At 57.2% G+C, this 53,571-nt stretch carries 50 protein-coding genes, 2 tRNA genes and 1 other RNA gene; 36 read left to right on the top strand and 17 right to left on the bottom strand.

The annotated features are described in order from the left end of the window. Window positions 1-378: 378 nt before the first annotated feature. The gene (gene tsaA, locus HF854_RS05770; protein WP_168935439.1) at window positions 379-801 is read left to right on the top strand and encodes a tRNA (N6-threonylcarbamoyladenosine(37)-N6)-methyltransferase TrmO; all 423 of its coding nucleotides are present in this window, start codon (window positions 379-381) and stop codon (window positions 799-801) included. Window positions 802-1,239: 438 nt separating this feature from the next. Here the strand turns inward: tsaA and ftsZ are convergent, their stop codons facing one another. The 15 genes from ftsZ to HF854_RS05845 form a co-directional block, all read right to left on the bottom strand. After that, window positions 1,240-2,574, bottom strand: a complete 1,335-nt coding sequence (gene ftsZ / locus HF854_RS05775) for a cell division protein FtsZ (protein ID WP_168935440.1) — start codon at window positions 2,572-2,574, stop codon at window positions 1,240-1,242. 46 nt (window positions 2,575-2,620) lie between these two features. After that, entirely contained in the window at window positions 2,621-3,853 is a 1,233-nt protein-coding gene (gene ftsA / locus HF854_RS05780) for a cell division protein FtsA (RefSeq protein ID WP_168935441.1), read from the bottom strand. 19 nt (window positions 3,854-3,872) lie between these two features. Further along, window positions 3,873-4,613: a cell division protein FtsQ/DivIB gene (locus tag HF854_RS05785; RefSeq protein WP_168935442.1), complete on the bottom strand. Its 741-nt coding sequence runs from the start codon at window positions 4,611-4,613 to the stop codon at window positions 3,873-3,875. A gap of 164 nt (window positions 4,614-4,777) precedes the next feature. Continuing rightward, window positions 4,778-5,656, bottom strand: a complete 879-nt coding sequence (gene murB / locus HF854_RS05790) for a UDP-N-acetylmuramate dehydrogenase (protein WP_168935443.1) — start codon at window positions 5,654-5,656, stop codon at window positions 4,778-4,780. Beyond that, window positions 5,649-7,022, bottom strand: a complete 1,374-nt coding sequence (gene murC / locus HF854_RS05795) for a UDP-N-acetylmuramate--L-alanine ligase (RefSeq protein ID WP_168935444.1) — start codon at window positions 7,020-7,022, stop codon at window positions 5,649-5,651. Before murC ends, murB begins: the two co-directional genes overlap by 8 nt. A 38-nt stretch (window positions 7,023-7,060) precedes the next feature. Beyond that, window positions 7,061-8,131 (bottom strand): undecaprenyldiphospho-muramoylpentapeptide beta-N-acetylglucosaminyltransferase, encoded by a 1,071-nt coding sequence (gene murG / locus HF854_RS05800; RefSeq protein WP_168935445.1) that lies wholly within the window; start codon window positions 8,129-8,131, stop codon window positions 7,061-7,063. Further along, window positions 8,113-9,321, bottom strand: a complete 1,209-nt coding sequence (ftsW, locus tag HF854_RS05805; RefSeq protein ID WP_168935446.1) for a putative lipid II flippase FtsW — start codon at window positions 9,319-9,321, stop codon at window positions 8,113-8,115. Before ftsW ends, murG begins: the two co-directional genes overlap by 19 nt. After that, the gene (murD, locus tag HF854_RS05810; protein WP_168935447.1) at window positions 9,318-10,628 is read right to left on the bottom strand and encodes a UDP-N-acetylmuramoyl-L-alanine--D-glutamate ligase; all 1,311 of its coding nucleotides are present in this window, start codon (window positions 10,626-10,628) and stop codon (window positions 9,318-9,320) included. The genes ftsW and murD overlap by 4 nt, the downstream gene beginning before the upstream one ends. A 110-nt stretch (window positions 10,629-10,738) precedes the next feature. Continuing rightward, a complete protein-coding gene (mraY, locus tag HF854_RS05815) occupies window positions 10,739-11,815 on the bottom strand; it encodes a phospho-N-acetylmuramoyl-pentapeptide-transferase (protein WP_168935448.1) in 1,077 nt (358 codons plus the stop codon). Next, a complete protein-coding gene (locus HF854_RS05820) occupies window positions 11,816-13,237 on the bottom strand; it encodes a UDP-N-acetylmuramoyl-tripeptide--D-alanyl-D-alanine ligase (protein ID WP_168935449.1) in 1,422 nt (473 codons plus the stop codon). Then, window positions 13,228-14,682 (bottom strand): UDP-N-acetylmuramoyl-L-alanyl-D-glutamate--2,6-diaminopimelate ligase, encoded by a 1,455-nt coding sequence (locus HF854_RS05825; protein WP_168935450.1) that lies wholly within the window; start codon window positions 14,680-14,682, stop codon window positions 13,228-13,230. The genes HF854_RS05820 and HF854_RS05825 overlap by 10 nt, the downstream gene beginning before the upstream one ends. Window positions 14,683-14,684: 2 nt before the next feature. Further along, the gene (locus tag HF854_RS05830) at window positions 14,685-16,817 is read right to left on the bottom strand and encodes a penicillin-binding transpeptidase domain-containing protein (RefSeq protein WP_168935451.1); all 2,133 of its coding nucleotides are present in this window, start codon (window positions 16,815-16,817) and stop codon (window positions 14,685-14,687) included. A gap of 27 nt (window positions 16,818-16,844) precedes the next feature. After that, the gene (locus HF854_RS05835) at window positions 16,845-17,165 is read right to left on the bottom strand and encodes a hypothetical protein (RefSeq protein ID WP_168935452.1); all 321 of its coding nucleotides are present in this window, start codon (window positions 17,163-17,165) and stop codon (window positions 16,845-16,847) included. Further along, on the bottom strand, window positions 17,162-18,166 hold the full coding sequence (rsmH, locus tag HF854_RS05840; protein WP_168935453.1) for a 16S rRNA (cytosine(1402)-N(4))-methyltransferase RsmH: 1,005 nt from the start codon (window positions 18,164-18,166) through the stop codon (window positions 17,162-17,164). The genes HF854_RS05835 and rsmH overlap by 4 nt, the downstream gene beginning before the upstream one ends. Before the next feature lie 8 nt (window positions 18,167-18,174). Next, entirely contained in the window at window positions 18,175-18,621 is a 447-nt protein-coding gene (locus tag HF854_RS05845) for a division/cell wall cluster transcriptional repressor MraZ (protein ID WP_168935454.1), read from the bottom strand. Between the two features lie 280 nt (window positions 18,622-18,901). On the opposite strand from HF854_RS05845, the gene pyk reads away from it, so the two are divergent. The 24 genes from pyk (at window position 18,902) to trbJ (ending at window position 39,779) form a co-directional block, all read left to right on the top strand. Further along, entirely contained in the window at window positions 18,902-20,320 is a 1,419-nt protein-coding gene (pyk, locus tag HF854_RS05850; protein WP_168935455.1) for a pyruvate kinase, read from the top strand. 189 nt (window positions 20,321-20,509) lie between these two features. Beyond that, a tRNA-Gln gene (locus tag HF854_RS05855) sits at window positions 20,510-20,584 on the top strand. 17 nt (window positions 20,585-20,601) lie between these two features. After that, window positions 20,602-20,678: transfer RNA gene (locus tag HF854_RS05860), tRNA-Glu, on the top strand. 312 nt (window positions 20,679-20,990) lie between these two features. Further along, window positions 20,991-21,064: hammerhead ribozyme type II (locus HF854_RS05865), an RNA gene on the top strand. Between the two features lie 204 nt (window positions 21,065-21,268). After that, window positions 21,269-22,300 (top strand): helix-turn-helix domain-containing protein, encoded by a 1,032-nt coding sequence (locus HF854_RS05870; protein ID WP_168935456.1) that lies wholly within the window; start codon window positions 21,269-21,271, stop codon window positions 22,298-22,300. Window positions 22,301-22,308: 8 nt separating this feature from the next. Continuing rightward, window positions 22,309-22,716: a TraK family protein gene (locus tag HF854_RS05875; RefSeq protein WP_168935457.1), complete on the top strand. Its 408-nt coding sequence runs from the start codon at window positions 22,309-22,311 to the stop codon at window positions 22,714-22,716. Then, window positions 22,716-23,444, top strand: a complete 729-nt coding sequence (locus HF854_RS05880; RefSeq protein ID WP_168935458.1) for a nucleotide-binding protein — start codon at window positions 22,716-22,718, stop codon at window positions 23,442-23,444. Before HF854_RS05875 ends, HF854_RS05880 begins: the two co-directional genes overlap by 1 nt. Window positions 23,445-23,452: 8 nt before the next feature. Further along, complete coding sequence (locus HF854_RS05885) at window positions 23,453-23,716, top strand: hypothetical protein (RefSeq protein WP_168935459.1); 264 nt, start codon at window positions 23,453-23,455, stop codon at window positions 23,714-23,716. Continuing rightward, window positions 23,709-24,164 carry a hypothetical protein gene (locus HF854_RS05890; protein WP_168935460.1) on the top strand — a complete coding sequence of 152 codons (456 nt, stop codon included), beginning with the start codon at window positions 23,709-23,711 and terminating at the stop codon, window positions 24,162-24,164. Before HF854_RS05885 ends, HF854_RS05890 begins: the two co-directional genes overlap by 8 nt. After that, window positions 24,157-25,113, top strand: coding sequence for a P-type conjugative transfer ATPase TrbB (trbB, locus tag HF854_RS05895; RefSeq protein ID WP_168935461.1), 957 nt, complete (start codon window positions 24,157-24,159; stop codon window positions 25,111-25,113). The genes HF854_RS05890 and trbB overlap by 8 nt, the downstream gene beginning before the upstream one ends. A gap of 198 nt (window positions 25,114-25,311) precedes the next feature. Beyond that, window positions 25,312-25,632, top strand: coding sequence for a TrbC/VirB2 family type IV secretion system protein (locus HF854_RS05900; RefSeq protein WP_168935462.1), 321 nt, complete (start codon window positions 25,312-25,314; stop codon window positions 25,630-25,632). Continuing rightward, window positions 25,632-25,934: a conjugal transfer protein TrbD gene (trbD, locus tag HF854_RS05905; protein WP_168935463.1), complete on the top strand. Its 303-nt coding sequence runs from the start codon at window positions 25,632-25,634 to the stop codon at window positions 25,932-25,934. Before HF854_RS05900 ends, trbD begins: the two co-directional genes overlap by 1 nt. Window positions 25,935-25,939: 5 nt before the next feature. Beyond that, window positions 25,940-27,163 (top strand): TcpQ domain-containing protein, encoded by a 1,224-nt coding sequence (locus HF854_RS05910; RefSeq protein ID WP_168935464.1) that lies wholly within the window; start codon window positions 25,940-25,942, stop codon window positions 27,161-27,163. Between the two features lie 57 nt (window positions 27,164-27,220). Continuing rightward, the gene (locus tag HF854_RS05915; protein WP_168935465.1) at window positions 27,221-28,798 is read left to right on the top strand and encodes a pilus assembly protein; all 1,578 of its coding nucleotides are present in this window, start codon (window positions 27,221-27,223) and stop codon (window positions 28,796-28,798) included. A 3-nt stretch (window positions 28,799-28,801) separates the two neighbouring features. Further along, complete coding sequence (pilO2, locus tag HF854_RS05920) at window positions 28,802-30,109, top strand: type 4b pilus protein PilO2 (RefSeq protein ID WP_168935466.1); 1,308 nt, start codon at window positions 28,802-28,804, stop codon at window positions 30,107-30,109. Further along, window positions 30,096-30,716, top strand: coding sequence for a type IV pilus biogenesis protein PilP (gene pilP / locus HF854_RS05925; RefSeq protein ID WP_168935467.1), 621 nt, complete (start codon window positions 30,096-30,098; stop codon window positions 30,714-30,716). Before pilO2 ends, pilP begins: the two co-directional genes overlap by 14 nt. A 12-nt stretch (window positions 30,717-30,728) precedes the next feature. After that, window positions 30,729-32,327: an ATPase, T2SS/T4P/T4SS family gene (locus HF854_RS05930; RefSeq protein WP_168935468.1), complete on the top strand. Its 1,599-nt coding sequence runs from the start codon at window positions 30,729-30,731 to the stop codon at window positions 32,325-32,327. Next, window positions 32,320-33,369, top strand: a complete 1,050-nt coding sequence (locus HF854_RS05935; protein WP_168935469.1) for a type II secretion system F family protein — start codon at window positions 32,320-32,322, stop codon at window positions 33,367-33,369. The genes HF854_RS05930 and HF854_RS05935 overlap by 8 nt, the downstream gene beginning before the upstream one ends. Beyond that, complete coding sequence (locus tag HF854_RS05940) at window positions 33,369-33,836, top strand: type 4 pilus major pilin (protein ID WP_168935470.1); 468 nt, start codon at window positions 33,369-33,371, stop codon at window positions 33,834-33,836. Before HF854_RS05935 ends, HF854_RS05940 begins: the two co-directional genes overlap by 1 nt. An 8-nt stretch (window positions 33,837-33,844) precedes the next feature. Next, a complete protein-coding gene (pilM, locus tag HF854_RS05945) occupies window positions 33,845-34,276 on the top strand; it encodes a type IV pilus biogenesis protein PilM (protein WP_168935471.1) in 432 nt (143 codons plus the stop codon). After that, complete coding sequence (gene pilV, locus HF854_RS05950; RefSeq protein ID WP_168935472.1) at window positions 34,273-35,409, top strand: shufflon system plasmid conjugative transfer pilus tip adhesin PilV; 1,137 nt, start codon at window positions 34,273-34,275, stop codon at window positions 35,407-35,409. The genes pilM and pilV overlap by 4 nt, the downstream gene beginning before the upstream one ends. 570 nt (window positions 35,410-35,979) lie before the next feature. Then, entirely contained in the window at window positions 35,980-36,540 is a 561-nt protein-coding gene (locus HF854_RS05955) for a lytic transglycosylase domain-containing protein (protein WP_240937671.1), read from the top strand. Between the two features lies 1 nt (window position 36,541). Then, the gene (locus tag HF854_RS05960) at window positions 36,542-38,968 is read left to right on the top strand and encodes a VirB4 family type IV secretion/conjugal transfer ATPase (RefSeq protein ID WP_168935473.1); all 2,427 of its coding nucleotides are present in this window, start codon (window positions 36,542-36,544) and stop codon (window positions 38,966-38,968) included. A gap of 13 nt (window positions 38,969-38,981) precedes the next feature. Further along, complete coding sequence (gene trbJ, locus HF854_RS05965; protein WP_168935474.1) at window positions 38,982-39,779, top strand: P-type conjugative transfer protein TrbJ; 798 nt, start codon at window positions 38,982-38,984, stop codon at window positions 39,777-39,779. On the opposite strand, the gene HF854_RS05970 is transcribed toward trbJ, so the two are convergent. Continuing rightward, window positions 39,754-40,131 (bottom strand): hypothetical protein, encoded by a 378-nt coding sequence (locus tag HF854_RS05970; RefSeq protein ID WP_168935475.1) that lies wholly within the window; start codon window positions 40,129-40,131, stop codon window positions 39,754-39,756. The two genes, trbJ and HF854_RS05970, sit on opposite strands and share 26 nt — an antisense overlap. On the opposite strand from HF854_RS05970, the gene trbL reads away from it, so the two are divergent. From trbL to HF854_RS06025, 11 genes are read left to right on the top strand one after another with little or no spacing between them, the layout of a single operon-like run. After that, window positions 40,088-41,218, top strand: a complete 1,131-nt coding sequence (trbL, locus tag HF854_RS05975) for a P-type conjugative transfer protein TrbL (RefSeq protein ID WP_168935476.1) — start codon at window positions 40,088-40,090, stop codon at window positions 41,216-41,218. The genes HF854_RS05970 and trbL overlap by 44 nt on opposite strands. 14 nt (window positions 41,219-41,232) lie before the next feature. Then, a complete protein-coding gene (locus HF854_RS05980) occupies window positions 41,233-41,961 on the top strand; it encodes a VirB8 family type IV secretion system protein (protein ID WP_168935477.1) in 729 nt (242 codons plus the stop codon). A gap of 10 nt (window positions 41,962-41,971) precedes the next feature. Continuing rightward, window positions 41,972-42,847, top strand: coding sequence for a P-type conjugative transfer protein TrbG (trbG, locus tag HF854_RS05985; protein ID WP_168935478.1), 876 nt, complete (start codon window positions 41,972-41,974; stop codon window positions 42,845-42,847). Between the two features lies 1 nt (window position 42,848). Next, window positions 42,849-44,060, top strand: coding sequence for a TrbI/VirB10 family protein (locus HF854_RS05990; RefSeq protein WP_240937672.1), 1,212 nt, complete (start codon window positions 42,849-42,851; stop codon window positions 44,058-44,060). Window positions 44,061-44,070: 10 nt separating this feature from the next. After that, on the top strand, window positions 44,071-46,038 hold the full coding sequence (locus tag HF854_RS05995) for a type IV secretory system conjugative DNA transfer family protein (RefSeq protein ID WP_168935479.1): 1,968 nt from the start codon (window positions 44,071-44,073) through the stop codon (window positions 46,036-46,038). Beyond that, window positions 46,035-46,541, top strand: coding sequence for a conjugative transfer signal peptidase TraF (gene traF, locus HF854_RS06000; RefSeq protein WP_205906047.1), 507 nt, complete (start codon window positions 46,035-46,037; stop codon window positions 46,539-46,541). The genes HF854_RS05995 and traF overlap by 4 nt, the downstream gene beginning before the upstream one ends. A 3-nt stretch (window positions 46,542-46,544) precedes the next feature. After that, complete coding sequence (locus HF854_RS06005) at window positions 46,545-46,733, top strand: hypothetical protein (protein WP_168935438.1); 189 nt, start codon at window positions 46,545-46,547, stop codon at window positions 46,731-46,733. After that, complete coding sequence (locus HF854_RS06010; RefSeq protein WP_168935480.1) at window positions 46,717-49,005, top strand: zincin-like metallopeptidase domain-containing protein; 2,289 nt, start codon at window positions 46,717-46,719, stop codon at window positions 49,003-49,005. The genes HF854_RS06005 and HF854_RS06010 overlap by 17 nt, the downstream gene beginning before the upstream one ends. Next, window positions 49,002-50,987, top strand: a complete 1,986-nt coding sequence (gene topA / locus HF854_RS06015; protein WP_168935481.1) for a type I DNA topoisomerase — start codon at window positions 49,002-49,004, stop codon at window positions 50,985-50,987. The genes HF854_RS06010 and topA overlap by 4 nt, the downstream gene beginning before the upstream one ends. Window positions 50,988-50,996: 9 nt before the next feature. Then, complete coding sequence (gene rdgC / locus HF854_RS06020) at window positions 50,997-51,935, top strand: recombination-associated protein RdgC (RefSeq protein ID WP_168935482.1); 939 nt, start codon at window positions 50,997-50,999, stop codon at window positions 51,933-51,935. A gap of 43 nt (window positions 51,936-51,978) precedes the next feature. Then, complete coding sequence (locus tag HF854_RS06025; protein WP_168935483.1) at window positions 51,979-52,572, top strand: phage tail protein; 594 nt, start codon at window positions 51,979-51,981, stop codon at window positions 52,570-52,572. On the opposite strand, the gene HF854_RS06030 is transcribed toward HF854_RS06025, so the two are convergent. Next, window positions 52,569-52,946: a hypothetical protein gene (locus HF854_RS06030; protein WP_168935484.1), complete on the bottom strand. Its 378-nt coding sequence runs from the start codon at window positions 52,944-52,946 to the stop codon at window positions 52,569-52,571. The two genes, HF854_RS06025 and HF854_RS06030, sit on opposite strands and share 4 nt — an antisense overlap. Window positions 52,947-53,571: the final 625 nt, after the last annotated feature.

Below are 53,571 nucleotides of genomic sequence, written 5' to 3' on the forward strand. Positions count from 1 at the left end.
ACGAAAATCTGTTTGTTTCATGGGACGAGATTACCACACCTTTTAAAATCAAAAAACATGCCGGACATCCTCTAAGCATGTGCGCCATCGTGTACTGGAGACCAGCAAGCCCTGTGTCTGGCTGGCCATCCACGCGCCGCAGCTGCGCCCGCAGGAGGCAGACGACACGCCCGCATGGCCGAAGGGATAGCGTGGCTCCAGCCCCCTTTCCGCCAGCACGCGGCTAGCGCTAGTGGAAATACGGATTTGGGGGCGGTATCGCCCTGCCAGTTCGCATTCACAGGTTCCATGCAAAGGCATCCAGGACAGTACGACTGTCCATCGACCGCCAGCCGTGCCTTGTGACATTCCCCGGGAAAACGCTCACAGGAGGAGTCCATGTCGCTGCCCCTGTTCACCTGCCGCCCCATCGGCATCATCCACACCCCCCATACCGATCCGGCCCAAACGCCCCGTCAACCCATCCGCGCCGCAGACTACACCGGCCGGGTGGAGATCTTTCCCGAATTCATGGCCGGGCTTGAAGGCCTGGAGCGCTTTGCCCGCATCTGGCTGATCTTCGCCTTCCACAGGGCGGAGGCTCCGCGCCTGCAGGTCATCCCGCACGGGCAGACGCAGGAGCGCGGCGTCTTCACTACCCGTGCTCCCTGCCGTCCAAGCGGCATCGGCATGAGTCTGGTACCGCTGCTGCGCCGGGACGGGAACATCCTCCACGTCTCGCATGTGGATATGCTGGACGGCACGCCCCTGCTGGACATCAAGCCCAGCTCCCCCGATCTGGACAGCGGCTCGCTGCTGTGACCGATCTTTTTCAGCGATCACGGCCGAAACGACATGAGCCTTGCCATCATCCTCGCACTGCTGGCCATTTTTTTGGTGGTCGCGTCTATCTTGCGGGCTGGATTCGCTCACCGGGCAAGAATCTCCTGATCCTGTCCGCGACCCTGGCAGGCCTTGCCCTGTGGATGCTCTGGCGCTGGTGGCAATACCGCTGAGGCCGCACCGGCTTCGCCCTGCTCCGTCATTTTTGTCGATCATCTGCCTGGTATCGTGCCGCCGGTAATGCATAGACTGGCACGCAAAACGAAAAACGCCCGCAAGACGAACTTACGGGCGTTTTTGTGCACCGGAACGGTACAAAGGGGAGGCCCCCCATGGGCCTCCCGGCGGGCATTTCAGGGCCGAAGAGGTGAGCCCTGAAATCTCATGCGTTCATGCCTCAGCGGCCTGCCGCACGGCCTAGTCGGCCTGAGTGCGGATGAACGTAGGAATCTCGAAGTCTTCTTCACTGTAGGTGAAGTCCTCATGACCGGGGTTGTGCTGGCGCCGGGGCATGGGCTGCTGGCCCAGCGTGGCGCCGGTGCGCAGATAGGTCGGTTTCTCGAACTGGTCCTGGGCGGAATAGGGACCGTATCCCCCCTGCGGATAGGAGTTCTGGGGGATCCAGTCTCCACGCTGGCGCACGGGACGCGGACGGGGCTGCTCATAGGCAGGAGCCTGCGGCGCTTCCATGGGGCGGGCAGCCTGGGCAGCCTGCGAGCCGGGGAATTTAGTCACGCTGGAGCTTTTCACGGGCTCGGCCACGGGCTGCACCACCGTGGCGCTGGGATCGATACCCGTAGCGATGACGGTCAGGCGCAGTTCGTCGCCGATGTTCTCGTCATAGACCACACCAAAGATGATGTTGGTATCTTCGGGCGTGGCATCGGCGATGATGTCGCCGATCTCGGCGATCTCGTCGGTGGAGATGTCCATGGACGCCGTGATGTTGTACAGCACGGCCTTGGCGCTTTCCAGCGACACGTCTTCCAGCAGCGGGCTGTTGATGGCGCGCTGGGCGGCCTCGCGGGCGCGGTTCTCACCGGCGGCCACACCGGTGCCCATCAGGGCCATGCCGGATTCGGACATGGTGGTGCGCACGTCGGCGAAGTCGAGGTTGATCATACCATCGGCCAGGATGACGTCGGAAATACCCTTGACGGCATAGAAGAGCACGTCGTTGGCTTTCTGCAGCATGGCAGAGAAGGGAGTCTTCTTGGGAGCGAAGGCCAGCAGACGGTCGTTGGGGATGGTGATCAGGCAGTCCACATGCTGCTTGAACTCTTCCAGACCTTCTTCGGCAAAGCGACGGCGGCGGGCCCCTTCAAAAGAGAAAGGTTTGGTGACGACACCCACGGTCAGAGCGCCCATCTCCTTGGCGGTCTGGGCCACGACGGGCGCGGCCCCCGTCCCCGTACCACCGCCCATGCCAGCGGTCACGAAGACCATGTCGGCATCGCCGATGGCTTCCCGGATGGCATTGACGCTTTCCAGGGCGGCCTCACGGCCCACGGCGGGGTTGGCACCGGCCCCCAGGCCCTTGGTGAGCTTTTCGCCCAGCTGGATCTTGACCGGGGCGTTGTTGCGGCTCAGGGCCTGCATATCGGTATTGGCGCAGATGAACTGCACCCCCTGCAGACCGGAAGTGATCATGTTCTGCACGGCGTTGCCGCCGCCACCGCCTACACCGATGACCTTAAGCTTGGCATTATTGCCCAGCGTGATGTCGATATCATCAACAATGGATTGTGACATAGTTCCCTCTCCTCAAATACTCTAAAAGCTTGCCCGCTTTGTTTTTTTAGGAAATGTCGGAAAACCACTTCTTCATGCGCGCCAGCAGGCCTTCGAAAACGCCGCTGTCACTGTGCGTGGGAGTAAACTTTTTCTGGCCGGAAACTTCCTTTTCCGCACCGTAACGCAGCAGACCCACAGCCGTGGAGAACTTGGGGCTGTTCACCACGTCCTTGAGGCCGCCCACATTGCGGGGGTAGCCGATACGCGTGGGCAGGTTGAAGATCTGCGTGCCCAGCTCCTGACAGCCCTCGATAAGGGCCGTGCCGCCGGTCAGCACCACACCTGCGCCCAGGAAGTTCTTGTAACCGGAGTTTTCCAGCGTCCTGTTCACCAGACACAGGATCTCTTCCATGCGCGGCTCGCAGATCTCCGCCAGGATCTGGCGGGAGATGCGGCTGGGATCACGGCCGCCCACGGTGGGGACTTCGATGAATTCGTCATGCCGCACCATGTCGGTCAGGGCGCAGCCATACTTGAGTTTGATACGCTCGGCCGCCGCAATGGGGGTGCGCAGGCCAAAGGCGATATCGTTGGTCAGGTTCTGGCCGCCCAGCGCCAGCACATGGGTGTGCTTGATGGAATCGTTGGCGAAAATGGCGATGTCCGTGGTGCCGCCGCCGATGTCCACCAGCGCGACGCCCAGCTCGCGCTCTTCTTCCGTCAGCACGGCTTTGGCCGATGCCAGGGACTCCAGCGCGATGTCCGAGACTTCCAGTTCGCTGCGGTGGCAGGAGCGCACGATGTTCTGGGCCGAGGTCACGGCCCCGGTCACGATGTGCACCTTGACCTCCAGACGCACGCCCGCCATGCCCAGCGGATCGGCGATGCCGCGCTGGTTGTCCACGATATATTCCTGCGGCAGGATGTGGATGACTTCACGGTCCGCAGGGATGGCCACGGCACGGGCCGCATCGAGCGCGCGTTCCACATCGCGCTGGCCCACTTCGCCGCCCTTGACGGCGATGACGCCATGGCTGTTGATCCCGGCGATATGCCCGCCGGCGATCCCCACATAGACCGAATTGATCTCACAGCCGGCCATGAGCTCGGCGTCCTCGATGGCGCCCCGGATGGACTGCACGGTCTGCTCAATATTCACCACCACGCCCTTGCGCATGCCGTGAGAGGGACGGGTGCCGATTCCAACGACATCCACCAGGCCGTTTTCCGCCATTTCCCCTACGACCGCACACACTTTGGTAGTGCCGATATCCAGGCCTACAATGAGATCCGCCATAGTTACTCCTCACCAAACATCATCCGCGCATGGGCTGACTGAGCGTCACCCAGACACTGCCGTTGACCGAACGCACCTCACGCACGTTCTTCAGCTCGTGCCTGCGTGCCAGATCCCCCAGCGTCAGGCCGATCCGGGCAAGATTCCCGGCCCAGTCATCCGTTGCGATGGAAAGCCGCATCTCGCGGTCTCCCAGATATATCTCGATACCCCGTGCGGGGCTCACCGTGATCGACGCAATGGCCCCCGCCTCCACCGGCAGGCTGCCCGCATGCAGATCCTTCATGAATCGCGGCAGGTAGGCCACGTCATCCTCGGCCCCCGCTTCCACGGACAGGGTCGGCAGCGAGAGGAAGTTGCGGCTCTCCACAGGCGCGATGGCCTCGCCGGATTCATTGGCGTAATATAGCACCCCGTCCTTGTGGACCCAGAAGGTGGGCATACGCTCCTTGATCTTGATGACGAAGCGGTCCGGCAACAGACGTTTGACCGAGACCTCTTCCACCCAGGGCGTGGCACGCAGCTTGCGCTCCACTTCCGCGATGCTGACCGCCAGGGAGTTCTCCCCTTCCTTCAGACCGCCATACTGCAGGACCATCTCCCGCGACAATCTGACATTCCCGGCCACGTCGATATGCCGCGTGGCGAAGAAGTCACTGGTCGTGGCCTTGCCGTACAGCCAGATGGACCCGGCACACAGGCCCGTCACAGCCGCTACCAGCCCTGCCAGCAGGAACAGGACGCAAAAAAAACGCTGCACACGCCCGCCCTGCAGCTTGCTCCAAAGGGAGAACTGACGTTTTTCCCTCGCCGGCTTGGCCCGGTTGCGGGTATTGGGGCGGGAAGCGGTGCTGCGACTGGGAGCAGGTGTCGAACTACCGCTGTAGGAGCGCGTATTGCGCCGGTTTTTTTTCAGCGAAAAGGTCACGGCACGATCCTGACTTCCGTTTCCAGCGTGATGCCGAACTGCTCCAGCACTCCCTGCCGCGCACTTTCGATAAGTTCGAACGCGGCACTCGCGCTGCCATTCCCTTCATTTATCAAAAAATTGGCATGCATGGTCGAAAAAGCCATCCCGCCAAGCCGCCTGCCGCGAAAGCCGGCCCTATCCAGAAGGATGCCGGCTGGTTTGTCCGGGGCCGGATTTTTGAATACGCAGCCCGCACTCCACGCTGTCACAGGTTGTTTAGACTTTTTCTCGCAAATATTGCGATGCATGAGTTTAGAAATGCCATCCCTGTCAGTCTTGGTCAAGTCAAATGTGGCTTCGAGCACAAGAAAACCGTTTTTTTTGCCGTCCACCAGCAGGGTTCTGTAACCATACTGCAGTTCCGCTGCCGGGAAGACCCGCGGGCGACCATCGACAACGGCCTTGATTTCCAAGAGATTCCTGCAGGTCTCGCAACCGTAGGAGCCTGCGTTCATGGCCACGGCCCCCCCGACGCTCCCGGGGATGCCGACAAGGCCCTCAAGACCGCCTAAACCCCGCCGGGCACAGAAACCAAGCAGGCGCGGCAGGGGCACGCCCGCCCCTACCCGCACGTGGGCCCGCGCTTCAGATTCCCAGACGATCTCGGGGTCTTCCTTGATTGCAGAACGAAGCAGCACGACTGGTAATTCACCATCGCGGGCAAGCAAATTCGTGCCCGCGCCAATGATGAACGGGCTCCCGCCCAGCTGCTGCAAACGTTCTGCCAGCAGCGGATAATCCTCGGCACGCTCAAGCACCAGTTCCGCGATGGCCCGGCCCCCGAGATGCAGTGATGTCCGCTCTGCCAGCGAAGGAGACAGGATCTCACGCATCCTTGCCGCCCTCCAGCCAGGCGGGCCCCACACGGGTGATGGTGCCGGCCCCCAGAGTCAGCAGCACGTCACCGGGCTGCAGGATATCGTCCAGGCCCTTGACCATGGCGTCGATGGTTTGGAAATAAGTGACCGGGGTCTCGGAGACCTGACGCATGCCCTGGGCCAGGCTCTCGCCGGAAACACCGGGGATGGGCTTTTCGGAAGCGGCGTAGATCTCGGTCAGCACCAGCTGGTCCACCACGTCGAAGACCTTGCAGAACTCGCCGAAATGGGCCTGGGTACGACTGAAGCGGTGCGGCTGGAAGGCCACCACCAGACGGCGGTCAGGGAAGACCTGGCGGGCCGTGGCCAGCGTGGCCGCGATCTCGGCCGGATGATGGCCGTAGTCGTCGATGACGGTCACCCCATTGCGTTCGCCCTTGAATTCAAAGCGGCGCCCCACGCCTCGGAAGGTAGCCAGACCTTCCACACAGCGTTCGAAGGGGATGTCGGCAGCCGTGGCGGCACCGATGGCGGCCAGGGCATTGAGGATATTGTGGCGGCCGGGATGGGGCAGGCTCACTTCGCCCAGCTTCCGGTCATCGCGCCAGACCTCGAAACGGCTGGTCATGCCCGATTCCAGCAACACGGCGCGCAGCTGGTTGTCGGCGGCGAAGCCGTAGGTCAGCACCGGGCGCTTGACGCGCGGCAGCAGGGCCCGCACGCCGGGATCATCGCCGCAGACCACGTTGAGGCCGTAGAACGGAACCTTGTTCATGAACTGGACAAAGGCGTCGTCGATGGCCTGCCGGGTCCCGTAGTGGTCCAGATGGTCTTCGTCCACGTTGGTGACCACGTTGATGATGGGGAACAGACAGAGGAAGGAGCCGTCGGATTCGTCGGCTTCGGCGATGAGGTAGTGGCCGCTGCCCAGATGGGCATTGGTGCCGTAGACATTGAGGCGCCCCCCGATGATGACCGTGGGGTCCAGACCGGCCGTATCGAAGATGGAGGCCGTCAGGGACGTGGTGGTGGTCTTGCCGTGGGTACCGGCAATGGCCACGCCCTGGCGCAGGCGCATCAGTTCGGCCAGCATCTCGGCACGGGGGATGATGGCGATGTTGCGGCGGCGCGCTTCCACCACTTCGGGGTTGTCCTCGGCAATGGCCGTGGACTTGACCAGCACCTGCACGTTGCCCACGTTCTCGGCCGCATGGCCCACGGCGATGCGGGCCCCAAGACTACGCAGATGTTTGACCACGGCCGAATCGCTCATGTCCGAGCCCGAGATGTCATAGCCCAGGTTGAGCAGGACTTCCGCGATGCCGCTCATGCCGGCGCCGCCGATGCCCACCATGTGAATCTGCCGAATCTTGCTGTCCATATGTCTCTCTCTATCCGGAAGAAGATGTTATCGTGAACTTACCGTGCGCACACGGTCTCCAGTTCCGCGGCCACCAGCTCCGCCGCGCGGACGCGGGCACAGCCGGAAGCCGCAGCGGCCATGGTGCGCAGCCTGCCGGTATCCTGCAGCAGGTCCGTGACCTGCGCCATGAGGCCGTCGCTCTCCATGCGGGCCTCGGGCAGCATCAGGGCCGCGCCTTCGGCCACCAGGGCCTGGGCGTTGCGCGTCTGGTGGTCATGCACCGCATAGGGAAACGGCACCAGCACCGAGGGCAGGCCCGCGGCGCAAAGCTCGGCCACGGTGGTGGCCCCGGCGCGGCAAAGCACCAGATCCGCCCAGGCATAGGCCGAAGCCATGTCGTCGATGAAGGCACTCACACAGGCCGGGTCATAGCCCGCCGCCGCATAGGCCTCGCGGGTCACGGCCTCGTCACGCACGCCGGTCTGGTGGCGCACTTCGATGCCCGCGGCCCGCAGGGCGTCGAGATGACGGCACACATGCACGTTCAGGGCATGGGCCCCCAGGGACCCCCCCATGACCAGCAGGCGCTTGCCGGAAAAATCATGCTGCCGTCCGGCCAGCGCCACCACGGCGGCGCGCACGGGGTTGCCCGTCAGTACCGTCCGGGAGGCGTCGAAGCCCTCGGTCCCCGGCAGGGACAGGCAGATGCGCCGGGCAAGGCGCCCCAGGATGCGGTTGCTCATGCCGGCGATGGCGTTCTGCTCATGCAGCACCGTGGGCACACCGGCCAGACGGGCCGCCAGCATGGGTGCGAAGGCGGCATAACCGCCAAAACCGGCCACCACCTGGGGCCGGAAGCGCCGGATGATGCCCCGGGCCCGGCAGACGGCACAGGCCATGCGCCCCGCAGCGGCAAAGGCCCGCAGGCCACGCCCCAAAAAGCCACGCACCGGCAGGCCGATGAAGTCGATGCCCGCCGCCCGGGCCAGACGCTGTTCCGGGCCGTATTGCGAGCCCACGAACAGCAGTTCCACACCGGGATGGCGCTGACGCAGGGCTTCCGCCACGGCCAGCGCCGGGAAGATGTGCCCGCCGGTACCGCCGGTGGTTAAGAGGACTCTTTCCATATGCTCCCCTCCTTGCCCGTGGCCGTGCGAGAAAAATTCATGAGCAGGCCCACGCAGAGCATGGTGGCCATAAGATTACTGCCGCCGTAGCTCATCAGGGGCATGGGCACGCCCTTGGGCGGCGCCACCCCCATGACCACGGCCAGATTCATGACGGCACCCATGGCCAGGATGACCGTCAGGCCAAAGGCCGTCAGCCGGTCGCGCAGTTCGGTCTGGCGCATGATGATGCGGTAACAGCGCCAGAACAGCAGGCCGAACAGCAGCATGACCACGGTGATGCCCACAAAGCCCAGCTCCTCGGCCAGCACGGCCATGATGAAGTCGTTGTGGGCTTCGGGCAGATAGAACATCTTCTGTCGGCTGGCGCCCACGCCCACGCCGAAAAAGCCGCCCGATCCGATGGCCAGCAGGGACTGCACCAGGTGATAGCCCGTGTCGGTGGGATCGGCGAACGGATCCAGAAAGGCCAGCAGGCGGCGCAGGCGGTAAGGCTCCAGGATGGCCAGGGCCATGGCGCCGGCGCAGGCCAGGATCATGGCGAAGAACAGATAGATGAAACGCGTGCCCCCGGCCAGACACATGAAGAACAAGATGCTGGCCACCACCACGGCGCTGCCGAAGTCGGGCTGCAACAGCAGCAGGCCGCAGAACAGGCCCGTCACGGCAAAGGGCGGGATGACGCCCCGGCTGAAGGTCTTGACCAGTGCCTGCTTGGAACTCATGAAATAGGCTAGGTACAGGGCCAGGGAGATCTTGACGAACTCCATGGGCTGCAGGTTCACGGGCCCCAGAGGGATCCAGCGCTTGGCGCCGTTGATGGACGGCGTCAGGGGCGACAGGGTCAGCAGGAGCAGGAACAGGGAGAGGAAGATGGCCGGATACTGCAATTTGTAGAGCCAGCTGCGGGGCATGAGGGCCGCGCCCCAGAGCACGAGGCCCCCGCCGCAGGCAAAGATCAGCTGGCGCTTGAAAAAGTAGTATTTGTCACCGTTGACCTGCTCGGCCACGATGCCGCTGGCCGACAGCACCATGATGAGGCCGATGGCCAGGACGATGAGCATCAGGGTGAACAGCCACCAGTCGAAAACCTCAAAACTCACCTTGCCCAGAGCACGCGAGATGCCTCCGCCCTGGGGAGCGGCTTCTTCCTTTTTCTTTTCCTTCCTGCTCAGGAACATGTTCTTCATGCCAGGCTTCCCACGATGCGCTTGAAGTCGTTGCCGCGTTCCACATAATTGCGGTACTGGTCAAAACTGGAAGTTGCCGGAGCCAGCAGGACCACATCGCCCTCCTTCACCTTGCCCTGCAGGGCCAGGACAGCGTCTTCCATGCGCTCGTGCCAGCACAGGGGCACCACGCCCTGCCAGGCAGCCTCGAAGATCTCGCGGCTGGCCCCGTACAGGTTCACGCTCTTGGCCTTGCGGCGCAACAGATCCTTCATGCCGTCCAGATCCCCGCCCTTGAACTTGCCGCCGCACAGCAGGTGCACGGGATGGTCCATGGCTTCCAGCGCCACTTCCAGAGCGGCCACCGTGGTGCATTTGGAGTCGTTCACATAAAGCACGCCGTGCACGCGGGCCACGGATTCCAGCCGGTTGGGCAGGGGCTTGAAGGCAGCCACCGCGCGGGCGGCATTCTCCAGCGTCACGCCGAAGGGACGGCAGGCCTGCCAGGCGGCTTCGGCATTGAACTGGTTGTGCTGTCCGAACAGGGGGCAGTCCGGGAAGCGGCCTTCGGGCCGGATCCACACCTTGCGGGCCCTGAGGCCGAAGCGGGCGGCGGTCTCTTCCAGCCCGGGCTCCAAAACCGCCAGGTCCTCTTCCGTCTGGCAGCGGAACAGACGGAACTTGGCCTCGATGTATTCTTCCATGTCCTTGTGGTAATCCAGATGGTTGGGCGAGATGTTCAGCACCACGGCCACCCGGGGATGGAAGGTGGAACAGCACTGGAGCTGGAAGCTCGAGGTCTCCAGCACCAGCACGTCGGCCTTTTCGCCGGAAAGCAGATATTCCGAAAGGGGCGTGCCGATATTGCCGCCCAGAAAAACACGCAGGCCCTGCTCCCGCAGCATGGCCGCCGCCAGACTGACCGTGGTGGTCTTGCCGCTGGTGCCGGTCACCGCCAGCACGGGCTCGCCGTCAAGGGCTCGCCAGGCCAGCTCCATCTCGGCCAGGATCTCGGTACCTTCCGCATCGGCATGGGGGCCCATCATCTCGCGCAGGCGCACCACGGGCAGGCCGGGGCTGGGCACCACCATCTTCGCACCGGCAAAGAGCTCCGGCCCCTGTTCCCCCAGCACCAGTTCGATGCCTTCCGCGCGCAGGGCCGCGGCCTGCGCTTCGTCCAGAGCCTGGGGATTGCTCTCCAGCAGGCGCACCCGGGCGCCCTGCCGCAACAGAAGACGGGCCGCTGCCTTGCCGGAACGCCCGGCGCCCACCACTACAGCCAGTTCACCGGCCTTGATGCACCGGCCACGATCTTCATTCTGAGCCATGTCACATTCCTCGCGGATAAGATATTGCCGCGCACTGCACCGGCAGGCACGGCGGACAGGATAAAAAACGGCGAGCGGGCCCCGGCCTCATGCAGCCGGAGCCCTCGCCATCAGCGCAGTTTCAGTACCGACAGGGCCACCAGCCCCAGCAGTGCGGACGTGATCCAGAACCGGATGATGATCTTCGATTCCGGGATGCCCTTCAGTTCAAAGTGATGATGCAGGGGCGCCATGCGGAACAGGCGTTTGCCGCCTGTCCAGCGGAAGTAGCTCACCTGCATGATGACCGACAGGGTCTCGGCCACGAACAGACCGCCCACCACGGCCAGGATGAGTTCCTGCTTGCAGAGCAGGGCCAGATAGCCGAGCACGCCGCCCAGGGCCAGCGAGCCCACGTCGCCCATGAAGACCTGGGCCGGATAGGCGTTGAACCACAAAAAGCCCAGCCCCGCGCCTACCAGAGCCGCACAGAACACCGTGACCTCACCGACGCCCGGCGTATAGGGCAGCAGCAGATAATTGGCGAAGCGGGCATGGCCCGTCACATAGATGAAGATGGCGAAAACGATACCGGCCACGATACAGGGCCCGATGGCCAGACCGTCCAGACCGTCGGTCAGGTTGACGGCATTGGACGAGGCCACCATGACGAAAACCCCGAACGGCAGATACAGGGGACCAAGGTCAGGAGCCCAGTCCTTGACGAAGGGGATGCTCAGCTGGCTGGAATAGCCGGGATCCGTGACCAGGAAGAGCATGGCCACCACGGCCACCGCCAGCTGGCCCGCCAGCTTGGCCCGGCCGCTGATGCCGCGGTTCTCGGCATGGCGCAGCTTGGTCATGTCGTCCCAGAATCCCACGGCCGCAAAGCCCCAGAACACCAGCAGGGTCTGCCAGATGTAGAAATTGCCCAGATCCGCCCACAGCAGCAGGCTGACCGTGAGGCTGAAGAGCATCAGCAGGCCGCCCATGGTGGGCGTGCCTTCCTTGCAGGCATGGGCCGTCACTTCATGCAGGATGTGCTGGCCGCATTTGAGGCGGCGCAGCCAGGCGATGAACCGGGGACCCAGCAGGATGGAGAGCACCAGGGCCGTGATGAGCGCGGCCATGGAACGGAAGGTGATGTACCGGAAAACATTGAGCGCCGTCCATTCGGACGCCCACGGTACCAGCAGGTTATACAGCATCTACAGACTCTCCGTACGGCTGCCGGGCAGCCAGTCGCTCTGCTCCAGAGCTTCAAGCAATTCTTCCAGATGGTTGCCGCGCGATCCCTTGAAGAGCATGAGGCCCCCCTGCTCTCCCGTCTCGGCGGGAAGATGTTCACGCAGGGCCTGCACGAAGGCCTCGCCGGAATCCACGGGCAGGAACTTGCCCGTGTACAGCCCGTGCTCCAGGCCGTCCCGCACGGCATCGGCATGGCCGCCGCGCCAGAAGACCAGCACAGGACGCAGCTGGGCCAGATGCCTGCCCAGGCGTTCATGCTCCCTATCCGCCACGCTGCCCAGTTCGCGCATCTCGCCCAGCACCACCACGAAAGGCCGTTTCTGGGCGCTTTCCGCCGCGGCGTCAAGCATGCGGGCCATGGAAAGCGGGTTGGCATTGTAGGTATCGTCCACGATGTCCCAGTTGCCGCGACGGCTGCGGGCAAAGCGCTGCGGCGGCAGCTGCGCGTCGGCGAAACCGGCGGCGATCTCCTCGGCGGTCAGGCCCAGCATGTGGGCGGCGGCCGCCACGGCGATGCAGTTCTCGGTACCGTAATCGCCGCGGAAAGGCGCGATAACGTCACAGGGACGACCGTCCAGCCACAGGCGGTACTGCCCGTGCACCCCATCGCTACACCCGGCATAGGCCGCACGATAGGAGAGCGGACGCCCGCTGGCCGTGAAGAAGAGCACGTCGCCGAACACGGCCCGCGCCTCGCGGACGAGGTCGTCATAGTCGGCGCTCACGAGGGCCTGGCCTTCGGGGGCCAGATGGGCCAGAAGACGGGACTTGTGCCAGGCCACGCCGCGTTCGCCCAGCCCCTCGGTATGGGCGGCGCCCACGTTGAGGATCAGGGCCAGATCGGGCTGGAGGATGGCGCCCAGCTCGTCCATGTCGCCCTCGTGGCTGATACCGGCCTCGAAGACCCAGAAGTCCTCGTCCCCGTCGGTCTTGAGCATGCACAGGGGCATGCCCACCTGATTGTTGAGGTTGAGGGCATTGCAGGCGGTCTTGCCGCGCCGCGACAGCACATGGGCCAGCAGTTCCTTGACCGTGGTCTTGCCCGCGGAGCCGGTGATGCCCACCACCCGGGCAGAGGACTTGCCGCGCCAGAGGGCGGCCACGGCGCCCAGGGCGCGCACCGTATCCTGGACCAGCAGGACAGGCACGGACAGGCCTTCCAGCGGGCGGGAAGCCAGCACGGCCACAGCGCCCTGCTCCACGGCACGGGCGGCATAATCATGGCCGTCCACGCGCTCGCCGGCGATGCAGACGAACAGGCTGCCGGCCACGGCCTCGCGGCTGTCCGTGACGACCGAGGTGACCGTCACGCTGCCGTCGGTCACCTTCACATCCCGGGCACAGCCCAGACAACGAACGATTTCAGCAAGATCTAGGCGCACCCCAACAGCTCCCGCACCACTTCCTGATCACTGTAGTGATGTTTGGTGCCCTGAATGATCTGATAATCCTCATGGCCCTTGCCGGCGATCAGCAGGGCATCATCGGGACCGAGCATTTCCACGGCCTTGGCCGTTGCCTTGCGGCGGTCCACTTCCACGACGACTTCCCTGGCTTCGCGCAGGCCGGGCAGCACATCCTTGAGGATGGCTTCCGGGTCCTCGAAACGGGGATTGTCCGAGGTCAGCACGGCCACGTCGGAATAGCGGGCCACGGCTTCGCCCATGATGGGGCGCTTGGTGCGGTCACGGTTGCCGCCGCAGCCGAAGACCGTGACGATGCGCTTGAAACCGGCGCCGCGCAGGGCCTTCAGGACGTTGACCAGCGCGTCCGGCGTGTGGGCATAGTCCACGAAGACGTGCAGCTTGCGGGCATTGGGAACCCGTTCCAGACGGCCGCACACACCGTGGAAGTCTTCCAGATGGCGCAGGTCGTCCGGCATCAGGCCCAGCTCCAGGGCCAGGGCCTGCACGGAGAGCAGGTTGGAGGCATTGAAGGCCCCCACCAGCGGCGAGCGCAGTTCCCACTGCTGGCCGTCCAGATGCATGCGCAGATGGCAGCCGTCCGTACCGGCGGACAACAGCTCGCCCCACAGATGACGCTGCTGCGGGAGCGCCTTCTGCAGGCCGAAGGACAGGGCCCGCGGGCACAGCTCCAGCAGGCGGCGGCCCCAGGGATCATCGCCGTTGATGGCCATGACCTTGTCGGCGCGGGGCAGTTCCAGGAACAGACGGGACTTGGCCCGGAAATAGCTTTCCATGTCCTGGTGGAAATCCAGATGGTCCTGGGTCAGGTTGCTGAAGGAGGCCCCGGCAAAGGGCACCCCGCAGACGCGCTGCTGTTCCAGGGCGTGGGAAGAGACCTCCATGACGGCGATGTCCACCCCGGCCTGCGCCATGGCCGCCAGCATGGCGTGCACGCGCAGGGGATCGGGCGTGGTCAGGGGCGCGGCCTCGCAATGACCGGGCCAGCGGTAGCTCACCGTGCCCAGCACGCCCACCTTGTGTCCGGTGGCCGTGAACAGATGCTCCAGCAAATAGGCGCTGGTGGTCTTGCCGTTGGTGCCGGTGACGCCCAGTACGCGCAGCGGTAGGCTGCCGGTATGCCAGCGGGCCTCGGCCAGACGCCACAGGGCCTCGCGGGGATCGTCATGATGGACCACCGTGCAGCCCGCGGCACGGGCGGCCTCGGCTTCGGCCCCTCCGGGCAGGCAGACGATGGTGGACGCACCGGCCTCCACGGCCGGCGGGATGAAACGGGCGCCGTCAGCATTGACCCCGGGGACAGCCACAAAGATGTCCCCCTTGCCGACCTCACGCGAGTCGGAGCGGATCTCCCCTCCCTCACGGCGCACCTTGTCGAGCAATTGTTCGAATTCGCGATTCACGGTTACCTCTCCGAGAGCCACAGAATGTAAGTGACGTTTTCTCCTTCCTTGGGCCAGGCCGTGCCCGGCGGCGGGCTCTGCCTGACCACGCGCGTGCCGGTCCCCTTGAGCTCCGGCACGATCCCGGCGCGGGCAAAAAGTTCCACGGCGTTGCGCACCGTCTTGCCCTTGACGTCGGGGACCCGGCTGGAGGCCTTGGCCAGATGGCCGGGCTGCTGCATGGACGGCGGACGTCTGGTCTGGACGTCTTCCTTGGCCAGGAAGGGCACATCCAGACGCGAAAGCTTGAGGCCGCGCTGACGGCCCTTGTCCTTGTCCGGCTTGTCGTCCTTTTCCGCCTGACTGGTGGCATCAGGCACGATGGCGCCGCTGTAGGTGATGGCGCGCGAGGCGATCTCGCGGAACACGGGCGCGGCCACCACGCCCCCGTACTGGTTCTTGGTGGGTTCGTCCACCAGCACCACGATCAGATAGCGGGGATTGTCGGCGGGCAAAAAGCCCACGAAGGAGGCCAGACGCTTGGCGCCGTAGGAACCCGCCTTGTGGTCGGCCTTCTGGGCGGTGCCGGTCTTGCCGGCCACTTCCACCCCTTCGATGCGGGCCCGCTTGCCGGTACCGTCCTTTTCTTCCACCACGTCGCGCATCATGCCCATGACCTCACGGCAGACGCGCTCCGAAAAGATGCGCTCGTAACGCTGTTCCACATTGACCTGCTCGCGCAGCAGGCGCAGCGGCTTGTAGACACCATTGTTGAGCAGGGTCAAGTAGCCCTGCGCCATCTGCAGGGCCGTGACGGACACGCTCTGCCCGAAGGAGGCGGACATGAGGTCGGCCTCGCTCCAGGAGCGGGGCTGGCGCAGGATGCCCCGGCTGTCGGCCACGGGCACGCAGGTGCTCTCCCCGAAGCCGAGGGCGCGCAGGTACTTGTAGAGCGTGGGCGAGCCCAGCTCCAGACCGATCTTGGCCATGCCGATGTTGGAGGAATAGCGCAGCACCTTGTGCGCGGGCAACACGCCCTGCCGCGAGGTGTCGCGGATGGTCACCTTCTTGATCTCCCACTTGCCGTTCTCGCAGTCGATGGCCGTATTGCGGTTGAGCTTGCGCTCCTGCAGGGCCGAGGCCATGACGAAGGGCTTGAAGGTGGAACCGGGTTCCAGGGCGTCGGAGGCCAGCCGGTTGCGGTAGATCATGGGGCTGGACTGCCGGTAGGTATTGGGATTGAAGAAGGGATACTGCGCCCAGGCCAGGATGTCGCCGCTGGGCACATCCACCACCAGGGCCCCGCTCCAGCGGGCATCGAAGTCCCGGGCGGCACGGGCCACGGCTTCTTCGGCGATGAACTGCAGCTGCACGTCCAGCGTCAGCATCAAGTCCTCGCCGCGGAGCTCGTCCTTGCCTTCTTCATGCAGGTAAAAACGGCGGCCCATGGCGTCGCGCTGCACCACCATGCGGGTGGGCGTGCCCGCAAGACGGTCGTCCAGCGAGCGTTCCAGGCCTTCCAGGCCTTTGTCGTCCACGCCCACGAAGCCGAGCAGCTGCCCGGCCAGATGCTTGAAGGGATAGACGCGGTCGTATTCCTTGGAAAGGCCGATGCCGGGCAGGCCCGCCTTGCGCACGGCCTCGGCGGTGTAATCGTCCACTTTGCGGCGCACCCAGACGAAACGGCGCTTGGTCTTGGAAAGCTCGTCATAGAGCTTTTGCGGTTCGATGCCGAGGATGGGCCCCAGGGTGTTGGCCATGGTCAGGAAATCCTGGATCTCCTGCGGCCGGGCATAGACGGAACGGGCCTCCACGCTGCGGGCCAGCACCTGCCCGTTGCGGTCCATGATCATGCCGCGCTTGCCGGTGACCAGTTCCGTGGCCATATGCTGGCGGCGGGCCTTGTCGGCCAGGCGCGGGCCCTCGATCATCTGCAGATACCAGGCACGGCCCCACAGGCCCAGCCACAGGACGCAGAAAATGGCCACGACAGCGGCGATGCGGGCCTTGCCCCAGTCCACCCTGTCGACCCAGCTCAGGCCCCTGTTCTTGGGCGCAACAGAAACACGCCGGGCCCCACCGCTGCGTACGGTACGCGATGCGGTACGGCCCGGACGACGTTTCTTGTCTCCGGTATCGGATGAGAATTTGAACATGCGTCCCCCGCTTATGATGCTTGCCGGCTAGTGCGCTTCCATACGCCGGACCTGCCCCGGCTTCGGCTCCTTCATGCCGATCTCCTCCGCCTTGCGGCGCAGCTCGTACGGGGAAAGAAGGCGCTCCCGCTCCACTTCCAGCTTGGCGCGCAGGGCCTTGCGTTCCTGCAACTTGTTCTGGGCGATATTGATGAAGTAGGTGGTATCGATGCGCTCGATATTGCTCCAGACCAGGATCAGGCACATGGTCATGCAGGCCAGCAGTCCCAGCGCCAGCAGGAGCAGCCAGCTTTTGGTCTGGACCTTGCCCTGTCCGCGGAACGGCAGCCCGACCGACAGCTTCTTCATGAAACCGCCTCGGCTATTTTCTCCACGGCCCGCAGTTTGGCGCTGCTGGCACGCGGATTGATGGCCAGCTCGTCATCGTCGGCCTGCACGGGCTTCTTGTACAGGATCTCGACTTCCGGCACATGGTGGCACACGCACACCGGCACATGCCGGGGGCAACGGCAGCCCTCGGCCCAGTAGCGCATGGTCTGCTTGACCATGCGGTCTTCTAGGGAATGGAAGGAAATGACCGCCAGACGGCCGCCCAAGGACAGACGGCCCAGGATGGCATCAAGGAAGCGGCGCAACTCGCCCAGCTCGTCGTTGACGGCCATGCGCAGGGCCTGGAAGGTGCGCGTGGCGGGATGGCGGCGGGCCTTGGCACGCCACGCGGGCGGATAGGCCTTCTCCACCAGGGCCGCCAGCTGGGCGGTGGTATCGATGGGGTTCTTCTGGCGGGCATCCACGATGGCCCGGGCTATGCGCCCGGCCTGCGGCTCCTCGCCCAGGGTGGCGATGCATTCCTTGAGGCGGTCGAAACTTTCGCGATTGACCCAGTGCCAGGCCGAAGGCGCGCCGGAATGCTGGTCCATGCGCATGTCCAGGGGCCCGTCCCCGTAAAAGCTGAAGCCGCGCTCCGCCTCGTCCAGCTGCAGGGAGGAAACACCGATATCCAGCAGCACGGCGTCGACCTTGTCCCAGCCCAGGTCGTCGAGGGCCTCCTCGAACTGGCTGTAGCGGCAATGGTAGGTATGGACGCGCCCACCAAAAGGCTCCAGCCGGCGCCGGGCCAGTTCCAGGGCTTCCTCGTCCCGGTCCAGGGCGCAGAGTTCCGCCTGGGGGGCCGCCTGCAACATGGCAGAGCTGTGCCCGGCCATGCCGAGCGTGCCGTCCAGGATGCGCACGGGGCGATCCCTTCCGGCATCCAGCACGGGCTGCAGGGCCGCAAGGGTTTCCTTCATCAGGACAGGGATATGCAAATCAGCCGCATTTCGTTCCTGTCCCTGCTGCTGCATGGTCATGCTTACCTCTAAAGAGCTATATCAAGATGACAGGCCGCCACTTCATCGCTGACGTCTTCCACCAGCAGGGCATCGAAGCGGGCCTGATCCCAGATCTCGAACTTGTCCGCCATGCCCACCAGTACCACGTCCTTTTGCAGACCGGCGGCACGCATCAGGGGCTGCGGGATACGTATGCGGCCCTGCGCATCGGGGACCATCCTCTGCGCAAGACCGAGCAACTTCGTTTTGACGTGGGAAAGCTTCATGGAAGGGAGGGGGACGCTGTTCAGCTTTTCGACGATGGCTTCCCAATCCGCAGGCATGTAGGCCTTGAGGCCTCCGTACAGACCTATGGTCAGCCAGAAGGAACCATCCCCGGCGGCCAGCAGGGCATCCCTGTACTCTGGCGGCAGCAGCAGACGGCCCTTGGCGTCAAGATTGCGATATGCGCTCTGGATAAACAGATTTGCCACCGATCCACCACCTGTCGCCCACTATTTACCACGTTTTCCCACTTATGCCCCACCCTTTCCCCCGCTGTCAAGCGAACATGACGGGACGGTGACAATCATGTGATTTTGTTTGTCAATTATTCCAATGGGCTGCCTCGGACTCGGGGTGGGGGCGTCCCCGCCCGCCCGCACGCTTCCTGCCGCTTGACAAGCCGCAGGAAAGCCCGGATAGTTTTTTCTGGACATACAGCTTTATGAGAGAACATCCGTGCCCCCGCACGGGTATGAAAGGAATAAAGATATGAGAACCAAGATCGTCGCCACCATCGGCCCGGCTTCCAATTCCAAGGAAAAGCTGCGTCAGCTCGTCGAAGCGGGCGTCAGCGTCTTCCGCCTGAACTTCTCCCACGGTTCGGCCGCGGATTTCGTCCGTATCATCAATGATATCCGTGAAGTGGAAAAGGAGCTGGACAAGCCCATCACCATCATGCAGGACCTGTCCGGCCCCAAGATCCGTCTGGGTGTCGTTCAGGAAAAGACCATCCAGGTCACCAAGGGCATGCAGCTGCTGCTGGGCCTTTCCGACCAGCGCACCGATGAGATGCCCTTCCTGCCCTTCGACCATCCCGAGATCCTGGAGACCCTGGAGCCCGGCGACCGCATGGTGCTGGCCGACGGCGGTCTGCAATTCACCGTGCAGCAGAGCCGCCCCGACGGCCTGGTGCTGCTGGAAGCCAACAACAGCGGCATTGTGACCTCGCGCAAGGGCCTGGCCCTGCCCGGCAAGGCCACCAAGGTGCGCGCCCTGACCGAAAAGGACAAAAAGGACCTGAGCGACGGTCTGGCCCTGGGCGTGGACGCCGTAGCCATCTCTTATGTACAGACGGCTGACGACGTGCGCGAAGCCAAACAGCTCATCGCCGCCTCGGGCCGCCGCGTGCCCGTGGTGGTCAAGCTGGAGCGCCAGAACGCCGTGGACAACCTGGACGAGATCCTGAAGGAGACCGACGTCATCATGGTGGCGCGCGGCGACCTGGGCGTGGAATGCCCCCTGCCCCTGCTGCCCGCCCTGCAGAAGCGCATCATCCGCGCCTGCAACGCCATCTCCAAGCCGGTCATCGTGGCCACGCAGATGCTGCTCTCCATGGTCAACAGCCCCGCCCCCACCCGCGCCGAGACCACGGACGTGGCCAATGCCGTGCTGGACGGCGCCGACTGCGTGATGCTCTCCGAAGAGACCGCCATGGGCAACTTCCCGGTGGAGACCGTGCAGTACATGCGCAAGATCACCGACGAGGCGGAGAAGCTGCTGGTCAATGACCGCAAGCTGGAAGAACCAGCCGCGGACAAGGGCATCCCCGAGTTCCTGGCCTACTCCGCCTGCCTGCTGGCCGAGAAGGCCCACGCCAAGGCCATCGTCTCCCACAGCCTCAGCGGTGCGTCGGCCCGTCAGGTCTCCTGCCGCCGTCCTCCCCAGGACATCTACGCCCTGACCCCCGACCCGGTGACCATCAAGGCCCTGAACTTCGTCTGGGGCGTGCATCCCGTATTCGTCGCCGATCCGGCCAGCGATCCCAGCCACCTGAGCCGCGCCGAAAACTTCATCCACAACTGCCCGGACTTCCTGCCCAACGAATGCGCCGTCATCACCGCCGGCCAGCTCAAGGGCTCCACGGCTACCCCGCGCGGTACCAACCTGGTCAAACTCTACTGGAAGTAAGGCTGCCGTAACGGCATCACCTGCCATCCCCAAGGCCGTCCCCATCGGGACGGCCTTTTTTTACACCCAAAAGGCACATATCAACATACTAAAATAATTTATCTTTTTATTTTTATCAAAAAAATATCCACTTTTTTCATTTTTTTGTTTGACAAGAGGGCCGGTTTTGCGTAGGTTCCATTTTCGCGATGGGCTGTCGTTCAATTGGCAGGACGGCGGATTCTGGCTCCGCTAATCAAGGTTCGAGTCCTTGCAGCCCAGCCATCACAACTTCATAGCGCGTCCCTATCGTCTAGCCGGCCCAGGACAACGGCCTTTCACGCCGTCGACAGGGGTTCAAATCCCCTTGGGGACGCCAACAAGAAATCAAGCGTAGTAACGTGCTTTTTTGAGCATGTTTCTACGCTTTTTTTCTTTTTTTCAGCCCTTCTTCCTTTTCAAAAGCCCTTTTCAGCGCTGGTGATCCAGCCTGGAAGGGGCTTTTTGTCTTTTCCGCACCCCCCACTTTGCACGAGCACGAATAGGGATTGTCTTACCCGAAAGTCCACGGAGAGGGAATGCCCGCCCGTGGTCGAGCAAGCCCTGCTTGTAAACGCTACATAAATTTCCCGCCGGAAATGGCGGCAATGAGAACTCCCCCGGAGACGGTTCCTGGGGATCAGAAAAAGAAAGGCGAAACGCTGGCGTTTTTACGACCAGCGTCACCGGGGGATAGGTGCCCACGGTCTGACGAGCCAGCCCGCTCGAACAACAAAAAACTCAATCGCTGGAGCGAACCTGAGAAAACTGTAGGCCAAAAGAAAAAAGCTCCTGTGTTGGCAGCACAGGAGCTATCTGCGGGAGTAATCCGCAAATTTGTTGGATTAACTCTAGCCGAAAGGCTTAGCGGCGTCAAGCTCCGCAGCTCTATTTTACGCTTTTTCCAAGGCCTGTCTGGAGTAATCAGACATGGAAAATACGTTTGCACCACGCGGCTGCATTCGCGGCCCGATTTTACCTCGTTTTGTTTTGACTATGGATATGTCTCCGGGCGCAAAAACCATCTACGCAATCCTGTGTGACATTGCTGCTGACAAAGACCATTGTTGGCCGTCTCACGCGCGGCTTGCTGAACTCCTGCATTGCAGCGTCTCCAGCGTCAAAAACTGGCTGCGGGAACTTGTCACGCACAAGCTCATTGCGATCCGCCGAAACGCGGCCCGGACTTCCACATATTATATGCTCAAGCCTTCTATGCTTCAGGCTTCTGGTGCTGCCTTCATCGGCAAGGCCCAAGAGGCAAACTTTACCTCTTGCCAGACAAAGTTTGCCTACAGAAAGAACTTTAAGAAAGACTCCATATTACCCCCCACTCCCCCCACGCAGGCGGCTGGTTCCTCCTCCTTGGCTCTAACCTTTCCACGTCCACGCCCCTGCCGGGGCGATGGGGGGGATTTTTCTCTTGCCGATTCTTCATTCGAGCAGTTCTGTCAGCGCTATCCACGCAAAGAAGCCAAGGAACTTGCGCGTGCCGTCTGGCATCGTCTTTGGCGGCGTGGCTCATTGCCCGGCCTTGATGTCCTGTTTCAATCGCTGATCCGTTTCCGAGAAAGCCTGAGCTGGCAGCGCGAACATGGGCGGTTTATCCCGCTACTGGTGAATTGGCTGCGCGGCCAGCGTTGGCTGGATGACCTTCAGTCTGGGGGGCAAGCGTCTCTACCTGCTGCGCCGGATTCTGAGCGGGACAGACGTATCAAGCAGCAGACGGATGCGTTGGAAAAGCGCTGGCAACGTACCGAGCCTGAACTGGAGGCAATGCGGCCCGTATTTGAGTCGTTTCTGTCTCGTTTCGACGATGGTCAACAAAAACGCGGCCCCGCTTGGGGTCTATGGACTCTGCTCTGGCGGAAGGGAAAAGCCCCTTCGGCTGCGGATGTACCGGCGGTCAATACTGGCGTCTTGGAGTTTCTGCATTCTGTGCGGTACGGATTTTCATTTTGAGGCGAACGATGGAAAGCAAGAGATTGCGATTAACCCCCGGTATGGCGCGGGTCGAGTTCCTGGCGGTCAAAGACGAAGTAGAAAGCCTGCTGGCCAGAGGCTACCTGCTGAAACCGGCTTATGCGCAGCTGACGAAAGAAAAACGGATCAGCATGACCTATGACACGTTCCGTCGATACGCCCGAAAATATTTCCCCGGCGGGAAGAATGAACAAGCAGGGAAGCTGAAGAGGACTGACACTCGGTCAAAACACTCTCCGGGGGCGGTGCTTCCCCCGTCTCCGGCTGCACCGGCAAAAAGCCCACGCACGACTTCCGACGGCCCCCGCATGATCGTGCCACAAAACAAATCATTTCAGGACAGCTCCGTTCCAGACGTGGCCGATCTCCTGCAAGTGAGTAAGGAGGAAGAATAATGGCGACTATCCACTTGATCCTGCAAGGCAAGGGTGGCGTCGGTAAATCCATGATTGCAGTCATGCTTTACCAGGCGCTGCGCCATGCCGAGAAAGAAGTCATTGCGTTCGATACTGACCCCGTCAATGCGACATTGGCTTCTTTCCCGGAGTTCGATGTGACCAAACTGGATGTGATGAAGGATGGGAATATCGAGCCGCGTAAGTTTGATGAACTTCTGGAAGCTCTTTCGCAGGCTCCCGACAACGCCCATGTCATCGTAGACAATGGAGCATCGTCATTCATCGCTCTGGCATCCTATCTGTCCGATAACGACTTCATTGATCTGCTTGAAGATCAAGGGCACCGGGTTTTCCTCCATACTATCGTGACCGGTGGCCAGGCTATGGGAGACACGCTCCAAGGTCTGGCCCGGATGGCCATTAACTTCCCCCGATCTCCTTTGGTTGTCTGGTTGAATCCTTACTTCGGGGACATCGCCATTGATGGGGCCGGATTTGAGCACTTTAAAATCTACAAAGAGTATGCCCATCAGTTCCATGCCCTGATTTCGTTGCCCCAAGGCAACAAAGCCCTGATTGGCAAAGACCTGGAAGAGCTGTTTGCCCGACGCCAAAGTTTTGAGGCTGGCATCAATGGCAGCTCTACTCATATCGCTGTCAAAGCCCGCCTACGCCGTTACTGGAATCAAATCCTCGCCTGTATTGAACAGGCTGGAATCATGTAGGTAATGGAATGAAAAGCTCAAAAACAAGAAAGTGTAGTCTTGAGTTTTTGGAAGACAAAGAAAATCCTTGTCAAATACTTTGCAAAATAAACTTTGTTCCCAGTCTTGGAGCATTGAACAATAATTGTCCAGCAGTCGCAATGCTTGGAATGCAACTACTAAAAATAGCCAGCCTGATGCTTACTAATGAAGATTTCTCCCAACAGCAGGAAGCGCTGATTCGTCGATTCAATGAAAGCGAGGCAGGCTCGTCGGAGGATTGCAATGAGTGATGATTTTCCCGGCGATGAAGACAAGCCCCCCATGCCTGAAGAACGATTCCCTGACGGCTTCGGTATGTCTGTGGAAGACGTGCGTGCGCTTCTGGCAAAAAAACATGACGTATCTGTTCCGCAGGATGACCCCATACTGATGCAGGTAACGATTCTTCAAGTTTTCCTCGAAGCTCAGGCGAGACTCCAGAAAAAGCATGAAACAGCTCTGGCCGCCTTCATGGGACAACAGACGACAGCCTACGTCAACGATATGGAGAAAAACCTGAAGAGCCTCACAGAGACTCTGTCAGGCCTCACGATGGAGGGCATACGCAAGGCCGTGGCGGATTTTGTCGCCAATTTGGCCACGCACCGGTCAGCCATGTATTTGTGTACGGCCATCATAGCCCTTTCCGCCTTGCTCAATGTCGCCGTCTTTATCCTGGGGATGGTGCGTCATGGATGAGCGTCTGCTGGAAAGCCTTGAATACAACTGCGGGCCACTGATTATGGATGCCCTGCGGGATGATAGTGTCATTGAAATCATGCTCAATCCTGATGGCGCTCTTTGGATCGAGCGGTACGGCCAGGATCAGGAGTGTGTCGGTACGCTCTCCCTGCCCCAAGGCAAACTGATCCTGTCCCTTGTGGCCAGTGCCCTGAACCAAACAGTGGATGCCCGCCATCCGGTGATTGAAGGCAGCTTTCCACTGGATGGCTCTCGTTTTGAGGGGACATTGCCGCCCATTGTAGGGCCAGGTGCATCCTTCTCCCTGCGCAAGAAAGCATCGCGAGTCATACAGCTCTCCGAATATCTCAACCAGGGTGTCATCGGCCCGGAGGTCCCGGACATTATCCGCACGGCCATCCTGGAGCGAAAAAACATCGTCGTTGTCGGGGGCACCTCCAGCGGCAAGACGACTTTCGTGAATGCCATCATCCACGAGCTGGATCAGCTCTGTCCCCATGATCGCCTTCTGATCCTGGAAGATACGGCAGAGCTTCAGTCCAAAGCTCCTAACTCTGTGTTTTTTCTGACGTCTGAACTGGCAGGCATCGGTATGCGGCAGCTTACCAAAGTCTGTATGCGCTACGCCCCCCGGCGGATTCTGGTCGGGGAAGTCCGGGATAGCGCTGCCTTGGAGCTGCTGAAGCTCTGGAATACTGGTCATCCCGGCGGCATCGGTACGTTCCACGCGGATAGTGCTGAAGAAGCCCTTGAGCGCCTGGAAGAGCTGGTGGAAGAAGCTGGCGTCGGCTCCAAGCAAAAGCTCATAGGCCGTGCCGTTGATCTTGTCATCTTCATGGAAAAGACAAGGCATAACACACGCAGGCTTTCTTCCATAATCAGTGTAAATCATTTCGATTTGAAAGAAAGGCGATATGAAACTAAAGAAATATATACTGCGGTATAGTTTTTACATTCTTATTATTTTTATTGTAATATTTATACCATTCGTTTTGCTGAGGACAAGTAAAATAGCTTCCATGTTATTGCATCCTGAGATGAGATATTTTTCTTATTTCTTGGTAGTTATCTTGGGGATATTTTTTATCTTTGCAAACAAAAAACATTAAACAAAATCAAGAGAGTATTCACTGAGGAGGATAGTATGCTCAAAAAGAAATCTTTTATGCTCTTTATCGTTTTTGCAGCCGCAGCGATGGCTTTCCCTGAAATGGCTCTGGCCAGTGGTGGAATCACAGAGTTTTCCAGCCCTCTCGAAAAGGTTGTCAATACTGTCACAGGCCCTGCTGGTAAATACATCAGTATCGTTGCAATGGCGATCTGCGGTATCATCTTCATCATGAATAAAGATGATATTTCAGGTGGTTTCAAGCTGTTGCTGTCGGTTGTCTTCGGCATCTCGTTCATCGCATTTGCCGGTAGCATGGTAAATTCGATCTTCAGCTTTTCCGGGGCTGTTTTGTAATGGAGCAACGTCACATTCCTGTCCATCAATCTCTGCACAGACACAATCTTGTACTAGGGGCGGAACGCGAATTGGCGATGACGAGCGCATTGATCGCCTTGCTGGTTGGAGTGGGAGGAATGACGGCTATTTCTGGGCTGGCAGCGCTGCTGTTCTGGATCACCTCAATCTTTATCTTACGCCGTATGGCCAGGATTGATCCTTTGATGAGTAAGGTTTGGATGCGCCATATCAAGCAACAGATTCTTTACCAGTCAAAGTCGAGCCGCTGGCGGAGTCAAAAAGCCTTCAGCAATAAGTGATTGCTATGAAAAAATATATCCTTTTGCTCCTTTGTCTTGCGATTGCATCAGGCTCAGGCTGTCTTCATCAGCGCAGCGCGTCAGGCTCTTTTGATGGGCTGAGTAGCGATTACGGCAATGACGCCCGCATCCTTGCGGAACAAGCGGCTGAGGAATTGAGCCGTCGTCATGCTCCCGCTCACACTGCGATTGCGCTGCATCGTGCCCCAGGGACGTTTGGGGAGACGTTAGAACAGCGACTTCGGGAGGATGGTTTTGCCTTGAACCCATCTGGTCTTGAGGTGAGCTACAGTCTTGATGTGATGGACGGCAATGGAACGCCTGCTCTGGGATATGCCCAGATTCGCTGTTCCGATGGTGAGCTGTTCAGTATGACTCGCGAAGTCGTGAAAGGGCTGGATGCGCCTGTTGAAGACAAACAACCAGTTTCTTCACGCCCTTTGCCTGGCTACCCGTCGGCGGACACACAAGCTCTTCCCTCCAAGGAACCTGCCGTGAAAACGCCAGACCCGACGCCGGTTGCGACTCAGGCCCCGCAAGTAAAAACCTATCCGGTGAGAAAGACCGGGACTGCGGCAGCCATAGCTCGGCGGAACCGCGTACCAGTGAAGGATTTCTGCCGATGGAACTGCGTTGGAGCCAATGCGACCTTGATGAAGGGCTATCAGGTCTATTTGTCTGAGCCTCCAGCGGGAACAATTCCGGTAGCTGCCCCTGTACCTGTGCCTGAGCATACTGAACCGGTATCCGCACCAACACCTGTACCGGCTCCGGCGGTACTGCCTACGAAAACCCAGACCTCTCCTTCCCTGACCCTGGAAAAACCACAGCCGGGTAAGCCTGTCCCCTATACACCAATTTCCGCGACACCTCCCATTCCAGGGAGCAATCCCCCTGCTCCGGAGAAGCCCGCGGAAGTTCCCGCAGCGACTCCCGCGGTCGTCATGCCCGCAGTGAGCACGACGCTGGTGACACCTGTAGAGATGCCCGTATGGGAAATCCATAAACGGGAAATGCTCCGTTCGACAATGGAAGGCTGGGCTGCTGTTGCCGGGTACAGCCTGATCTGGAATGCCCAGCATGACTATGAAATGCGGAGCGACGCGACATTCAGGGGTGAGTTCCTGGATGCCGTCAAGCACTTCTTTGCCGCTCTTCAGGCCAACGGCCTGGCTCTGCGCGTAACGATCTACCAAGGAAACAAGGTGATGGAAGTATCTGAGCATTAAAGCTGTAAAGATATAACTATTTTTTTATGTAAAAAAATAAACATTGGAAAAAATACTATGAAAACAAGCCGCATCATTTGCAGCATCATGCTTCTGCTCCTCGGCGTGGCTCTGGTTGGTTGTTCTCATAAGAACGCTCCTGACCAGGAACTGATCGAGGGTAAGGGGAAGGATTTCACGACACTCTCACGGTCGAAAGCCGTTGATGTCGTCGCGGAACCTTACGTTGGGGTTAAGGCCGTGCCCATTCGTGCTGATGAGGCCTCACAGGCGGAACTGAATACCAGGGTCATGCTGCGCAAGCGCGGCACATTGAGTGATATTGCTGCAACTATAACCGATTTGACCGCGTTGACTGTCCAGGTCGGCGCTGATCCCGCTCCCATCAGTAAGGGGGGAAAGCCCGCAAAAGCTGGCACGCCTCCCGCCCTTGAATTGCCTGACTTGCTTGATCCCGGAGCCAGCGGTGGTTCGCGTTTACTCAATGTATCCTATGAGGGGCCTCTGCGTGGCCTTCTGGATCATGTGGCAGTCGCCAGTGGCTACGGGTGGGATTTCGACTCCAAGACAAAAACCGTTGTATTCTCACGCCTTGTCGTGCGGACGTTTACGATTCTGGGTGCGCCTGGCAAACGCGAATACAAAGATCAGATCACCAACAAATCCAGGGAAACGTCGCGCTCCAGTATCGGTGGCAACAATATCAACCAGACGGTAGCGACTTCCGACACGTCGAGCCAGACGGCACAGTCCAACACGACGAATTACAAGTTCGACATTTGGGCGGATACCGAAAAGGCTGTCAAAGAGCTGTTGTCTTCCGAAGGGAGTGTCGTCGGCAATCAGGCTGCTGGAACCATCACTGTCCGGGACTATGCGGATAACGTCCGGCAGGTGGAGAAGTACATCGCGGACATAAACAAGCGCTTGTCCCGCCAGGTAGCGTTGACCGTGCATGTCTGGGCTCTGGAAGTCACGGACACCAATGAGGCCGGTATCGACATGCAGGTACTGTTCGCCAACGACGATGTTTCCGTGGTCGCAGGCAGTCTGGCCTCTCTCGGCAGTAGCTCGTCCGCCTCGGCTACCATCGTCAACGGGAAGTTAAAGAACTCCACCGGCGTTCTGCGTGCTTTGAAGGCATGGGGCAATGCCACACAGGTTACGTCCGGGGGCGGTCTTGTTCTCTCCAATCAGCCTGTTCCAATCCAGGCCATCAAACGCATTGCCTATCTGGCAGGGTCATCTTCATCGCAATCGGACTATGGTCAGACGACGGAAATCACTCCAGGGGAAGTGACGACGGGCTTTGCCATGACTGTGATTCCTCACATTCTGGATCGGCGGCGGGTACTCCTCCAGTACAGCATCAACCTCTCCAGCCTGGACGAATTGACCGAATTTACCACCAGTGATTTGACCGTCCAGCTTCCCAAAACAAGCACGCGGGCGTTCAGCCAGAGAAGCACTATGCAACTTGGGCAGACTCTTGTGCTGGCCGGATTCCAAGATCAGGCCCAACAGCTTTCCAAGTCTCTGGGGTTATTAAATTTCGGTGGCTCCGGGGAGTACGCCAAGACATTACTGGTTATCACGATTGAAGTCGAAGCCGCCGGTGGCGGGACAGAGGATTAGGCTATGGAGCTTATCACCCTCAAAAAAACGACGTGGGTGCTTGGCTTGCGCTGGATGGCTCCTGTCCGGCAGCGATTGGGGCACATGGGGCATAAGGCGCTGTCCGAACTCCAGGATGAGGAGTTTAACGCTGCGGCAAGGCGCACGACAACGCAGGGCATACAGTATGGCCTTGGAACTGTAGAGACGTGGTCTAACTATTCCTCGGCAACGGCCTTGTGCTCTTGTCTGCGCTGTCCAGACTCTTTTCTGGGGATATTCAAGCTGTGTGCCCCTGATCCTACTTTGGGCCCTGCCAAAGAGTTTTGGTGGCTTCATCTTCGGATAGATGGCGTGGTCAGCGAGTATGGGGATCAGGTCTTCTTCAGCTCCGAAGAAGCAGCGTCGTTCGCCTCACTGTTGGAAAAATTCTCTGGCCTTCCAGTCGAACACTACGAGTCGATTCGCGAAAGTGAACTCTGGCTTGAAGAACATATCCAGTTCTCTACTTTGGACAAGCTCATAGCCAAAGGTCATCTGTCAAATTTGCGCAGCATGGCCTCCCGAAGCACGATCCTGCGTTTGACGATCCTGGGGATACTGCTGGCTATCATGCTGGGAACCTTCTTTATCTATGACCATTTTACGGAAAAGGCTGCCCTGGAATCTGCGGTGCTGCGCAAGCAGGAACACGCCGCACGCATGGAAGACATGCAACGTCATCCTGAACGATTTTTCCCTATGGAGTGGCAACAACAGCCCTTAGCCTCTGATGCTGCCGCAGCGTGTCTACCTGGCCTGCTGGCTCTCCCCCTGGCGTCGAATGGCTGGGAGTTGAAGTCTGCCTCATGCATTGGACAAAAGATCAACATTGAATGGCAGTACGCTGAAGGAGCGACGTTTACGACGCTACCAAGCGGGGCGATGCTGGACGGTAAAGATATGCTTACAGCCCGGTCGTCTATCCCTGTAACGCTGCGTAGTTCCGCTCGTCTTATGGACGGGCCAGGAACAGATCACCATGCGTTGGTGGATCGCAAGCAAGCAACTGCGTTGCTTTCGGACGTGACACAGGCATCTGGGGCACGACTGTCCTTGCCTCAGTTCAAAGCGCAGAAAACACGCAATATCGACAAAAAAACGAAAATCACAGCACCGTGGCACGAAGGTACATGGGAGCTCTCCGAACTACCCGATATTTTGATGGATTACAGGGCTGGAGAGAAAGTAGGGCTGTTTGAATTTCTGACCGCAATCCCAGGATTGTGTGTTGAATCCATAAAGTTTGATGGGAAATGGGCAGTCAAGGGGAAAATTTATGCAAGACATTAAAAAGAAACGCCTTCTTGTTTGGGGAGGCCTTGGCTTGGCCTCAATAATCGTGCTGGGAGCTGTGGCATGGCAGACATTGTCCTCGTCTCCTGCACCGGTAATTCCATCCAAGACAACCCCGAAGCAGATTCCGCAGGCACAGGTAAAGCCTCCTAAGCTGCCGACGCAGACTCCAAAGGGAGAAACCGGCTTGGCCCCCATCGCCCAAGACTTGAACTCGCCCAGCACGCTGGGGGAACTGACGCGCAAACGTGGCCATGAGCAGCTGCTGAAGCAGGAAGTGCGCATCCGTGAGCTGGAAAATCGTCTGCAAGACCTTAGCCAGCCCTCCAAGCAGGAGTTGGTATTGCCCAGCCTGACACCTCCACCTGCGGCCCCCAAAAGTTCATCAACGCCCGGTTCTGCGGCTTCGGCTCCATCCAGACGTCTTGCTGTTGTTTCTGTCCAGGGCATTGAGGGGAGGCTGTCTGCGACACTGCGCATGGCGGATGGACACACGGTCACGATCAATAACGGATCGCTGTTTAATGGCGGACGGCTGCATGTGACGCGCAAAGGAGTGACCATTCACAAATCGGGGAAGTCTTCAACGATACCGTTTGAATAGAGGATAGGGAAAGTGCATACCCGCATAACGCAGCTTATCAGCGATCTTCCCGATCAAATCCGTGCTCGTATCGCCCTGATGGATGACTCATTGATTGTGTCTGATGAGATTCAGGGGAATATGGCATTCATAAATTTTGCATCAAATTTTGCAGTTATAGGCATAAAGGTATTTTCTTTTGTCCCGCCTAGCCGTTTTGATGCTGAATTTTCTCGCTATGCCTCCCGTAGTGGCATAGGTGACAACGAAGTCCAGCAGTTGGCGATTGACTTGATTGCACGTGGCTTCAAGGCTGGCGCAACGGATATACATATAGCGGATATGGGAACGCATGTACGCACACGCTTTCGTGTGCTTGGCCTGTTGCGTGATGATATGGAGTTCGATGCCGAAACAGGACGACATATGATCCGAACCATCTATGAGCATCTTGGTGCTGCACAGGATGCTCCTGCTTTTGATCCCATATCTCGGCTTGATGGTCGTATCATCAATCGGGACTACCTGCCGCAAGGCCTGTACTCTGTTCGTATCCATTCCGAACCTATTGAATGCGATGGGGCACCTGACGGCAAGGGAACGTTTATGCCGCTACGCCTGTTGCATGACACGTCGGGTGCTTCCGGCAGTCTGGAAGAGAGATTGGCCAAGCTGGGATATACGAACGAGACGATAGAGGTGGTTGACCAGGCGGGAACCAAACGACTTGCCCAAGCCCAGACCAGGCTTTTTCGGACGCTTGCGGCCAGAACTGGTATCGTCTTTATCTCCGGGCCTACCGGCTCCGGTAAATCGACGGCGCTGGCACACTGCATGGAAGCGTTGATCGAAGAACGTCCGGGGGACAACTTTCTGTCCATCGAAGACCCCCCGGAGAAGCCGATCCGGGGGATGTACCAAATCCCCGTCAACTCCAAAGAGGGAGATGAGCGAGGCGACGCCTATACCAATGCAATCGCGGGCACCAACCGAGATGATACTGACACCGTGATGATCGGTGAAATCCGCTATGCCGAAGCCGCGCTGGCCACCATTGAGGTCGCATTGTCCGGTAATGCGGTCTGGGCCACCATCCACGCCGCCGACGCTCTGGGCATCATCCAGCGTCTGGATGTTCAACTCCGTTCCCGTGTCGCTGATCCCCTTAACATCGTCTGTGACCCCATCGTGTTGTCTGGCCTGGTGTTTCAGCGGCTTGTCCCCAAGCTCTGCCCGTACTGCAAGATACGTCTGAAGGATCGCCCGGATGCCATTGCTCCCGATCTACTGGACAGGTTGCGGAACTCCATGCCGGAAGACTGTCTCGATGAAGTCTGCATCCGGGGAAGCGGCTGCGAACACTGCATGGAATCCGGCCATCCGGGGCTGCACAGGCAAACGGTTGTAGCGGAAGTGATCGCGGTAGATCGCCAGCTCCTAGCTCTGTTGCGTCAGCGGCAGCATGAGGAGGCGAAAAAGTATTGGCTCTCCGAGCTGGGAGGCATGACCTACCTGGAACATGCCCGCCACCTCATCATGTCGGGTGTCCTTGATCCTGCCATTACAGAAGAAATGCTGGCCATGCCCATAAATGCCGACGTGGAATCCGGCAAAAGAGGCCAACATGCCTGATTTGATTGCACGTCTGGCATTTAGCACGAAGGTGAGGTCTCGCATCTGGAAACAGCTGGCCAAGCTCCTTCAGAACCGGATGCATCTACATGAGGCGCTTCGCCTGCTCAAGTTCCAAGCGGAAGAGCGGAAGTCCCCTCTGGCCAACGTCTATACCCATATCCTGCACAAGCTGGGACGCGGGCGCACCTTGGGCGCAGCACTGGATGGACTGGCCAGCCGCGAAGAAACACTGCTCATTAGCTCGGCTCAAGACAGCAGTCGCTTGGCGGGAGGCCTGCTGCTGGCCAGCAAAGTTCTGGATGCGAAGAGCAGTATCAGAAAGAGTCTGATCGGCGCATTGGCCTATCCACTTATGTTGCTGCTGTTGATCGTCATTATGATGCTTATTGTGGCCGAACGTGTGATGCCACAGCTCGCCATGCTTTCCGATCCAGAAACATGGCAGGGAGCTGCCTATGCTCTGTATCTGCAAAGCTCGTTTATTTCTTCATGGCGTGGAACAGCATTAGGCATAGCCATACTCATTCTGATATGTGTTGTATTTTTTTCTTTTGCTAATTGGACAGGATCGAGAAGGAGAATAGCAGACAGATTTGTACCGTGGTCAATCTATAGATTAACCATAGGGACACTATGGTTGTACGCAGTTGCAACACGAATGCGGGCTGGTCATCAAATTTCAAACATATTGAAAAGTATGGCTGGAGATATTTCGACTAGCCCGTATTTACGGGAGATAGTCAGTAATATTTTGGCAAGTTCTGGGCAGGGGATTGATTTTGGACAGGCACTTAAGAAATCAGGAATGCGTTTTCCTAGCCCTGAGCTTGTCGATACCCTAGCCGTCTACTCACGAATGCCAGGCTTCCAGAATCATCTCATAGAGCTGGCAGATGAATGGCTTATTGAAGGAATTGAAGGCATCCAGCGTCTCGCTGGGAAAATCAAGGTTTTCATGTTCGCTCTTGTGATCGGCCAGTTGAGCATGGTTGCTCTGGCTGTCGGCGGGCTTCAGTCAACACTACAGGGAGGAATGTGATGAGTATTCTTGAAACCGTTGGCGCATTGATCGTCGGCCTGCTCCTGATCGCTGCCGCCGCATTTGGCCTGTATTCCGCATTTGGCAAATCCAATGTGGCGACGACGGAACAAAACCTTGTTCTGCTGCGAATGCAGACCCAGCAGCTCTTCTTCGGCACGAACTATGACAACCTGGACAATGACGTTGCCATGAGTGCCGGTATCGTTCCCAAGGCTTTCATCAAGGGGGACAGCATGAAGAACGCCTGGGGTGGTGATGTCACGCTGGCCAATGACGCCGATAACGGCCAGTTCTCGATCACGCTGGACAATGTCCCGCAGGATGCCTGCATGCAGCTCGCCCGATTCCAGCCGGATTCTTGGGAATCCATCTCCGTCAACGGTTCCGTCGTCGATCCTACGGACGTGGGGGCTATTGTTGAGACCTGCACGGCTGCCAGTAGCCTTATCTTCACAGCACGCTAGGTTATAAAATGAAGCCTGTTGTCTTTCTTATCTTCCTCATTGGGGTAGGAGCCATGATTCAACGCACTGTGGACTTTTCTTCTGAAGAGTCTTCATTCAGTGCGATAGCAGTCAATTACGCAATCTATCGTAATGAAGTCTTCCGATATGTTTATGAAAACAATGGGCTTTCTGGAGACATACCGCTTGCTGTACTTGATCTCCCTGAGAGCTGGCGCGCCTTGCGTAATTGGCGTGCGCGCGTGGATGCGGGTCGATGCTACGTTTACGGTGATGCGTCGATGCAAGAAATCATGGCTGTGCGTCAGCTCTTCAGGGGAAGTTTTGCTTTGGGAATGGCCAGCAATGGCCGCCTTATCCCTGTGATGGGGAATGTGATTACCGTGCCTGCCTTTATCCCTAATGGTTCCCTTGTCAGCGTTACGGAGATCGACAGATGAACCTACTGAGTACAATCGGCGCAATCATCGTCGTTATCATCATGATTCCATATATGATTGGATGGTGGGAAACGGGAAACTCTGCTGTACAACAGCGCATTATTGCAAATCACATGACTATGGTGATGAGGGCAGCCAACCAGTACGTCAATCAGCACCAAGATACGCTTCTTTCTCAAGCGACAGCTACGACAGGCCCGACGATCAGCATTGCTGACCTTATTTCGGATGGGCTTTTGCCTGATGGCTTTCAGCCCCAGAACGCCTGGCTTCAGGACTATCAAATTTACATCCGGCAGCCGCAAAATGGTGCTTTACAGGCCATCGTACTGACTACCGGGGGTAGAGAAAATGCAACGGATCATTTCCTGAATGCCGTGGTTCCGGGCGCTGCGGCCCTCATTGGCGGGGCTGGTGGACATATCCCGTCCGGCGTCCTGCCTGGCCAAACGGAAAACATGCTTCAGGGAGCAGGTAATGGCTGGGTGCTGAACTTGGGGACTGTGGGAATTGCGTCGCCCGGTGCCGGGCATCTGGGAGCCGTTTCCACCTATGACTCTTCCGCCTTGGGACAGGACTTCCTCTATCGCGTGGCAGTTCCAGGACAACCTGAACTGAATGCCATGCAAACGGAACTGGATATGACGGATCACGCCATTCGCAATGTCTCTGACCTCCAGTTTGAACCACGGGAGATCACCTCAGAATCCTGCACCAGCACGGACGAGCAGGGCCGCATCTTCCTGGACAGCCTTCAAGGGCTTTACCTCTGTCGGAACAATTCGCTGGAAATCATTGGGGACTCTGGGAACACCGCACTGATGAAAAACGCGACCGTGGCCAAAAACGGCGACCGCATCACAAAGCCGTCCTGTGCGCCAGGCACCGGGCTGACGCCAGCGATTTTTACCGCTCCTGCAATCTCGGAAGCAGGGCCGGACGCACCGCCAATGACGGCTATTCAGACCTGGGCTACCTCGGTCTCGGATACAGAATGGCAAGTCCACCTTCGTGTACAGACTGGCGACTCTTCCCTTGGAGATGAACAAGGCTGGGTTTACCCGGCTGACGATTACGGGCGGATCATGGTTCTGGCCATGTGCGTCAAACAGATGGAGACACCAACTCCATAGAGGGAACGATGGACAATTACATACCTCATATGTGGATAGGATTTACTATCTTATTAGCGATACTGCATTTTCTTGCAATAAAATTTAAGTGGTTCAGGCGTATAGGAATAATTGATTTGTTTTATCAGGGTTCATTATTAGAAAAAATTATTGATATAGTAATGTTTGCACTTATTTATTGGGTGGCAATAGAAACATTATTAAATATATAATAAAATAAAGATACTTCAAATGCCAATACGGAGAAAAACAAGCCAACATAGGACGAAAAATAAGCCCTCCTTCTCATGGATACGAATTTAACTTCATCGTTACTAATTATAAATTTTGTAGACTTGTTTAAATATTTAAATGAAACCATGTATGAAGTAATAGAAAGAAGAGTTCCTATGGATAGTATATATATTATAACATAAAGATTAGGATATAAATTCAATAATATACCAAGACATCCTGTATTTAGCAGAAAAGAGAAACTCATAAATGACTTGCAATAATCAAACATGTTTTTCTCAGCTTCAAGAAAATCTTTAATTAGTTGCGTCATATATTGCTCCTAAAGGAAATACTATGCAGGAATGTTATCCCATCAACATATTCTTCCGCAAGGCAAGCGCTTGCTCCGTTCTCCTGATGATCGTCATTTTTTTTACCCCGGTATACGCCGAAACCCTTCAGAACCGTCAGCATGTCCTGGAACCGCTTTTTGACGCGCCCTGTGCCCGCTATCAGGTGCCCAAAGTGCTGGCCCTGGCCATCGCCCGGCAGGAAAGCGGCTGCCATCCGTGGATCATCAATATTTCTGGGCGGGATGTACGACCCAGGTCGAAAGAAGAAGCCATCCAGTACGCTCAGTGGGCCATGCGCTCCGGACGCTCGTTTGACGTGGGGATCATGCAGATCAATGCCTACTGGATCAAACGGTATGGCTGGCCGGTGGAACAGGTGCTGGAACCTGCCAACAATATCAAGATCGGTGTCTGGATACTTGCGCAGGAGATTCGGCGGCACGGTCTTAACTGGAAAGCCGTGGCCTATTACCACACACCGCTTCACAAGAATCCGGAGCGGGGACGTGCCTATGCCCGCTCTGTTGTAGGGCATGTGAAGAAAATTCTGGACGGTAAATAATATGCTGAATCTGCAAGACTTTCGTTCAAAAGCCAAAGGGCTTCCCGATCTGCTGACCTATGCCGCGCTCATAGAGCCTGGGATCATACTCCAAAAAGATGGCTCGTTCCTGGCAGCATGGGAAATCCGGGGAGAGGATACTGCCAGCTCTACCCCTGCCGAACTGTCCTATGTGTCCGAGCAGGTCAGTAACGCCGTCCTGCGTCTGGGAACAGGCTGGATGATCCACGTCGATGCCTGCCGGACAACGCAGCGCGCTTACCCGGATGCGGATCGCTCACACTTTCCTGATCCTGTCTCCCAGGCCATAGAGGATGAGCGCCGTGCATTTTTTGGGCAGGATGTTTGCTACAGCACTTCGACGTTTCTGACCGTCACCTATCTGCCCAACTACAATGTCGCCAAAATGGCTGGCGCGGCCAAGGTTGGCGTGGAAACGATGTCTGCCTTGGAGAAGGGACTCAAGACATTCAAGGATTCCTTGATGGAATTTGAGGATGCCTGCGCTTCGGTGTTGGAGATGCACCGGCTTCAGGAATACGAGCTGTATGATGCCTCAAACGACACCTTTTTGCATTCAGACTTGCTGGCTCACTTGCAGTTCTGCATCTCCGGTGTGCTTCAGCCTATGCGTGTGCCCACGGTGCCCATGTACCTTGATGCCCTGCTGGGCAGTCGGCACCTTGTCGGCGGTCTGATCCCGCGCCTTGAAGACGGGCTTGAGAAAAAACATCTGGCCATTCTTTCCATTGATGGCCTTCCGCAAGAGTCCTGGCCTGCCATGTTCGCAGCTCTGGACAGTCTGCCGTTCGAGCTGCGCTATTCCACACGGTTTATCTGCCTTGACCAGTATGACGCGGAAAAGGAGATCACCAGCTTCGTCAAGGGCTGGAACCAGCGCGTGCTGGGATTCATGGATCAATTTTTCAACAATCCCAACGCGAAAGTAAATCGTGATGCGCTGCTTATGCGCGAAGATGCGGAGACGGCCAAAACCGAGGTACAGTCCGGCTATGTGGGAGCGGGCTACCTGTCGTCCACGATCATCATTATGGACGAAGATGTGAATGGCCTTCAGGACAAGGCGCGCGAGTTGCGCCGTCTGATCCAGACGCAGGGCTTTGGCTGCCGCATAGAGTCCATGAATGCCCTGGAAGCCTGGCTGGGCAGTCTGCCGGGCAACGGATACGCAAATATCCGCCGTCCCCTCATAACCACACTCAACCTGGCCGATTTGCTGCCGCTGCAATCGGTTTGGACGGGGACGCCGACGTGCCCGTGCCCGCTTTATCCGCCGGATTCGCCGCCGCTGGCCGTCTTTCTGACTGACGGTTCCACGCCGTTCTGGTTCAATCTCCATGACGGCGATCTGGCGCATACTGTGATTTTCGGCCCCACAGGTTCCGGCAAATCCACGCTGCTGGCCACGATTGCCACGCAATTCCTGCGCTATGCGCATCGCCGCATTTTTGCCTTCGACAAAGGCAACTCCCTCCTGCCGCTTTGCGAAGCTACGGGAGGAGATCACTATGAGATCGCAGCAGAAAACAGTCTCTGCTTCACGCCTCTCCAGCGCATAGATGAAAGCCCGACAGAGATGGCTTGGGCAGAAAACTGGATAGAAACACTCCTGGAACTCCAGGGGATGACTGTCCTGCCTTCCCATCGGGCAGCGATACATGACGCCATGACGGGACTGGCGACACAGCCGGAGCACATGCGCACCCTGTCGCATTTCATGGATACCGTTCAGGAGCAATCTCTCCGCGAGGCGCTGGCCTACTACACACAGCGGGGGGCGATGGGGATGCTTCTGGACGCCCGGACGGACAATCTGCGTGAGTCCACGTTCACGGTCTTTGAAATGGAAGAGCTGATGAAAAAGGGAGATCGCAACCTGATCCCTGTCCTGATCTACATTTTCCACCGGATCGAGAAAGCGTTGGACGGTAAGCCTGCCCTTCTCATTCTAGATGAAGCCTGGATCATGCTGGGGCACCCTGTTTTTCGCTCCAAGATACGGGAGTGGCTGAAAGTTCTCCGTAAGGCCAACTGTGGGGTCATCTTGGCCACACAAAGCCTTTCCGACGCCCGGCAGTCGGGTATCATGGATGTCCTCCTGGAGTCGTGTCCTACCAAGATTTATTTGCCGAATCGGGAAGCCCGAAACGATGAAACCTACGGCTTTTACAAAGCCTGCGGACTCAATGATCGACAAATCAGCATCTTGGCCCATGCCACAGCAAAGCAGGATTACTACATGGTCAGTCCTGCTGGCCGTCGCCTTTTCCAGCTCGGTCTGGGGCCGGTCGCATTAGCCTTTGTCGGCGCATCCGACAAAGAGAGCATTGCTCGTATCAAATCCCTAAAAGAAATTCATGGCCGTGATTGGCCTAATGTATGGCTGAAAGAACGCCATGCTATATAGTTTTGAGTAACTTATGAAGACTTCTCTTATTATCATCACCGCTTTGCTGTTGGTTCCCGTTCAGACGATATCAGGAACTGTGTACTGCACAAATTGCAGTGACAAGTTTATGCAAGCTATCGAAAAGGCAACGAGCCTTGAGCAGTTAAAAACACTTGTTAAAGAATATGATGAAGCTATCCAGCAAACAGCAGCACAGTTGCAAATGGTGCAACAAAACATAGAGCAATATACAAATATGGTTCAAAACACCGTGGCTCTCCCCAAAGAGATGATCCGAAAAATATCAGCCGAGATGTCCAAGTTTGGAAAGATCACGGGTGCCCTGAGCACCATGAGAAATGATGTTGTCGGCTTGGGCAATGTCTTTGATGAACTGTACAGCGCACAATCTGAGTTGAAGGACTTGGCCAGAATGCCGCGCAATATGCTCCAGGGCGGTATGACGACCTATCACACGAGCTGGGATAACTGGAGCCGTCGTGTGGATGATTCCACAAAGGCGACCTTCCAGCTTTCAGGGAAACAGCTCAAAGACCTGGAAGAATCAGGGGAGCTGGAAGCATATATCAATGAACTCCTGTCTACCCCGGATGGTCAGCAAAAGGCCCTCATGGCGGGAAACCAGCTCGCAGCCCTTCAGATACAAGAGGCTCGCCAGCTCCGCGAACTTCTTGCAACCAAGATTCAATCGGATTTGGCGAGCCGTCAAAAGATAGAAAAGGAAGAGCAAATGCGCCAAGAGCTACATAGATATATGCTGGAAGGTGTTGGTAAAATTGGAACTACTTCTCGACCTGATCCTTTTTAATTTTTAAAAGACCTGTAACCTGTTCTCTCGTTAATGTCGTATCTCGTGTAATTAATTTATAATTACCAGATTGGCCACGAATATTTGTAATCATTATATCATCTTTGCTTATAATCTTTATTTCTGTCGGTTTTTTAGACCTATTTAAATATAGACTTATTTTTCTGTCATCTTCTGTCGATTTATAAGTAAAACCATGAAATTTGTTGTCAGTTATTTTTAAAAGATCAGGCGTGTTCGGAATACGTTTTCCTTCAGCTTTCCACCATCCACATATATCATATGCAAAAGAGGGGCTTGCGATAAATATGGAAAACAAAAGTGCAAAGAGGATAGAAAAATATTTTTTCATCTTTTTTCTCCTTTTTTTATTTATCAGTATTCCTAAAATTAGCAACGCCGCCACTTCAGGCGATACGATTGTATCGGATATAGTAACAAAATTTCATGACCAATTATCTAAATATGAAACAGTTATGCTCAAATATGCAAAGCTCCTTTTTTATTGGTGCGCAGTATTTGAAATAGCATGGCTTGGCATAAGGATGGCTCTGGGAGCTTCTGATTTAAAGGATACAATCAAAAATTTTTGTCTTGTTATCTTAGCCGCAGGATTTTTCCTAGCTGTTATCAATAATTACCACACATGGACATGGAATATAATAAACGGCCTAAAATCAATTGCTGGCGAGGCAACAGTTATTATTGATGCCTCTGATAAACCATTTACAGTCGGATTAGAATTAGCATCGTATCTTTTTGATAAATGTGGCTTTGGTGACCCAATTGACTCTCTTGTATATATATTGGCTGGAATGTCTATACTAATCTGCTTTGCGTTAATATCACTGCAAATAATTTTAATCAAGTGTGAGTGCATTGTAGCTATGTGTGCATCATCTATTTTAATTGGACTCGGTGCAACATCTTTTTTGCGTGAATATGCTGTCAATGCATTGCGCTATGTTTTTGCCGTGGCTTTCAAGCTGATGGTCATGCAACTTGTTATGGGCGTCGGTATTAACTTTATTACACAGCTACAAATGGCAGAGGACATGAATTGGGGCCAGATTGGGGTCACGATCTCGTTTTGCATCATCTTTTACTGTCTCGTCAAAACGCTGCCTGACGTCGTCGCAGGCATCATCCAAGGGTCGCACGTCAGTACCGGTAATGCTCTCACGTCAACGGTTACGGCTATGGGGGCAGGGCTTGCCGGATTGAGCATTGCTGCCGGTGCTGGCATGGCCAATATCGGCAGGGCAGCGCAAGTCGCAAAATCTGAAGGTGCGCAGGGTATCCGGGGGATCATGAAGGGGACGGCCAGTAACCTGTGGAATGCCACGCGGGAGTCTATGCACAACAAGGATTCGCGCAACAATACAGTGTCTTCTTCGCTTCGCCAGAGACTTGAAGCCCAGAGATTGCGTAATGACTAACTAGGGGATTTCACATGTTTTTTAAGAAAAAAGAAAAGGCAGAAACAGCTCCTTCTGGGGATGAGAAAAATCCGTATCTCAATGCCCGCCAAGAGTGGCTGGAACGCTATGGCTCGTACATCAGCCGCGCTGCGCAGTGGCGACTGACAACCATCATCGCCCTGGTTCTCCTGGCAGGCTCTATCACCGGCAACGTAATCCAAGCCTGCCAGGTCAAAGCGATTCCGTACATCGTCGAAGTGGATAAGCTTGGCAAATCGGCTGTTGTCGCGCGTGCAGATCAGGCCAGCGCAACGCCATTACGCTTGATTCAGGCTGAAATCGCAGCCTGCATCTCCGACTGGCGCACTGTTACCGCAGACATTGAGCTGCAAAAGCACATGATCCAGAGGCTCAGCTACTTTGTGGCTGGCAGTGCCAAAGGGGTACTGAAGGAATGGTTTGCAACGAATAACCCCTATGAAATCGCCAAGTCCGGGAAGTTGGTGCATGTCGAAATTCAAAGTCTGCCCCTGCCTGTCAGCTCGGACTCCTACCGTGTGGAGTGGACAGAAACCATCCGTTCTCATGCAGGTGTAGTGCTTGAGCAGCACACCTATGAAGCCACGGTCAGCATTCAGATTTCACCGCCGACCTCAGAGGCCGTCCTGCTGCGGAATCCGGGCGGCATGTATATCACAGGTCTCTCCGCAAGCCGCGTCTTTAAAAACTTTGGGCCTGCCCCGTCTTCTGCCATCCAATAGGAGTTCTCCCATGAAATATCTTGCCTTGGTGCTTTTTTTGGTTCTTGCCCCTACGGCTGCAATGGCGGCTTCCCAGGAAGCTGCCCCGCAATTGCCTCCTGACTTTTTGAATCTGCCTGATTTTCTCAGCAATGACACCGTGCCCCTTACTCAACGGGAGAAGAAAGCGCTCAACCTGACTCGTGCCTGGGCCGGGCGTGGCCCCGCACCGGTTCTCTCTCATTCCGGGAAGCTGGTCTATGTGCATGGTGCATCGTTGCCGACAATTTTGGCCAGCCCCATGCAGGTCTGTGATGTGGAGTTGCAGGCGGGGGAAAAAGTCAATGAAGTCATCGTGGGAGATTCCGCCCGCTGGATGGTTGAAACAGGCTCCGCAGGAGAAACGACACATTTGTTCATCAAACCGGTGGACGCTGGTCTGGAAACCACGGCGGTGGTCACGACGGATCGCCGAGTCTACCATCTTCGCCTTGTCTCTCAACGCACAGGGCACACGCCTTATGTGGGGTTTGTCTACGCAGACTCCATGAAACAGCAGATAGCAGCCAAGAAAGCTGCGCAGGAACGGGAAACCTCTCGCAATACCGCCATGCTGGATGGGAAAAGCGTCGATATTTCCAAGCTGAACTTTAACTTTGAAGTCCGGGGGAAGGCCTCCTGGAAGCCGGAACGTGTCTTTGACGACGGGGAAAAAATCTACATTCATCTGCCGCGCAAAAGCACGGAACTGCCCGTACTGCTGGCGCGCAGAAAAGGAGAAAATGTCCTGGTCAACTACCGTGCGGATGGGAAAAAGCTGGTCGTTGACGGCATCTTTGACGAACTGACGCTGTTGCTGGGCGTAGGATCAGGCAAAGAAGAGATTCGGATCATCAGGAAGAGCTAGCATGAAGGATGAATCCCCCAACGGACTTGTCATGTCCCCTGAACCTGTCGTGGCCAGGATGGGGCGCTGGCCGTTATACGCACTACTGATCGTGCTGATCCTCTTATTGGCTGCACTGATATACAGCGTCAATTTTGCCCATGACCCTCAAAAAAAGGAAGGGCCACAAAAAGCGGCGACAGTCGGCGAAGAGGACAAGCCTGTCTGGCTTGTCGAAGGAAGCGGGCTTGCACTTGATCCCAAAAAAGACAGGACAAGCGGCGTAATGGTGCCCCCGGAACCCGCCAAGCCGGAGCCTATCGTTGTTGTCCAAAGGGAGGCCAAGCCGGATCAGCAAATCGAAAATATCAGGCGGGTCAGGGCACAATCGTACATGAATGCTCTGACTGCTCCTCTGGTCGCCAAGCGGGTATCCAGCGGAGGAAGCACCGTAGTCACGGCATCAACGGCTCCGGGCACAGCCTCCACCACGGGATCGGATGTCGTTTCTTCTGCGGCGTCTGCCGGTGCGGATGGCTACTACAACCCTGCCGCTGATCGTGACAAAGAGGCCTTTTTCGACCGTGCCCGCAAGGATACGTCCTGGCAGCTTCCTGAGCAGCGCACTGAGGGGATGCCCCTGGAGCTGAAGACCGGGGCCGTAATCCCAGGTGTGATGCTGACGGGTATCAATTCCGATCTGCCTGGCAACATGATCGCGCAGGTAGCCCAGAACGTCTATGACACGGCGACGGGCCTGAACTTGCTTATTCCACAGGGCGCTCGTCTGTACGGCATTTATGACTCCCGTGTCGTATATGGCCAGCAGCGTGTCCTGATTGCCTGGAACAGACTCATTTTCCCCGATGGATCGTCGATTTCCCTTGGCGCAATGCCAGGTGCTGATATGGCCGGTATGGCAGGCTTCAATGACGATGTGGACAACCATTACGCCCGGATTTTCGGATCGGCTCTTATGATGTCGCTGGTCTCTGGGGGCATGGCCTACGCTCTGGACGGGGCCAATGACAGCACGGAGACGGACAACGGGACACGCATGACTGATGAGATGACGGCCTCTCTGGCGCAGCAGCTTGGTCAGACAACGACGACGCTCCTTCAGCGTAACCTGAGCATCAAGCCCACGTTGGAGATCAGGCCAGGCTACCAGTTCAATATCGTGGTCACGAAGGACGTAATCTTCAGGGAACCCTACACGCGCTGGCGGCACTGAGGAGAGGGAAATGGCGCAGCAGCAAGAATATGGCCTTCAGACAACCGAGGCCAACCGCAAGCATACTGTCTTATGGGCATTTATGGCGGCAATACCGCTCTTGGCCCTGCTGGGCATGGAGATGGCAACGCTGAAAATCGCGTCTGATTACGGCTTCCATCCCATGCTGGGGCAGCCCTGGTTTTCGGTGTTAGGTGTTCCAGTCTATGCCCCGTGGCGTGTTTTTACATGGGAAGGCATCTCCCAACCCGTCATGGATAATGCCCTTGTACTTGGACAGGCATTCTTCCTGCTGCCGCTGTTCCTTGCCCTGTTATGTGTCGTCGCAGCCAGGCGTCTCAAAGGAAACCAGGAACTGCACGGATCGGCCCGCTGGGCACGAAAAGCAGAAATCGCGCGTATGGGCTACCTCGGCGGACAAGGTGTGTATGTCGGTGGATGGTTCGATACAAAAAAGAACATATTACGCTATCTTCGACATAACGGCCCAGAGCATATCCTGTGTTTTGCTCCTACACGCTCAGGCAAGGGGGTGGGCCTGATCCTGCCGACGCTTCTGTCCTGGCCAGGCTCCACCCTGACCTTGGACATTAAGGGGGAGAATTGGGCGCTCACTTCCGGCTGGCGCAAATCCCAGGGGCATAAAGTTCTGCGTTTTGCTCCGGCGGATTCGTCCGGCTTCGGCTGCGCTTTCAACCCGCTGGATGAAATCCGTCTGACTTCGCTGGAAGCTGTCCAGGATGTTCAGAATCTGGCCCTTATGCTGGTCGATCCTGACGGTAAAGGCCTGGAAGACCACTGGACAAAGGCAGCCTTCGCCTTTTTTTCAGGCTTGATCCTGCATTGCTGCGTGGTTGTGCGCTCTCGGCAAGGGCGCATGCCGTCTCTTCAGGAATTGACGCTGATGATGTCTGATCCTGACCGTACAACAGCGGAACTGCTGGATGAGATGATGGTCATGGATCACGCGATGCTGTTTCGGGAGTTCGCTCCGGACGCGGACGCCCGTGTTGGTGAGGCCTGTCATATTTTCATAGCCAGCTCGGCCCGCGAAATGGCCGCAAAGGCGGAGAATGAAGCCTCCGGCGTCCTGTCGTCGGCGCTGGTCAATATGGCCATTTATCGGGACCCCATCATCAATATCAACACAGCCCGCTCGGATTTTCATATCCATGACCTCATGAACCACGAGACGCCTCTGGACTTGTATCTTGTGACACCTCCAGACGGCATAGATCGGGTGCGTCCCCTGATGCGGCTTATGCTTGATATGATCGTGCGCCGTGTCTGTTCCAGCATGGAGTTCAAGGATGGTGCCAGCGTCGCTGGATACAAACACCGGCTCCTGTTCATGCTGGACGAGCTGACGAGCTTGGGCAAGGTGCCGATTTTGGAGAAAGCCATTGCGTACATCGCCGGTTATGGCGGCAAGCTCTATCTGATCGTGCAAGACACCAAGCAGCTCAATGGAGTCTACGGAAAAGACAATGCCTTGATGGCTAACTGTCATGTTCGCATAGCCTATGCGCCGAATGACGCGGAGACAGCGGAACTTCTGTCGAAAATGACCGGCAAAACAACCGTTGTGGAAAAAAAGGACTCTGTCTCCATCAGCAAGAGCGGGCGTTCCCGATCCATCAATATCGCAGAGACAGCCAGGCCCTTGCTGACACCTGACGAGTGTTCCCGCCTCCCTGGAGCGGAGAAGGACAGCAGCGGAAAGATTACCAAGCCCGGACATATGCTCATTTTTACCGCTGGCCAATTTCCAATATATGGAATGCAGATTCTGTACTTTAAGGATTTGGTCTTTTCGCAGCGCGCTAAAATCCCTGCGCCGGGAATTTCGGAAAACTCACCTGCCGGGATGACCGACTCTCTCTATTTCCCTCGTGAGGTTCCCCTTCCTATCGAGCCGAAAGAGCAGGACATAGCGGCACCTGTGACGTTCGAGAGTTTCCTGGAAGATCGGCCATGAAGGCAATTTTGATATGCCTCGTTGGAATGCTGCTCCTGTATTGTGCTGGCTTCCGGTTCAACCCAACACCGTCGTTGCCAAAAGGCATTTACCGCATCGTTTCTGGGACTCCAGAACGTGGGGATTTCATCGCCTTCTGTCTGAAATCGCCTGTCTGGACACTGCTGGCCAAAGAACGTGGCTACCTTGCTCCTGGCTCATGTCCCTCCGGTCTGCGCCCATTGCTGAAGCAAGTGGTGGGGATGCCCGGAGATGCCATAACGGTAGAGCCTGACGCCATACATCTCAGCACAGGCTCTGGATCGAGCCGCTGGCCCGCTGCCCGGCATGAAGATTCCGCAGGCCGCCTCTTGCCTGGCAGCTCTCTGGAATCCGGGATGATTCCTGACGGCATGTGCTTGGCGTTGTCCGATCATCCCGGCAGCTTTGACAGCCGATTCTTCGGGCTGGTGCCCTTGGCCGACGTGGTCAAAGTCAAGCCCGTTTTTACCATAAAGGAGTGAACTATGGATAAAACTGAACAGGTCGCAGCGGCTGCCGATGCTTTCAACCAGGCTGAACAGGGGTTTGGCGTGGCTCTTGACCCTGATCTGGCTGAAGGGATGGGCGCGTTTACGGAAGATGCTCTGACACTGGAAGCAGTGATGGACGACGCCCTGCTTGCGGCGCAGGGAGGGGATGATGGCCACAAATAAAAAGGATCGGATTCCTTTCCATGAGGAGTTCGCGGAGAAAATCATCAAGATGTTGGAAGAGGGAACCGCGCCGTGGCAAAAGCCTTGGACGCCCGCCCAAAACATGGCTCCTCGCAATCCTCTGTCCGGGACAGTTTATCGTGGGGTCAACCGCTTGCATCTTGCCATGCAGGGCTATGCTGATCCACGCTGGATGACGCTGAAGCAGGCCAATGATGCTGGCTACCGCATCAAACAGGGCAGTCGCTCCACGCCTGTCGTCTACTACCAGTTCACCCGCGAGCAGGACAAAATGGACGAAAATGGACAGCCTGTCCTGGGAGATGACGGTACACCCGTTCGTGAGACGGTAGAACTGGCACGGCCCATTCTTCGCATGGCTCGCGTTTTTAACGCGGCACAGGTGGAAAACTTCCCTCCGATCCCGGAGCAAGAGAAGGCCTTTGCCTGGAATCCCCAAGAGAAGGCTGAAGCTGTTCTGGCCAATTCCGGCGCTATCATCAGGCACGATCAGCGTGACCGGGCATTCTATCGCCCGTCGAGTGATGAAATCCACCTGCCTCCCAAAACCCGCTTCGCACAAGCCGACCAGTATTATGCAACGGCATTGCATGAGCTGGGGCACTGGACAGGGCACCCTGATCGCCTGAATCGGGAGTTCGGTCCCTTCGGCTCCTCCACCTACGCCAAAGAAGAGCTGCGTGCAGAGATTTCCTCCTGGATGGTCGGGCAAGACATTGGTGTCGGGCATGATCCCGGACAGCACGCCGCATACGTAAAATCATGGATCGCCGCACTGAAGGACGATCCTCTGGAAATAATGCGCGCCTGCCGTGACGCTGAACGCATCCATGACTTTGTTCTGAGTATGGAAATGCAAAAAGAAAAATCCGTTGAGCACGCTATGGATGAGGCTCCCGAAACAATGGATATGGCCCCTCCGCCTGTACAAGCTGCGCAGGAAAGAACCTACCTCCATATACCGTACCAGGACAAAGAACAGGCTAAGGCGCTGGGTGCCCGCTGGGATGCTCGTCAAAAACAGTGGTATGCCCCGGAGGGGACTGACCTCGCGCCGCTGCGGCAGTACCTGTCCGCTCCTGAAAACAAGCCAAGCATGGAGTTTGCCTCCAAAACAAGCCAAGAGAAGACATATCTTCACGTCCCCTACAAGGATAAAAACGTGGCCAAGGCGCTGGGTGCCCGCTGGGATGCCCGCCAAAAGCAGTGGTATGCCCCGGAGGGGACTGATCTTGAGCCGCTACAGCGGTTCCTGCCGAATCCTGAAAGATGCCGGGACATGGATACCCTCTCGCCGCAAGAGGAGTTTGCTCGGAAGCTGGCTGACCTTGGCCTTGATTTGAAGGGACAGCTCCCAGAGATGGACGGACAAATCCATCGAGTTCCCCTTCTGTCAAAGCAAGGGCATGGTCTGGATGGGAGCTACTGCTTGCATGGAGATGGACGGCCTGCGGGCTGGGCACAGAATCATGTCACGGGAGACAGGGTGAAGCTGGTTGCGTCTGGGGTGATTCTGTCTCCTGCTGAAATTGAAAAACAGCGCCAGGAACGAACGGCACGACTTCAGGCTCAGGAGCAGGAGCGTGCCAAGGCGCATGAGGCTGCCGCACAGCGATGCCAAGCCATGTGGGACAGTTTTTCCTGGGCGTCCTCCTCTCCCTACCTGGAAAGGAAGGGAGTATCGGCCTTTGGCCTCAAGGAAGACCAGGGCAACCTCATTGTGCCGCTCAAAAATGCAGAGGGCCAGTTGCGCGGCTTCCAGGCCATTGCCCCGGATGGCCAGAAAACATTTGCAAGAGGTATGGAAAAAAAAGGGAATTTCCATCTGATCGGTGCCGATGAGAAGGACTTATCCCAGGGAGAAATCCTCCTGTGCGAAGGGTATGCCACGGGGGCATCCCTGCATATGGCCACGGGAAAAGCCGTGGCTGTCGCTTTTGACTCCGGCAATCTGCTGCCTGTAGCTGAAGCGATCCGCGCCAAATACCCTAATGCGGCAATTACCATCTGCGCAGACAATGACCACTCCATACAGAGAGAGGGCAAGCCGTATAATGTCGGCCTGGAAAAAGCCAAAATGGCTGCTCAGAAGGTCAATGGCTCTGTCAAAACGCCCCTGTTCACCGAAAAAGAAAAATCGCAAGGCCTGACGGATTTCAATGACCTGCATAAAGCACGCGGACTTGAAGCTGTCCGGCATCAGCTGGGATTAGGGCGAAAGATCGAGCAGGAAAAGGAGCTTACTCGATGAGACTTCTGATTGTTGAAAGCCCTGGCAAGATTAAGAAATTGCAAAATATTCTTGGCGCTGAATGGCGTGTTGCCGCCAGTTGCGGCCATGTGCGTGACCTGCCGAATCAAGGCTATGGCTTGGAGCCGCCGAACTTTGAACTGCGCTATACACCAACCAAGCCGGACGTCCTAAAGAAGCTCGCCGGCTTGATTCAGGATGCTGACGAGGTGTTCCTGGCATCTGACCCCGACAGGGAGGGAGAAGCCATTTCCTGGCACCTCAAAGACGCGCTGGGGATCAAATCCTATAAACGTGTGACCTACACGGCCATCACGCCGCAGGATGTCCAGGCAGGACTGAGTAGCCCGCGTGAGATAGATATGAACCTCGTCCATGCTCAAGAGGCTCGTCGTGCGCTCGATCGCCTGTGCGGCTATAAAGTGTCTGGGCCGCTGTGTATGGCTGTTGCTGAAGAAAAGATGTCCGCAGGCCGCGTGCAAAGTCCGGCAGTTCGACTTGTTGTCGAACGTGAGCGATCCATCCGCTCATTCGTCTCCACCACGCACTATGGAGTCGAACTGGTGTTTGAGGCTGTAGCGAATATTTCTGACGGTTGGAAAGCCTCTTGGCTGCCCAAAGAGGGGTGGCTGGAAGATGGGCAGGAGTACTTCCTGGACAAAAATACTGCGGAAAAAATAGCTGCCCTGCGCACGTTGGAAATTCTTGCGTGCGACGAAAATGAACGCCGCACCGCTCCCCCGGCTCCTTTCACGACTTCCTCGTTGCAGCAGGCGGCCAGCAACGCGCTCAAGTTCAAGCCCAAAAAGACTATGGATTTGGCGCAAAAGCTCTATGAAGCCGGGCAGATTACCTACATGCGCACAGACAGCCCTAATCTGAGCGATAGCGCTATTGCTGAAATCCGGGCGTACTGTGACGCTCAAGGATGGCCACTGCCGGAAAAGCCTCGTACCTGGAAAAGCAAAGCAGGAGCACAGGAAGCCCATGAAGCCATACGCCCTACCCATATCGAGGTGGAAGATGCCGGAGAAACGCCGGACGAAAAGGCGTTATATCGCCTGATCCGCATTCGTGCGCTGGCCAGCCAGTTAGCCGATGCCGTGTTTGATGTGCGTGTGGCCAGACTGGCCGGTAGTGTGGAAGGCAAAACAGCCATATTTGAGGCCAAGGGACGGACACTCAAAGAACAGGGCTGGAAAATGGTGATGGCACAGGATGCGTCGCTCAGTGATGCCGAAGAGGCCGAACCCGATAACGCTGTCCCCTCTCTCAAGCCCGGATGCCAGGCAACAGCAGTTCGAGGCGACGTTAAGACCAAAAAGACCAAGCCTGCCTCCAGGTTCTCTGAGGCCTCGTTGATCCGGGAGATGGAAAAGCGCGGCATAGGCCGTCCTGCAACATATGCTGCCATCATGGAAACCATCGTTGCACGATCCTATGTCCGGGAGGAAAAAAGTTTCCTCGTACCCACGCCGCGCGGTGAAAAACTTGTGGACGCCCTGGTCGGGGCATTCGGCTTCCTGGATTTGGATTTTACCAAGCACATGGAAGAGCGTCTGGATGACGTGGCCAGCGGTAAGCTGACCTATGTGGACTGCGTCAGAGACTTTCATACCCAGCTCATGAAAGAGCTGGATAAATTCGTTTGTGACCACACCATCCCATGCCCTGAATGTGGCGACCGCGAACATTTCAGACATATCCGTTCCAAAGAAAAAGGCTGGAATTTCTGGGGGTGCAAGGCCTGCGGGACTACGTTTGCTGATGAGCATGGCCGTCCCGGCGCGAAGCAGGAGAAGGAGAAGACACGTTCTGAAGAAACGGACTTCAAATGCCCCAAGTGTGGCAAGCCCCTGGTGGTCAGACCTACCAAGTCCGGGGGGGTCTGGTTCGGATGTTCTGGTTTCCCGAAATGTAAAGTCAGGTTCTGGGCCAAAGATGATGGAACCCCTGATGTTGAAAATCCTCCCAAGAATTAAGGAGTAAGTATGGCAGGCTTGAAATCCTCGTCCACAGACCTTTCTTGTTTCCACTTTTCTGACACCAAGGCCGTCACCGCTGCCAAGCTCAAGCAATTTGCTTTCCGCTCCATTGACGATGCCAAAACGGAAGAACTGGCCTTTGGCTGGGTAAACATTGATGATCCGATGGATACGGCTTGGCAGGTTTCCCCTCCAGACAAAGGCGAATGGCTTTGCTGGGCGTTCCGCATGGATAAACGGTCTGTGCCTGCTCAGGTCGTGAAGAAGCATCTTGCTGAAGCACTGAAAGACGAGCTGGCAAAATACTCCGCCCAGGGCATTGATGGTGTTCCCCGGACACGGAAAAAAGAGCTGAAGGAAGCGATCCGTCTGAAACTTCTGGCCAAGGCAGAACCCGTGCCCTCCACGGTGGATGTCGCCCTGAACCTGGCTAATGGCACTTTGTATGTGGCGACGAAGTCCAAAGGGATACTGGAAAAGTTTAAGGACTACTTCAAATCTTCTTTTGGCATCGAGGTGGCAGAATTACAGCCCGTGGAAAACATGGGAGCGTGCCTGCATACGCTCTATGCTGAAGGTCTGACAGCCGATGTGAATGGAGACAGGTATGAGCTGGCAGAAGCGGGAGTCATCACGCTCTCTGGCCTGGATGCCGACAATGAGCAGGTGACGATTACTGCCAAGAATGACCGGGCTGCCGTGGATGCCGGACTGGAAAAAGGTTTCGGCATCTCCAAGCTGAAAGTCGGCATGACGAAAGCAGACGATGCGGCAGAATGGACGTTTTCCTTGGAAAGCGACAGCCTGCGGATTTCTGCTATCAAGTGTCCGGCCTCGTCCAGTTCCGAGCCTGAAGATGACAACCCGGATGCTGGCCTGCTGGAAAAGCTCTACCTGCTTGACCAGGTCGTGGCCGTTACCAAACAGCTTTTTGGTCAGCCGTAGTTCAATCCGAGGGGGGCACCGCCCCCCTCATATGGAGCCTCCAATGCAAAAATTTTTTGTGTTTTTGGTCTTCACCCTCTGCCTGCTCATTCCGATCCGTCCAGTCTGTGGGGCGGACTCCACGACGTTTAATCCGACAACCGTTGCGGTCATCGCAAAAGGCACCAGTTCCATCCCTGTCGGTACGATTATCTCTTGGCCGGTTGCACAGAATCCGGCTGATTGGCAAAATTCTGACGGCTCTTATAACTGGCTGGAATGTAATGGACAAAGTATATCGAAGACAGTTTTTCCGGAACTGTTTGCGCTGGTAGGCGGACAAGTGCCCGATCTGAGGGGGCTGTTCCTCCGAGGGCACGGCGGAAATTCCGCAGGACTGGGAGAACAGCAGGGGCACGCCATGCGGGATATTTCCGCGTCAGGCAGTATTAGTGTAGGGTTTGGCGGTTATCTGAGCGGGAGTGGCATTTTTAAGCCTGTAGGAAGCCACAAGGTCACAGTTATCCGGGGAACATGGGACAACAATTGGAGCAGCACCAATTATGGCCTTGATCTTTCTGCCGGTGGAGTTCCCGTGGCCAATGAGGTACGCCCCGATAACCAGGCCGTCCGCTATCTCATCAGGGCTATCCCTTAACGCGCCCGTATCAGGTAGCGTACAGCCTGATTCACTGGACGAATTTCACCATCGACCGGAGTAACACGCGAAGCGTAGAAATTGGCTCCCCGTTTACTCCAGTCCGAGCCTTCGGAACGATGCACACCGGAAGCCCAAGGGCTGCCATAGTACATGGCCCCTTGGGTGCTTGTTCCCCAACCAGGTGCGATCAGTTCAGGAAAGCTCCCCCATATCTCCCGGATCGCATCCCCCTGAACCTGACCAAGTTCCGCACTCTTGTGTGTCACGGTGCCATAATGCGTTGACGTATGGGAGCCGTGGCCACACAAAAAAAGCCCTCTCAAATCAGGCACCTGCCCGCCCATGAGCGCAAACAGTTCCGGGTAGCTCATGGCCGTTCATCAAACAGAGAATCCTTGAGCAAGATAGGAGGATAAGATATACCCGTTTTGCACGGCTCCCCTCTGGCCTGAGCGTCGGCACGGCGCAAACGGAAAAGGAGGGCTTGCCATGCGGAAGATCGTTTTCGCTCTATTCGTCGCAATGGCCCTTGTCCTGCTGCTGGCGTCCGCCGTCAGATAGCAGTTGACCCCGGCCCATATGCGGTGGGTCGGGGTCGTAAAAGATAGTCCGTCGGTGGTAGCCGTGCACGGGGGCGCGAACCGCGCCGTGCCAGCCCCGGTTTCTGCCTGCCAGCAGGAGCCGGGGTTCCCTTTTTATATAAATCCCTCTCCCCCCTTTGGCAAGCCTTCTCATGGCCGGGCACGCACCAGGTAGCGCACCGCCATATTCACCGGCCTGTTTTCATTTCCTGTTGGCACTACACGAGAAAGATCAAACATGGTGGTGTGCTTGGTATAACTTCCGCTTCCAATGCCAAAATAGCCGTCAACATAAGAGCGTGTTTGGAAACTCATTTATCAATAATGAAACGTTTCAACAGTATGCTTGCCATGGCTATTTGAATCATGGACTCAGACACATCAAGGCGTCGCTCGTAATCCCGCACAAGACGCC

This window comes from Desulfovibrio piger, assembly GCF_012843875.1.
Classification (GTDB): Bacteria; Desulfobacterota; Desulfovibrionia; order Desulfovibrionales; family Desulfovibrionaceae; genus Desulfovibrio.

Bases quoted from the DNA above. Each gene is read 5' to 3' on its own strand.
- HF854_RS05915 (WP_168935465.1), top strand. From the start codon at position 27,221: ATGAAAACAAGCCGCATCATTTGCAGCATCATGCTTCTGCTCCTCGGC.
- pilV (WP_168935472.1), top strand. From the start codon at position 34,273: ATGAACCTACTGAGTACAATCGGCGCAATCATCGTCGTTATCATCATG.
- tsaA (WP_168935439.1), top strand. From the start codon at position 379: ATGTCGCTGCCCCTGTTCACCTGCCGCCCCATCGGCATCATCCACACC.
- rsmH (WP_168935453.1), bottom strand. From the start codon at position 18,166: ATGACCATGCAGCAGCAGGGACAGGAACGAAATGCGGCTGATTTGCAT.
- HF854_RS05970 (WP_168935475.1), bottom strand. From the start codon at position 40,131: ATGAAAAAATATTTTTCTATCCTCTTTGCACTTTTGTTTTCCATATTT.
- pyk (WP_168935455.1), top strand. From the start codon at position 18,902: ATGAGAACCAAGATCGTCGCCACCATCGGCCCGGCTTCCAATTCCAAG.
- trbD (WP_168935463.1), top strand. From the start codon at position 25,632: ATGGAGCAACGTCACATTCCTGTCCATCAATCTCTGCACAGACACAAT.
- HF854_RS05960 (WP_168935473.1), top strand. From the start codon at position 36,542: ATGCTGAATCTGCAAGACTTTCGTTCAAAAGCCAAAGGGCTTCCCGAT.
- murG (WP_168935445.1), bottom strand. From the start codon at position 8,131: ATGGAAAGAGTCCTCTTAACCACCGGCGGTACCGGCGGGCACATCTTC.
- HF854_RS05990 (WP_240937672.1), top strand. From the start codon at position 42,849: ATGAAGGATGAATCCCCCAACGGACTTGTCATGTCCCCTGAACCTGTC.
- HF854_RS05880 (WP_168935458.1), top strand. From the start codon at position 22,716: ATGGCGACTATCCACTTGATCCTGCAAGGCAAGGGTGGCGTCGGTAAA.
- ftsZ (WP_168935440.1), bottom strand. From the start codon at position 2,574: ATGTCACAATCCATTGTTGATGATATCGACATCACGCTGGGCAATAAT.
- HF854_RS05935 (WP_168935469.1), top strand. From the start codon at position 32,320: ATGCCTGATTTGATTGCACGTCTGGCATTTAGCACGAAGGTGAGGTCT.
- pilM (WP_168935471.1), top strand. From the start codon at position 33,845: ATGAAGCCTGTTGTCTTTCTTATCTTCCTCATTGGGGTAGGAGCCATG.
- HF854_RS06005 (WP_168935438.1), top strand. From the start codon at position 46,545: ATGGATAAAACTGAACAGGTCGCAGCGGCTGCCGATGCTTTCAACCAG.
- HF854_RS05870 (WP_168935456.1), top strand. From the start codon at position 21,269: ATGGAAAATACGTTTGCACCACGCGGCTGCATTCGCGGCCCGATTTTA.
- HF854_RS05995 (WP_168935479.1), top strand. From the start codon at position 44,071: ATGGCGCAGCAGCAAGAATATGGCCTTCAGACAACCGAGGCCAACCGC.
- HF854_RS05900 (WP_168935462.1), top strand. From the start codon at position 25,312: ATGCTCAAAAAGAAATCTTTTATGCTCTTTATCGTTTTTGCAGCCGCA.
- HF854_RS05830 (WP_168935451.1), bottom strand. From the start codon at position 16,817: ATGTTCAAATTCTCATCCGATACCGGAGACAAGAAACGTCGTCCGGGC.
- trbL (WP_168935476.1), top strand. From the start codon at position 40,088: ATGGAAAACAAAAGTGCAAAGAGGATAGAAAAATATTTTTTCATCTTT.
- HF854_RS06010 (WP_168935480.1), top strand. From the start codon at position 46,717: ATGATGGCCACAAATAAAAAGGATCGGATTCCTTTCCATGAGGAGTTC.
- traF (WP_205906047.1), top strand. From the start codon at position 46,035: ATGAAGGCAATTTTGATATGCCTCGTTGGAATGCTGCTCCTGTATTGT.
- HF854_RS05885 (WP_168935459.1), top strand. From the start codon at position 23,453: ATGAAAAGCTCAAAAACAAGAAAGTGTAGTCTTGAGTTTTTGGAAGAC.
- trbG (WP_168935478.1), top strand. From the start codon at position 41,972: ATGAAATATCTTGCCTTGGTGCTTTTTTTGGTTCTTGCCCCTACGGCT.
- pilO2 (WP_168935466.1), top strand. From the start codon at position 28,802: ATGGAGCTTATCACCCTCAAAAAAACGACGTGGGTGCTTGGCTTGCGC.
- HF854_RS05835 (WP_168935452.1), bottom strand. From the start codon at position 17,165: ATGAAGAAGCTGTCGGTCGGGCTGCCGTTCCGCGGACAGGGCAAGGTC.
- trbJ (WP_168935474.1), top strand. From the start codon at position 38,982: ATGAAGACTTCTCTTATTATCATCACCGCTTTGCTGTTGGTTCCCGTT.
- HF854_RS05875 (WP_168935457.1), top strand. From the start codon at position 22,309: ATGGAAAGCAAGAGATTGCGATTAACCCCCGGTATGGCGCGGGTCGAG.
- HF854_RS05940 (WP_168935470.1), top strand. From the start codon at position 33,369: ATGAGTATTCTTGAAACCGTTGGCGCATTGATCGTCGGCCTGCTCCTG.
- HF854_RS05910 (WP_168935464.1), top strand. From the start codon at position 25,940: ATGAAAAAATATATCCTTTTGCTCCTTTGTCTTGCGATTGCATCAGGC.
- ftsA (WP_168935441.1), bottom strand. From the start codon at position 3,853: ATGGCGGATCTCATTGTAGGCCTGGATATCGGCACTACCAAAGTGTGT.
- mraY (WP_168935448.1), bottom strand. From the start codon at position 11,815: ATGCTGTATAACCTGCTGGTACCGTGGGCGTCCGAATGGACGGCGCTC.
- HF854_RS06030 (WP_168935484.1), bottom strand. From the start codon at position 52,946: ATGAGCTACCCGGAACTGTTTGCGCTCATGGGCGGGCAGGTGCCTGAT.
- pilP (WP_168935467.1), top strand. From the start codon at position 30,096: ATGCAAGACATTAAAAAGAAACGCCTTCTTGTTTGGGGAGGCCTTGGC.
- topA (WP_168935481.1), top strand. From the start codon at position 49,002: ATGAGACTTCTGATTGTTGAAAGCCCTGGCAAGATTAAGAAATTGCAA.
- murD (WP_168935447.1), bottom strand. From the start codon at position 10,628: ATGGCTCAGAATGAAGATCGTGGCCGGTGCATCAAGGCCGGTGAACTG.
- HF854_RS06025 (WP_168935483.1), top strand. From the start codon at position 51,979: ATGCAAAAATTTTTTGTGTTTTTGGTCTTCACCCTCTGCCTGCTCATT.
- HF854_RS05980 (WP_168935477.1), top strand. From the start codon at position 41,233: ATGTTTTTTAAGAAAAAAGAAAAGGCAGAAACAGCTCCTTCTGGGGAT.
- murB (WP_168935443.1), bottom strand. From the start codon at position 5,656: ATGCGTGAGATCCTGTCTCCTTCGCTGGCAGAGCGGACATCACTGCAT.
- HF854_RS05890 (WP_168935460.1), top strand. From the start codon at position 23,709: ATGAGTGATGATTTTCCCGGCGATGAAGACAAGCCCCCCATGCCTGAA.
- ftsW (WP_168935446.1), bottom strand. From the start codon at position 9,321: ATGAAGAACATGTTCCTGAGCAGGAAGGAAAAGAAAAAGGAAGAAGCC.
- rdgC (WP_168935482.1), top strand. From the start codon at position 50,997: ATGGCAGGCTTGAAATCCTCGTCCACAGACCTTTCTTGTTTCCACTTT.
- murC (WP_168935444.1), bottom strand. From the start codon at position 7,022: ATGGACAGCAAGATTCGGCAGATTCACATGGTGGGCATCGGCGGCGCC.
- trbB (WP_168935461.1), top strand. From the start codon at position 24,157: ATGGATGAGCGTCTGCTGGAAAGCCTTGAATACAACTGCGGGCCACTG.
- HF854_RS05955 (WP_240937671.1), top strand. From the start codon at position 35,980: ATGCAGGAATGTTATCCCATCAACATATTCTTCCGCAAGGCAAGCGCT.